Source organism: Marinibactrum halimedae, assembly GCF_021234875.1.
GTDB classification, from domain to species: domain Bacteria; phylum Pseudomonadota; class Gammaproteobacteria; order Pseudomonadales; family Cellvibrionaceae; genus Marinibactrum; species Marinibactrum halimedae.
In genome coordinates this window covers 173,015-230,685 of record NZ_JAJQVM010000001.1, presented here as the reverse complement: position 1 = coordinate 230,685, position 57,671 = coordinate 173,015, and the positions used below count along the sequence as shown (strand labels likewise).

55 protein-coding genes (1 of these 55 cut by a window edge) are annotated in these 57,671 nt (G+C 44.2%); 14 read left to right on the top strand and 41 right to left on the bottom strand.

Annotated features, from left to right (window positions below):
• Positions 1–172: 172 nt before the first annotated feature.
• Both LU351_RS01040 and LU351_RS01035 read right to left on the bottom strand, forming a co-directional pair.
• Entirely contained in the window at positions 173–1,264 is a 1,092-nt protein-coding gene (locus tag LU351_RS01040; protein ID WP_232592136.1) for an acyltransferase family protein, read from the bottom strand.
• A 298-nt stretch (positions 1,265–1,562) separates the two neighbouring features.
• Entirely contained in the window at positions 1,563–1,805 is a 243-nt protein-coding gene (locus tag LU351_RS01035) for a hypothetical protein (protein WP_232592135.1), read from the bottom strand.
• Here LU351_RS01035 and LU351_RS01030 point away from each other — a divergent pair.
• Complete coding sequence (locus LU351_RS01030) at positions 1,794–2,924, top strand: pyridoxal-phosphate-dependent aminotransferase family protein (RefSeq protein ID WP_232592134.1); 1,131 nt, start codon at positions 1,794–1,796, stop codon at positions 2,922–2,924. The genes LU351_RS01035 and LU351_RS01030 overlap by 12 nt on opposite strands.
• Positions 2,925–3,022: 98 nt before the next feature.
• Here LU351_RS01030 and ushA read toward each other — a convergent pair whose 3' ends face one another.
• From ushA to rpsB, 16 genes are all read right to left on the bottom strand, one after another.
• The gene (gene ushA, locus LU351_RS01025) at positions 3,023–4,531 is read right to left on the bottom strand and encodes a bifunctional UDP-sugar hydrolase/5'-nucleotidase UshA (RefSeq protein ID WP_232592133.1); all 1,509 of its coding nucleotides are present in this window, start codon (positions 4,529–4,531) and stop codon (positions 3,023–3,025) included.
• A gap of 205 nt (positions 4,532–4,736) precedes the next feature.
• Positions 4,737–5,312 carry a ribonuclease HII gene (rnhB, locus tag LU351_RS01020; protein WP_232592190.1) on the bottom strand — a complete coding sequence of 192 codons (576 nt, stop codon included), beginning with the start codon at positions 5,310–5,312 and terminating at the stop codon, positions 4,737–4,739.
• A 115-nt stretch (positions 5,313–5,427) separates the two neighbouring features.
• Positions 5,428–6,561, bottom strand: coding sequence for a lipid-A-disaccharide synthase (lpxB, locus tag LU351_RS01015; protein ID WP_232592189.1), 1,134 nt, complete (start codon positions 6,559–6,561; stop codon positions 5,428–5,430).
• A gap of 80 nt (positions 6,562–6,641) precedes the next feature.
• Positions 6,642–7,421, bottom strand: coding sequence for an acyl-ACP--UDP-N-acetylglucosamine O-acyltransferase (lpxA, locus tag LU351_RS01010; protein ID WP_431310059.1), 780 nt, complete (start codon positions 7,419–7,421; stop codon positions 6,642–6,644).
• 51 nt (positions 7,422–7,472) lie between these two features.
• A complete protein-coding gene (gene fabZ, locus LU351_RS01005) occupies positions 7,473–7,910 on the bottom strand; it encodes a 3-hydroxyacyl-ACP dehydratase FabZ (protein WP_232592131.1) in 438 nt (145 codons plus the stop codon).
• A gap of 63 nt (positions 7,911–7,973) precedes the next feature.
• Entirely contained in the window at positions 7,974–9,005 is a 1,032-nt protein-coding gene (gene lpxD / locus LU351_RS01000; protein ID WP_332840134.1) for a UDP-3-O-(3-hydroxymyristoyl)glucosamine N-acyltransferase, read from the bottom strand.
• 252 nt (positions 9,006–9,257) lie between these two features.
• The gene (locus LU351_RS00995) at positions 9,258–9,767 is read right to left on the bottom strand and encodes an OmpH/Skp family outer membrane protein (RefSeq protein ID WP_232592129.1); all 510 of its coding nucleotides are present in this window, start codon (positions 9,765–9,767) and stop codon (positions 9,258–9,260) included.
• Positions 9,768–10,069: 302 nt separating this feature from the next.
• Positions 10,070–12,787, bottom strand: a complete 2,718-nt coding sequence (bamA, locus tag LU351_RS00990) for an outer membrane protein assembly factor BamA (RefSeq protein WP_232592128.1) — start codon at positions 12,785–12,787, stop codon at positions 10,070–10,072.
• A gap of 179 nt (positions 12,788–12,966) precedes the next feature.
• Positions 12,967–14,319: an RIP metalloprotease RseP gene (gene rseP / locus LU351_RS00985; RefSeq protein WP_232592127.1), complete on the bottom strand. Its 1,353-nt coding sequence runs from the start codon at positions 14,317–14,319 to the stop codon at positions 12,967–12,969.
• 114 nt (positions 14,320–14,433) lie between these two features.
• Complete coding sequence (ispC, locus tag LU351_RS00980; protein ID WP_232592126.1) at positions 14,434–15,663, bottom strand: 1-deoxy-D-xylulose-5-phosphate reductoisomerase; 1,230 nt, start codon at positions 15,661–15,663, stop codon at positions 14,434–14,436.
• Positions 15,664–15,705: 42 nt separating this feature from the next.
• On the bottom strand, positions 15,706–16,539 hold the full coding sequence (locus tag LU351_RS00975; protein ID WP_284285549.1) for a phosphatidate cytidylyltransferase: 834 nt from the start codon (positions 16,537–16,539) through the stop codon (positions 15,706–15,708).
• The gene (uppS, locus tag LU351_RS00970) at positions 16,532–17,275 is read right to left on the bottom strand and encodes a polyprenyl diphosphate synthase (protein ID WP_284285548.1); all 744 of its coding nucleotides are present in this window, start codon (positions 17,273–17,275) and stop codon (positions 16,532–16,534) included. Before uppS ends, LU351_RS00975 begins: the two co-directional genes overlap by 8 nt.
• 28 nt (positions 17,276–17,303) lie before the next feature.
• Positions 17,304–17,861, bottom strand: a complete 558-nt coding sequence (gene frr / locus LU351_RS00965) for a ribosome recycling factor (protein ID WP_232592124.1) — start codon at positions 17,859–17,861, stop codon at positions 17,304–17,306.
• 13 nt (positions 17,862–17,874) lie between these two features.
• Positions 17,875–18,627, bottom strand: a complete 753-nt coding sequence (gene pyrH, locus LU351_RS00960; protein ID WP_232592123.1) for a UMP kinase — start codon at positions 18,625–18,627, stop codon at positions 17,875–17,877.
• Between the two features lie 226 nt (positions 18,628–18,853).
• A complete protein-coding gene (gene tsf / locus LU351_RS00955; protein ID WP_232592122.1) occupies positions 18,854–19,729 on the bottom strand; it encodes a translation elongation factor Ts in 876 nt (291 codons plus the stop codon).
• A 195-nt stretch (positions 19,730–19,924) separates the two neighbouring features.
• Positions 19,925–20,668 carry a 30S ribosomal protein S2 gene (gene rpsB / locus LU351_RS00950; RefSeq protein ID WP_232592121.1) on the bottom strand — a complete coding sequence of 248 codons (744 nt, stop codon included), beginning with the start codon at positions 20,666–20,668 and terminating at the stop codon, positions 19,925–19,927.
• A 465-nt stretch (positions 20,669–21,133) separates the two neighbouring features.
• Between rpsB and map the strand changes: the two genes are divergently transcribed.
• The 4 genes from map (at position 21,134) to nth (ending at position 26,758) form a co-directional block, all read left to right on the top strand.
• Positions 21,134–21,907 (top strand): type I methionyl aminopeptidase, encoded by a 774-nt coding sequence (gene map / locus LU351_RS00945; protein ID WP_232592120.1) that lies wholly within the window; start codon positions 21,134–21,136, stop codon positions 21,905–21,907.
• On the top strand, positions 21,907–24,603 hold the full coding sequence (locus tag LU351_RS00940) for a [protein-PII] uridylyltransferase (RefSeq protein ID WP_232592119.1): 2,697 nt from the start codon (positions 21,907–21,909) through the stop codon (positions 24,601–24,603). The genes map and LU351_RS00940 overlap by 1 nt, the downstream gene beginning before the upstream one ends.
• Before the next feature lie 149 nt (positions 24,604–24,752).
• Positions 24,753–25,970 (top strand): succinyldiaminopimelate transaminase, encoded by a 1,218-nt coding sequence (dapC, locus tag LU351_RS00935; protein WP_232592118.1) that lies wholly within the window; start codon positions 24,753–24,755, stop codon positions 25,968–25,970.
• An 86-nt stretch (positions 25,971–26,056) separates the two neighbouring features.
• Positions 26,057–26,758 carry an endonuclease III gene (gene nth / locus LU351_RS00930; protein ID WP_232592117.1) on the top strand — a complete coding sequence of 234 codons (702 nt, stop codon included), beginning with the start codon at positions 26,057–26,059 and terminating at the stop codon, positions 26,756–26,758.
• Positions 26,759–26,805: 47 nt separating this feature from the next.
• Here the strand turns inward: nth and LU351_RS00925 are convergent, their stop codons facing one another.
• Positions 26,806–27,405: a SixA phosphatase family protein gene (locus LU351_RS00925; protein ID WP_232592116.1), complete on the bottom strand. Its 600-nt coding sequence runs from the start codon at positions 27,403–27,405 to the stop codon at positions 26,806–26,808.
• A gap of 306 nt (positions 27,406–27,711) precedes the next feature.
• Here LU351_RS00925 and LU351_RS00920 point away from each other — a divergent pair, with 306 nt between their 5' ends.
• Both LU351_RS00920 and dapD read left to right on the top strand, forming a co-directional pair.
• Positions 27,712–28,059 carry an ArsC family reductase gene (locus tag LU351_RS00920; protein WP_232592115.1) on the top strand — a complete coding sequence of 116 codons (348 nt, stop codon included), beginning with the start codon at positions 27,712–27,714 and terminating at the stop codon, positions 28,057–28,059.
• Between the two features lie 367 nt (positions 28,060–28,426).
• Complete coding sequence (gene dapD / locus LU351_RS00915) at positions 28,427–29,467, top strand: 2,3,4,5-tetrahydropyridine-2,6-dicarboxylate N-succinyltransferase (protein WP_232592114.1); 1,041 nt, start codon at positions 28,427–28,429, stop codon at positions 29,465–29,467.
• Between the two features lie 81 nt (positions 29,468–29,548).
• Here the strand turns inward: dapD and LU351_RS00910 are convergent, their stop codons facing one another.
• From LU351_RS00910 to LU351_RS00880, 7 genes are all read right to left on the bottom strand, one after another.
• The gene (locus LU351_RS00910) at positions 29,549–30,523 is read right to left on the bottom strand and encodes a hypothetical protein (protein WP_232592113.1); all 975 of its coding nucleotides are present in this window, start codon (positions 30,521–30,523) and stop codon (positions 29,549–29,551) included.
• A 24-nt stretch (positions 30,524–30,547) separates the two neighbouring features.
• Positions 30,548–31,177 (bottom strand): DUF2878 domain-containing protein, encoded by a 630-nt coding sequence (locus tag LU351_RS00905; RefSeq protein WP_232592112.1) that lies wholly within the window; start codon positions 31,175–31,177, stop codon positions 30,548–30,550.
• 83 nt (positions 31,178–31,260) lie between these two features.
• Positions 31,261–32,532, bottom strand: coding sequence for an SAM-dependent methyltransferase (locus tag LU351_RS00900; protein ID WP_232592111.1), 1,272 nt, complete (start codon positions 32,530–32,532; stop codon positions 31,261–31,263).
• 94 nt (positions 32,533–32,626) lie between these two features.
• Positions 32,627–33,556, bottom strand: a complete 930-nt coding sequence (locus tag LU351_RS00895) for a DUF1365 domain-containing protein (protein ID WP_232592110.1) — start codon at positions 33,554–33,556, stop codon at positions 32,627–32,629.
• Complete coding sequence (locus tag LU351_RS00890; protein WP_232592109.1) at positions 33,556–34,965, bottom strand: NAD(P)/FAD-dependent oxidoreductase; 1,410 nt, start codon at positions 34,963–34,965, stop codon at positions 33,556–33,558. Before LU351_RS00890 ends, LU351_RS00895 begins: the two co-directional genes overlap by 1 nt.
• A 90-nt stretch (positions 34,966–35,055) precedes the next feature.
• A complete protein-coding gene (locus LU351_RS00885; RefSeq protein WP_232592108.1) occupies positions 35,056–35,919 on the bottom strand; it encodes an SDR family NAD(P)-dependent oxidoreductase in 864 nt (287 codons plus the stop codon).
• A gap of 71 nt (positions 35,920–35,990) precedes the next feature.
• Positions 35,991–36,482 carry a nuclear transport factor 2 family protein gene (locus LU351_RS00880; RefSeq protein WP_232592107.1) on the bottom strand — a complete coding sequence of 164 codons (492 nt, stop codon included), beginning with the start codon at positions 36,480–36,482 and terminating at the stop codon, positions 35,991–35,993.
• A gap of 401 nt (positions 36,483–36,883) precedes the next feature.
• On the opposite strand from LU351_RS00880, the gene LU351_RS00875 reads away from it, so the two are divergent.
• The 3 genes from LU351_RS00875 (at position 36,884) to LU351_RS00865 (ending at position 39,219) form a co-directional block, all read left to right on the top strand.
• Complete coding sequence (locus LU351_RS00875) at positions 36,884–37,531, top strand: sigma-70 family RNA polymerase sigma factor (protein WP_232592106.1); 648 nt, start codon at positions 36,884–36,886, stop codon at positions 37,529–37,531.
• On the top strand, positions 37,528–38,253 hold the full coding sequence (locus LU351_RS00870) for a ChrR family anti-sigma-E factor (RefSeq protein ID WP_232592105.1): 726 nt from the start codon (positions 37,528–37,530) through the stop codon (positions 38,251–38,253). Before LU351_RS00875 ends, LU351_RS00870 begins: the two co-directional genes overlap by 4 nt.
• Positions 38,254–38,466: 213 nt before the next feature.
• Positions 38,467–39,219: a GGDEF domain-containing protein gene (locus tag LU351_RS00865; RefSeq protein WP_232592104.1), complete on the top strand. Its 753-nt coding sequence runs from the start codon at positions 38,467–38,469 to the stop codon at positions 39,217–39,219.
• Between the two features lie 608 nt (positions 39,220–39,827).
• Here the strand turns inward: LU351_RS00865 and LU351_RS00860 are convergent.
• The 6 genes from LU351_RS00860 to LU351_RS00835 all read right to left on the bottom strand — a co-directional run bounded on the left by LU351_RS00860 (position 39,828) and on the right by LU351_RS00835 (position 44,774).
• Positions 39,828–40,493, bottom strand: a complete 666-nt coding sequence (locus LU351_RS00860) for an alpha/beta hydrolase (protein WP_232592103.1) — start codon at positions 40,491–40,493, stop codon at positions 39,828–39,830.
• A 121-nt stretch (positions 40,494–40,614) separates the two neighbouring features.
• A complete protein-coding gene (gene ppnN, locus LU351_RS00855; protein WP_232592102.1) occupies positions 40,615–41,979 on the bottom strand; it encodes a nucleotide 5'-monophosphate nucleosidase PpnN in 1,365 nt (454 codons plus the stop codon).
• Positions 41,980–42,045: 66 nt separating this feature from the next.
• The gene (locus LU351_RS00850; RefSeq protein ID WP_232592101.1) at positions 42,046–42,597 is read right to left on the bottom strand and encodes an NUDIX domain-containing protein; all 552 of its coding nucleotides are present in this window, start codon (positions 42,595–42,597) and stop codon (positions 42,046–42,048) included.
• A gap of 48 nt (positions 42,598–42,645) precedes the next feature.
• Positions 42,646–43,419: a uracil-DNA glycosylase family protein gene (locus LU351_RS00845; protein WP_232592100.1), complete on the bottom strand. Its 774-nt coding sequence runs from the start codon at positions 43,417–43,419 to the stop codon at positions 42,646–42,648.
• Positions 43,420–43,583: 164 nt separating this feature from the next.
• Positions 43,584–44,126 carry a hypothetical protein gene (locus LU351_RS00840; RefSeq protein ID WP_232592099.1) on the bottom strand — a complete coding sequence of 181 codons (543 nt, stop codon included), beginning with the start codon at positions 44,124–44,126 and terminating at the stop codon, positions 43,584–43,586.
• Positions 44,127–44,237: 111 nt separating this feature from the next.
• Positions 44,238–44,774, bottom strand: coding sequence for a hypothetical protein (locus LU351_RS00835; RefSeq protein WP_232592098.1), 537 nt, complete (start codon positions 44,772–44,774; stop codon positions 44,238–44,240).
• A gap of 380 nt (positions 44,775–45,154) precedes the next feature.
• Here LU351_RS00835 and LU351_RS00830 point away from each other — a divergent pair, with 380 nt between their 5' ends.
• Complete coding sequence (locus LU351_RS00830) at positions 45,155–46,726, top strand: methyl-accepting chemotaxis protein (protein WP_232592097.1); 1,572 nt, start codon at positions 45,155–45,157, stop codon at positions 46,724–46,726.
• A 41-nt stretch (positions 46,727–46,767) separates the two neighbouring features.
• On the opposite strand, the gene LU351_RS00825 is transcribed toward LU351_RS00830, so the two are convergent.
• Positions 46,768–47,667 carry a TIGR01777 family oxidoreductase gene (locus LU351_RS00825; RefSeq protein ID WP_232592096.1) on the bottom strand — a complete coding sequence of 300 codons (900 nt, stop codon included), beginning with the start codon at positions 47,665–47,667 and terminating at the stop codon, positions 46,768–46,770.
• Between the two features lie 431 nt (positions 47,668–48,098).
• Positions 48,099–48,716 carry a Yip1 family protein gene (locus LU351_RS00820; protein WP_232592095.1) on the bottom strand — a complete coding sequence of 206 codons (618 nt, stop codon included), beginning with the start codon at positions 48,714–48,716 and terminating at the stop codon, positions 48,099–48,101.
• Between the two features lie 206 nt (positions 48,717–48,922).
• Here LU351_RS00820 and cysK point away from each other — a divergent pair, with 206 nt between their 5' ends.
• A complete protein-coding gene (gene cysK, locus LU351_RS00815; RefSeq protein WP_232592094.1) occupies positions 48,923–49,888 on the top strand; it encodes a cysteine synthase A in 966 nt (321 codons plus the stop codon).
• 181 nt (positions 49,889–50,069) lie between these two features.
• Here the strand turns inward: cysK and LU351_RS00810 are convergent, their stop codons facing one another.
• The 7 genes from LU351_RS00810 to zapE form a co-directional block, all read right to left on the bottom strand.
• Positions 50,070–50,501, bottom strand: a complete 432-nt coding sequence (locus LU351_RS00810; RefSeq protein ID WP_232592093.1) for a ClpXP protease specificity-enhancing factor — start codon at positions 50,499–50,501, stop codon at positions 50,070–50,072.
• Between the two features lie 74 nt (positions 50,502–50,575).
• Entirely contained in the window at positions 50,576–51,208 is a 633-nt protein-coding gene (locus tag LU351_RS00805) for a glutathione S-transferase N-terminal domain-containing protein (protein WP_232592092.1), read from the bottom strand.
• 89 nt (positions 51,209–51,297) lie between these two features.
• Positions 51,298–53,511, bottom strand: a complete 2,214-nt coding sequence (locus LU351_RS00800) for a ubiquinol-cytochrome c reductase (RefSeq protein WP_232592091.1) — start codon at positions 53,509–53,511, stop codon at positions 51,298–51,300.
• 3 nt (positions 53,512–53,514) lie between these two features.
• The gene (gene petA / locus LU351_RS00795; protein WP_232592090.1) at positions 53,515–54,108 is read right to left on the bottom strand and encodes a ubiquinol-cytochrome c reductase iron-sulfur subunit; all 594 of its coding nucleotides are present in this window, start codon (positions 54,106–54,108) and stop codon (positions 53,515–53,517) included.
• Between the two features lie 284 nt (positions 54,109–54,392).
• Positions 54,393–54,785 (bottom strand): 30S ribosomal protein S9, encoded by a 393-nt coding sequence (rpsI, locus tag LU351_RS00790; RefSeq protein ID WP_232592089.1) that lies wholly within the window; start codon positions 54,783–54,785, stop codon positions 54,393–54,395.
• A gap of 15 nt (positions 54,786–54,800) precedes the next feature.
• On the bottom strand, positions 54,801–55,229 hold the full coding sequence (gene rplM / locus LU351_RS00785; RefSeq protein ID WP_232592088.1) for a 50S ribosomal protein L13: 429 nt from the start codon (positions 55,227–55,229) through the stop codon (positions 54,801–54,803).
• A gap of 185 nt (positions 55,230–55,414) precedes the next feature.
• The gene (gene zapE, locus LU351_RS00780) at positions 55,415–56,563 is read right to left on the bottom strand and encodes a cell division protein ZapE (RefSeq protein ID WP_232592087.1); all 1,149 of its coding nucleotides are present in this window, start codon (positions 56,561–56,563) and stop codon (positions 55,415–55,417) included.
• Positions 56,564–56,820: 257 nt separating this feature from the next.
• Here zapE and LU351_RS00775 point away from each other — a divergent pair, with 257 nt between their 5' ends.
• Complete coding sequence (locus LU351_RS00775; RefSeq protein ID WP_232592086.1) at positions 56,821–57,300, top strand: Z-ring associated ZapG family protein; 480 nt, start codon at positions 56,821–56,823, stop codon at positions 57,298–57,300.
• 216 nt (positions 57,301–57,516) lie between these two features.
• Positions 57,517–57,671 carry the start of a S1C family serine protease gene (locus LU351_RS00770; protein ID WP_416053920.1) on the top strand. Its footprint extends 1,021 nt past the window's final position, so only the first 155 of its 1,176 coding nucleotides appear in the window; its start codon is at positions 57,517–57,519; its stop codon lies off the right edge, out of view.

The following is a 57,671-nucleotide window of genomic DNA, read 5'->3' as shown; positions in this document are numbered from 1 at the left end:
CATCAGTGATACACATTCATCAGTGTACGCAAAATAGAAGTTTAACAACACCTTAACCATTGCACGATGGCAATGGTTTAGTTCACATAATTCATATCAGAATAACATCAGACCATTCAGTAATAGGCAGCTGAATGATCAGTGGATCAATACAGGTGAATTAACAGAAAATTCAAACTGTTTGCACAGCCGGTGTACGATTCAGGCGTGTTTTGGCATAAATCGGAAAATAGCACCAACTTAATAGTTTCATTCTCAATATTACCCACCGAATCATCAATGATAATAAAATTGAAAGTACATAGGCTAAAGCTGAAGACACGATAATGAGATCTGCGCCGAATAAGTTTTCTAAGGTTTGGGAAATTTTATACAGTGGATAATAGTGGAAGATCAGAATAAATAAGCTTCCATTTCCCAAGACCATTAGCCCTGTTGAAAACCAACTAACACGGGCTATCCAATAAGATAGCGTCAGTACAACATACAGCCCAGAAATTGAAGCTAGGGTTGCCCAAATGGGTGATTCATACCGAGCAACACCTAAATCGATCAAAGCATCAGTAAAGGTTGCAATACTCAGGAACACTGCCAAAGCAACGCCACACAGTAAAGTATTAGGTTGAAAATCAACGACCTGTTGGCGACAAAGGCGTCCTGAAGCAAAAAAGGCCAAACTCAATAAAACAGAATCAAACCGAAAGGGTAATCCGTTTGAAGAAACACTCCCGACGCCTGTGGAAAGCGCCACATCGGGTACAGCTTCGGCCAAGAACTTACCGGAAATCAATAACCCAGTAATGGTTAATATTTGAACCCACAATCTTCGTTCCGACAAACGAGTGAATCGAAACAATAAATACGCTGCAACAAATACAAGCCACAAGTGCGTGAGATACCACATCGGCCCCCAACGAATGGTGTCACGATTACCATAGACAATACCAATGAATGCCTCCCACATTTGCACAATCACCTGTGTGAGATTACCGTGCCTTGCTGCCACTACACCCAGCAAAAGCATGACACCAATAGAGGTCACAAAATACGGTTTTAGTAATTCATCGCTTTTTTTTAAGAAAAATTGTCGAGGGGTATAAGCAATACTGAAAAAAACACCTGATAAGAAAAAAAACAGCGGCATTCGAAACAACGACATTGCATCATTAAGGGGAGATACTCGGAAAATCTCCACATGCCCAAGAACAACAAGACCGATACTAATGCCTTTAGCGATGTCGATTAAAACAACTCTCTGACTCATAGCGACCATTCCTTGGAATATGAAAGTTAAGGTCCTATACCGTGCCAACTTAAGAAAACGATTATTTTTCAAAAATCATTTTAGTTATAAAAAAGCTGCAACCATTTCTCAAAATTATTGTGACACAGTTTTATTCCAAAAAGAGCAGAAAGAGGCGCCAGAGACTAAATTAATGGCATAAAAAACAACCTAACAAAAAACAATCAATTATGCGCCATAAAGACGGCTATCTAGCATAGGCCACCCAAGGAGCGACAGCCGTTGTGTAAGAAACGAGCCAAGAAGTCTATATTGGAGTTTATTGCCGCTCGCTGGCACGAATAGGCCATAGTGCTAGCACATACCGAACGCTAGGCTCTAAGTCTGCCTGTTCATACTTTTTGATAGCACTGACGGAATACTGAATAGCACTGACTGAATACTGAATAGCACTGACTGAATAATGCTTAAGTGAAAAGCAGCTTCCCGAAAGAGGAAGCAACGCATAACTAACGTGAATCCTAGAGTCATGATTAATTAAGGAAACCCTATGAGCACTCAAACAGAGTTTACCTCCTTCATCCCCCCTCAAAGAACATTGATGGGCCCAGGACCTTCCGATGTATCCCCAAGAGTTTTGGAGGCGCTTGGCCGACCCACTATTGGTCACCTTGACCCCGAATTTATTCGCTTAATGGATGAAACGAAACAACTGCTTCAGTACGCTTTCCAAACTCAGAATCCATTAACCATGCCAATATCAGCCCCTGGATCAGCCGGTATGGAGGCATGCTTTGTCAATTTGCTCGAACCTGGTGATACCGCCATTGTGTGTGTTAATGGTGTGTTCGGCACCCGTATGATTGAAAATGTAGAGCGTTGTGGCGCTAATGCGATTCGAGTCGATGACGAATGGGGCAAACCTGTCGACCCGCAAAAGGTAGAAGATGCACTCAAAGCCAACCCGACTGCAAAAGTACTTGCCTTTGTTCACGCAGAAACCTCTACGGGCGTGCGATCTGACGCCGAAGCCATCGCCAAGCTCGGCAAAGCCCACAATTGTTTGGTGATCGCGGATACCGTAACCGCATTGGGTGGTATCGAATTAAAGATAGATGAATGGGGTATCGACGCGGCTTACTCTGGCACGCAGAAGTGTTTATCTTGCGTGCCGGGCATTTCACCGGTTACCTTCAGTCAAGAAGCGGTTGAAAGCATTCATGCCCGCAAGACAAAAGTACAGAGCTGGTTTTTAGATAAAAATCTCGTGATGGGATATTGGGGTGGCGGCGCGAAACGAGCGTATCACCATACCGCTCCAGTCAATGCTATGTATGCCTTGCACGAATCTCTGGTCATGCTCAAACAAGAAGGGTTAGAAAACGCTTTTGCTCGCCATCAATCCATGCACAACCAATTAAAATTAGGTTTGGAAGAATTAGGCATTCAATTTGTTGTTGAAGAAAGCTATCGACTACCTCAACTGAATTCAGTTTGGATACCCGAAGGCTTGGATGATGCAACGATTCGTAAACAACTACTGGAAGATTTTAATCTCGAAATCGGTGCAGGACTGGGCAATTTTGCAGGGAAAGTCTGGCGAATTGGATTAATGGGCTACTCTGCCAAACCAGAGAATGTAGAAAAGTGCATCTCGGCACTCAAAGCGGTTATTGGTTAATTTGAACGTATAAAAAAACCATGCGAAGACTATCGTATGGTTTTTTTGAAAGCCATTTACCCGTTTAAAAACAAAGGTATCCATTTAGGTAATTAACCTTAAAAGTCTTCTAACGATAAAATATCGTGCTGCTTTAAAAAGGCATACAACGCTTCTTTTTCATCGATTCGAGTATTCACAAAAGTGCTGTGTTTTGTCACAGGGGGAAAATTATCACCCCCTGCCGCCAAATAACTACTTAATGCCAAGCGGTATTGCGCACCTAGATCAATCGGCTGCCCTGTTTTCGTTAATACAATCTGCGTTCCATTATTTGTCAGTGTAAAACCGGCAAATTCAGCACCCATCTGATTACTTGGAAAAATTTCAGCATTACTTAGATAGTCAATCAGCTCTTTGCCAGATAAATCCACATAGCAAATTTTATTATTGAATGGAGTCACTTGTAATACGGCTTTTCGAGTAATAATACCTGGTGTAAATCCATCTCGAATCCCCCCTGCGTTATAGATCGCCACATCCGCACCCACCGACATCATTAAACTACGAGAGAGTAATACCCCTAATGGACTGGAATTCGGGAAGCGGCTACGATCTTCTCTTAAAAAAGTATCGCTTGTCACAGTTAACGGCTGTTGAAGAGAACTCATACCCCGTTGCTGATAGACGTTTAAAAACGCTTGTAACTCTTGATCTGGCTGAATATATTCTCCAATGAATTGACGCTCCCCCTCAATTTCTTCCGTCAAATTGATAGGGATTAATTGATAATTAAGAAGCTTCACTTTACGACCAGTAATCTGTAAATCCATACGACCAACATAACGCCCCCACTCTTGAGCTTGCACAATCCAAGTGCCATTTCTACGATCTGGCCGACAGGGTGTACCAGGAGAATATTTATGCAGTAACTGCTTGCGCTCATCCACACAAATGACTTCAGCTGAATGCCCCCCCACAATTAAATCTAACCCCTCGACACTCTCTGCCAAGGTGACATCCGAACCTATATCGTATTCATGATGCCCCATGTGTGTCAGCGCAATTTGTACATGAGAACGCGTATTCACTTCCTCTAAAATGTCAAACGCTTCCACCTCTGGCATACGGAAACGTAAGCGCTTTATATAGTTAGGGTTGCCAATATTGGCTGTTTCGTGGGTGGTCAAACCAATGACAGCGATGTCTATTCCACCGAATGAAAAAATTTTGTAAGGGTCAAAAAGACGTTGGCCTTTTCGGTTATAAATATTGGCCGCCAAAAAAGGAAATTCTGCCCATTGCTGTTGTTTGCGTAATACCTTCAATGGGTTGTCAAATTCATGATTACCCACCGCCATGGCATCGTATCCTAACCAATTCATGCCTTTAAAATCCGGCTCAGCATCTTGGTGGTCTGATTCTGGAACGCCAGTGTTAATATCACCCCCTGATAATAACAACGTATACCCACCTTGAGCTGACACCTCTTTTCGAATGGTGTCCACCACTGTCTTTCTTGCGGCTAAGCCATATTCACCGTGCTGGTTATGCCAAAAGCGGCCATGGTGATCGTTGGTGTGCAAAATCGTCAAACGAATCGAAGGCTCAGGAGCGGTCTCAGCCAAGCAACTGGTTAGTAACGGTAAAAGGCCACACCAAAGTACGAAAGGCGTGCAGCGGGTTAAGAAAAGGCAAGAGTTCAAACGTGAGAACATAGGCAATACAGGTCGCGTCTGGATAGAATGCCGGCAGTATATCTCACACTAAAATAAATTTAAGTGCCAAAATAGGGATAATTAAGACAAAAAGCAGAAGCTAAAAAAGAGAAGACTAAAATAAAGGCTGCTGCTCAACAATCGCTTTCACCGGCCCATAGGAAAGCCGATGTATTGGAGTCACACCCAACCGCTCAATGGCCGCCAAATGCGCTTTTGTGGGATAGCCCTTATGGCTGGCAAAACCATAACCTGGGTAAATTTGGTCGAACTCGATCATTTCTCGGTCACGAGTCACTTTCGCCAAAATGGAGGCCGCTGCAATGGCAGGCACACGGGCATCCCCTTTGACCACCGCTTCACTGGCGTAGTGCCATTTGGGTAAGCGATTGCCGTCTACCCAGACATGCTCGGGTTGAATACTGAGCCCCTCAACCGCCCTCGCCATGGCCAATAAGCTTGCCTGTAAAATATTGATCTGGTCAATTTCCTCAATACTGGCTCTGGCAATACAAAAGCACATCGCTTCTTGTTGAATCTGATCAAACAGATAATTACGCTTTTTTTCAGTCAGCTTTTTAGAGTCCGCAAGCCCTTCAATAGGCCGTTTTGGGTCTAAGATGACAGCTGCAGTCACCACATCCCCAGCTAAAGGACCTCTGCCAACCTCATCAACACCGGCCCCCAACAGACCTTGGTACGAACTTACGAATACATCCACGACTCAACCTCAAAGCAACGGTGTACTTACACCGATACGTTTATCACCACGAAAACTTAGGGTAACACAATTAAAAGAATACGAATTAAGACAACGACTTAGACTGGATAACATCAATCACGGCTTCTGCCGCTTTTTCACTGGCACCCTGCTTTAAATGTATATGCATGTCATAAAAGCGCTGGGTGATGGTCTCAACAGACTCTGGATGCTGAAAGTACTTTAAAACCTCATCGGCCAAACGCTTGGGAGTCACCTCTTTCTGAAGGACTTCAGGCACCAAACCTTCACCGGCTAACAAGTTAGGCAGTGAAATAAATTGCGTTTTTACCATTCTGGAAAGAATCACCGCCGATAGCCAAGCCATTCGGTAAGCTACCACCATGGGTTTTTTCAAGAGCATCGCTTCAAGCGTTGTTGTACCAGAGGCCATCAACACTGCGTCTGCGGCCGCCATAACGGTTTTACTCTGCCCATCCACCAATGTGATCGGTAATGTTCCCCGATAGTCTTCTATTAACGCTTCCAACTGAGCATAACGGGCTCCATTGGCAGCAGGAATCATAAACTGTAAGTGAGGATTCACTTGAAAACACAGTTTGGCCGCTTCGATAAAATCAGGTGCCAGTAATTTTACTTCTCCCGATCGGCTTCCGGGAAGCAACGCCACCACTTGTGCTTGGAGGTCAATTCCCAGAACCTGCCTCGCTGAAACGACGTCTGGCTCCATTGCGATTTGATCCGCCAGTGGATGCCCCACAAAAGTCACGGGAACATCATGCTGTTTGTAAAATGCCGCTTCAAACGGAAGCAGCGTTAACATGCGATCTACCGCTTTAGCAATTTTGTGGACCCTGCCCTGACGCCAGGCCCACACAGAGGGGCTCACATAATGAACGGTCGCAATGCCCGCTTCTCGCAACTTAAGCTCAAGATCTAAATTAAAATCAGGCGAATCAATTCCAATAAATACACTGGGAGGATTTTGAATCGCATCTTGTCGAAGACTTCGGCGAATACTCAACAATTCAGGTAATCGCTTTAGCGGCTCAACAATACCCATGACCGCTAAACGCTCTTGAGGAAATAAACTCTTAAAGCCCTGCTCAATCATCAGTGGGCCACCAATCCCTCTAAATTGAGCATTCGGAAAACGGGCCAATAGGCTCTCCATAAGCCCAGCACCAAGAATATCTCCCGATGCTTCACCAGCAACCATGACAATCTCTAGGGCAGTGTCTGGGGAAAATTCTATTTCATTGGCCTGTGATTTATGGGTATCTGAGTTATTCACCATAATCAGCGCACAATACCCCGAGAAGAACTTTCCACCGAGCCGATTAAGGGGGCCAAGACACTATTAGGATCATCCAGTTGCTTAAGTTGATCTATCGCTTCCACTTTAGTCAAACCTCGGCGATAAATCAGTTTGAACCCCTTGTTAATCAAGGTGATATCACTTTTCTCAAAGCCTCGACGACGCAGCCCTTCCGCATTAATACTTTTTGCTGCCGCAGGATTTCCATTCACCATGACATAAGCAGGGATATCTTTTCCTACGGCTGTACCCATGCCTGTAAACGCATGACGACCAATTTTACAGAATTGATGAACTAGGGTGAAACCGCTTAAGATTGCCCAATCATCAATATGGACATGCCCGGCAAGAGCAGTGTTATTAACTAAAATACAATGATTGCCAATCACACTATCATGACCAACATGGGCGTAAGCCATAATCAAGTTATGATCACCAATGGTCGTTTCTTCGCGATCTTGGATAGTGCCTCGATGAATGGTTACCCCTTCTCGAATCACATTGTTATTCCCAATCACCAAACGAGTAGGCTCACCTTTGTACTTGAGGTCTGGCGTATCTTCTCCAATGGAAGAAAACTGGTATATGTGATTATTCGCACCAATCTTGGTTGGCCCCTTAAGAATCACATGGGGCTCGATGACCGTATTCGGCCCGATCTCCACGTCTGGCCCTATCATAGACCAAGGGCCGACTTTGACCGACTCCGCTAACTTAGCAGAGGGGTCAACGATAGCGCGAGGATCAATTAAACTCACTATTACTTCCTAAGATTCATTTTCTATTTTTAATCATATTGCTTTTCATGTGCGTTAAACAGCACGATCAGCACACAGAATGGTACAAGCACAGGCCAAATCACCCTCTACACTTGCCTCGCATTCAAATTTCCAAATACCACGACGGTTGGATATCACTTTTGATCGCAAATCCAAACGATCACCAGGCACTACTTGTCGGCGAAAACGCACATTATCGGCACCGGCAAATAAATAAATAGAACCGTCTGCTGGCGTTTTGTCCATTGTCTTAAAGCCAAGTATCCCAGATACCTGTGCCAACGCCTCAACAATCATAACCCCTGGAAAAATAGGGGCCTGAGGAAAATGGCCAGAAAATACATCTTCATTAACCGACACATTCTTATAAGCCTGTATAGACTCTCCCAACACGAGATCTACAACCCGATCTACCAATAAAAACGGATAGCGATGAGGTAAATAACGCTTAATCTCATTAACATCCATCATAGACAAAACCTTATTAATCAAAAAATGAGGCGCTTTCACGAATCATGAAAGTAAGGCAAGAACTTAATCAGCATCAGTCATTTTATGCTGAGTTTCTAGAAGGGAAAGTCGCTTACTTATTTTATCCAGTTGATTGAAACGTACCGCATTTTTACGCCACGACTTTGTATCATTAAATGGCGTGCCGGAAGAATAAGAACCCGGTGACAGGATAGATTTAGTAATCATAGACATCGCTGTGATATGAACACCATCCACTATCGTTATATGCCCTGCAATTCCAACCCCACCCGCGATGGTGCAATTCGCCCCTACTTTGGTACTGCCCGACACACCCGAGCAAGCTGCCATTGCTGTGTTTTCACCCAGTTCAGCGCTGTGACCTATTTGTACCATATTATCCAAAATCACACCGTCTCCTAAAACCGTATCATCTAGGGCACCTCGGTCTACAGTGGTGTTTGCGCCAATTTCTACGCGATTTCCTATCCTCACACCGCCAAGTTGATGAATTTTCACCCAACCATTACCACTGGGAGCAAACCCAAACCCATCACCACCAATGACCGCACCGGAATGAATAATGCAGTTTTCTCCTATCTTCACATCGTGATAAACCGATACATTCGCCGCAAGACAAGTATTCACCCCAACAATAGAACGGCGCCCCACGACACTGCCTGCGCCCACAACTGCGCCCTCACCAATAACCGCACCTGCCTCAACAACAGCATTAGCCATGACACAAGCCGTGCTGGCGATCTCCGCCCCATCACTGACGACCGCACTCGGGTGGCAATGCTCTTGGCCTCCATAGGGCTCGGCAAAAAGAGCCGTTAAAGCAGCGTACGCTAGATAAGGGTCACCACAAATTAATCTGTTGCCTTCGAAGGCATCAGCGACTTTTGGGCTCAAAATGACAGCACCAGCGTTTGTATTAGATAAGTACTTCTGATATTTCGGATTCGCTAGAAAAGAAATGTCTGACGGGGAAGCCGATTGAAGAGTTGCAATTCCAGTGATCGATAATTGAGGATCACCAATAAGTTCAGCGCCTATACGCTCTGAAAGTTCTTTTAATACAAACAAAGCCACACCACCTTAACGCCGATTTGGAAGAAATAGACCTATTTAATAATACATCGTCCTATGCCAGTCTTAGGGCTAACGATACAACAACTAAAATATAAACTTTGAAACCGATAAGTATAAAATCTGGGCTTAAAAACAAGAAAGTGAGCCAGTTTCAAGAAACCGCTCACTTCGAGGCTGCCAGTGTATTACATTATCTCATCGTAATATCAACGACATAAACTCACGATAAGTATTTATACCGCTGATGATAAATTACATTTTGTTGAGCTTTGCAGTGACCTTACCAGTAATATCTGCACTCGGTTCGGCGTAGTAAGACTGCTTGGCACTCAATACAATAGAAATGCCTTCTGCTTTAATAACTTCATCCAATGCTTTCTTTGCTTTACCTTGATATTCTTGCAATAAGCCACGAACAGCAGCATTTTGCTCTGCTTGTAACTTTTTAACTGCCAACTCCAAATCCGCTCTTTTGTACTCAACCGTTTTACGATGCTCTGCCAAAGTATTGGCATCCCATGTCATTCCCTTGCTTTCCTGCTTCTTTTGAAGAGCAGCCATATCTGCTCTCAAGCTGTCATAGGTCGCTTGTAAAGAAGCGTACTCTGCATCTTTCTTCAAAGCTTCACTGGCTTTTTTCGCTGCATCGGTATTTAAAATGGCTGCTTCCAAATCAAAGACAACCACTTTGGTTTCCGCAGAGGCCACACTACAAACAACGATGGCAACTATAGCCACTACGAAAGCACTTAACTTTTTCACACTTAACTCCTATTGGTCGATCCTATTGAGCCACAACACAACATTCACTGTAAGCAAATAATGGCTTTCAAAAAATGAATAAAATCTGAACACCCTTATTGTCAATAACGTAGAAGGGGTGGTGCGCTTTGCAATGACAAAAGCGACGGTATTGGATCACAAAGGAAACAAAAGCTCCAGCTATGTCACGCACCTTGCACACAAAAAATCCCAGAATGAACACCCAATATCCCTTCTAATTGCCAAGTTGTTTGTTTAACAACCGGATCGTTCAAAGGGAAAGGGGGTTACTCTAATACCCCTTAAAAAGTATTTCCCAAAGAGAACTGGAAGAATTCTGTTTCGTCATCTTCTTGCTGTTGAATGGGTTTCGCAATACTAAACGTTAAAGGACCAAAACCAGTAATCCAAGTTAACCCTAGACCATAAGAAGCGCTTAAACGTCCTGGCTCAACATCGTAACAATTCAACTGAGAGGATCGGCAATTAGTATCGAAGACATTGCCCGCATCAATAAAAAAGGCCGACTGCATAGAGCGCTGATCTTTAATAAAAGGCAAAGGAAATAGTACCTCTGCACCAAACTCCATCAAGACATTGCCACCGAAAGGATTGTCATTTCTTGTACGCTGAGACGCACTGAGTTGGCCTGTTGCAGGATCAATAATATAAGAGGCTAAATTATCAAACTCGTCCGCGTTTCCATCTGCGTTAGTATCAGAGGCAGAGATCGGACTTCTATACAAGTTATAAGAGAAAGCGGGGCTTGCACGTGGCCCTAGAGTATTCCGTTCAAAGCCACGTACGGAGCCAAAACCACCCGCATAAAAATGCTCAAAAAAGGGCAGCTCACTGGTGTTGCCGTAACTTTCAGCAAAACCCAATTGTGTTCTTAAACGAAGCGTTAAATTCTTTGTTAATGGCTTAAAATATTGCGCGTTATAGGTCAGTTTGTAGTATTCCAAATCACTGCCTGGCACACTCAATTCAAACGATACCTGCTGTGATGCACCACGGGTTGCCAAGCGGCCTCGGTTCAGTGTGGACTGCCTCCACCCGAGATTAAAGGTGAACATGTTAAATTCATTACCGTTACGATCAATAAAGCCTTCTGGACTATCGAGTAATAAAACATCATCCATTTCAGTAATCGTACTTACTATCCCGGAGTAATCATAAGGGTCAATATTCCCTGAGGCATTGGGCTCGTAGGTACTTTGATCATCATCGGGGTCATAATTACGGAAAGCCTCCAGCTCAGCATCACTCAAAAGGCCATCACCATCCAAGTCCCTAGCGCCGGCAATCAACGCCTCAATACGATCAATCGTGTCTTGATCAACATAACGCAAAGGTACATCTTCAATTAAGCGAGGGCTTGAGCGTATTTCTTGTACTGCCGCAAACCCTGTATCAATACTGATATTGCTGAATCCAAAGCCTAAACTGATACGCGATATTTCAGAGGTGGGATAACCAAAAGTAACGTTTGCACCATAGGTATCAGTATTAAAGTTTGAGACATTAAATTGACCAAAATCCCTCTCTCGGTAATAAAGACTGAAACCACGACTCACACCATCCGGCGTAAAATAAGGGTCGTTGTAATTAAAACTATAACTCGTCACGAATCGGTTTGTGTTGAGAGAAAATCCTACTGATTTACCAGTACCAAACCAGTTATCCTGCTGTACATTTGCCCCAAACGTGGCCCCTGTCTGCTGAGCATATCCCACGCTAGCACCAATACTGCCTGACGGTTGTTCTTCAACTGTGTATTCAACATCAACTAAATCATTACTGCCTGGTACTTCTTTGGTATCGACATTAACTTCTTTGAAGTACCCCAAGCGCTCTAAACGAATTTTAGATTGTTCAATCGCAGCAGTGGATGCCGACCCACCTTCCATCTGCCGCATCTCACGACGCAAGACTTCATCAGAAGTTTTGGTATTACCCCGAAAATCAATACGCCTTACATACGCACGCTTACCTGGGTCAACGAAGAAGGTAATTTTTACGGTATTGTCGTCATCATTACGCTCTGGAATACCTCGAACGTCGGCAAAGGTATAGCCTTCGTTCCCCAAGCGTTTGGTAATGTATTCAGAAGTCGTGGTCATTAATACTTGTGAAAAATTCTGCTCTTCTTTCACTAAAATCAATCGACGAATTTGACTTTCATCGACGACTAAATCACCGGCGAGGTCTACTTCGCTTACGGTATAAACATCGCCTTCCGTGATATTCAGTGTGATGTAAACTGTTTCTTTATCTGGACTTAAAGAGACTTGGGTTGAATCAATAGAAAAGCGCAAATAACCGCGGTCGAGATAGTACGACTCCAATCGCTCGATATCACCGGAAAGCTTTTCTTTGGAGTATTTGTTCTTACTGCTAAACCAAGAGAACCAGCCACCTGTTCCTAATTCAAACAACTCCAAAAGCTGCTCATCGTCAAACACCTCATTTCCAACAATGTTAACGTGTTTGATTTTAGCCACTGTTCCTTCATCAATGGTGATATTCAAGCCAACTTGGTTTCGGGGAAGCGACTCGACCTTCGCCTCAACACTGGCGGAATAACGCCCTTGCGCCACGTATTGGCGTTGAAGTTCTTGAGTAAGTCCTTCAAGGGTCGCGCGTTTAAAAATTTGGCCTTCTGCCAAGCCATTTTCGGTCAGACCAGACAAAAGGTCCTCCGTTTTAATGGCTTTGTTACCTTCAATGTTAATGGTGCTGATGGCGGGCCTTTCTTTTACCGTCACCACCAGTACAGAGCCATCACGACCAATAGAGATATCTTCAAAAAAGCCCGTTCTAAACAGTGCACGGCTCAACTGTTGGATTTCAACATCACTGATTTGAGCCCCCACCTGTATTGGCAACGAAGCAAAGACGGTACCAGCAGAAACCCGCTGAAGCCCCTGAAGACGAATGTCATTCACACGAAAGGTTTCCGCAAGGGATACCAACGGAAACAATAATAAGAAGGAAAAAATAAGCGAGAAGCGATTCATACAAGCAAAGGCATCAGTAAATTAATTAAACATTAAGCGCATTTTTATATCTGCCGACCAAAATAATCATGACTCAAGGCTTTTGGTCTACAAGCTGGTGTGACCCAGTTTTTAAATATGAGCGCCTATTTGATAGAAGATGAGCAAACCAGTTCCCTAAGATCATTAAATCATTCAGGTTACAAGCGCATTATGTCGTTATAGAACGCCAAAATCATGATACTGGCTACTAAAAACAAACCCAGTTGGTAACCGATCATTTGTATGCGCTCAGGCACTGGACCTCCTTTTATGGCTTCGATGGTGTAATACAACAAATGTCCACCATCGAGAACAGGTATGGGCAACAAGTTAAAAACGCCTAGGCTCACACTCAACAGCGCAAGAAACTCAACGTAATAAATCCAGCCCGCCTCAGCCGAATCGCCGGCCACTTTAGCAATGGTGATTGGGCCACTCAAGTTTTTCGTGGAGATCTCACCCACAATCAATTTTTTTATCGACATCAACACAAACATGGCGGTGTCCCATGTCCGCTCACCTGCACGAGCCATCGCCTCAAAGATACTGTAACGATATTCACGCAGCATGTGTTCTGGCCAAGTCGTCACCACCGGATAAATACCGATTCTTCCCAGCACTTCACCACTTTCCAGCTCTTCCGCAGCAGGGACGATCTCCATATCGGCGGCAGCACCATCACGCTCATAGCTAAACATGATCGTTTGACCAGGACGCTCACTCACGTAAGACACCAAATGGTTCCAATCTTCTAATACAATACCATCAACATGGGTAATCACATCACCAGCGACCAAACCCGCCAACTTGGCACTGCTATTGTCTGTGAACTTTTGAATTTTAGGCTCTACCTTGGGCCGGTATAACTCCACTCCCAAGCCTTCTAGGGGGTTAGGTTCATCTACACCTTTGAGCCAATCATCCAGAGACGCTGAAGAAGTATAAGTGAGATCCGAATCAGGGTATTTTGTGGTAAACGTAATCTGCCCGGACTCTCCTAAGCGTGTAAGGAGCTGCTGGTTCAATCGCTGCCATGTTGGGGTCTTAACACCATCCACGGAAAGAATTTCCTGCCCAGACTCCAACCCCGCCTGTTCCGCAACAGAATCGGGGAAAACACGATCAATAACCGGAATAACATCGGTACCAGCAGGTAAGAACACCGCCCAGTAAAAAACTATCGCCAATATGAAGTTTGCAACTGGACCAGCAGCAACGATGGCAATACGCTGCCAAACTGACTTTCGAGTAAAGGCATATTCTAGCTGATCGTCAGGAACCGGGCCCTCACGCTCATCCAGCATTTTGACATACCCGCCCAGAGGAATCGCTGCCAAAGAAAACTGAGTGCCATGCCGGTCATACCAGCTCAATAGCGGCTTGCCAAAACCAACCGAAAAACGAATGACTTTTACACCGCAACGCCTGGCAATATAAAAGTGTCCAAACTCGTGAAACGTGACCAAAATGCCTAGTGCGACTAAAAACCACAATATTGTAAATACGATCATCTGTATAACCAATCCGATGAATACTGTTCAGGCCCAATACCGACCACGTTAATGATGTCATTTCATCATTATTATTTAATAAAAACCGATAAGTGGAAAAGCCTATCTATTGAGTTATTGACTGGCTAAAAACACTTCCGCCACATGGCGTGCTCTCTGATCGATGTCTTTGACCTCGTCGATACTTTGCGGTTCGACGTCTTCAATCTTACTCAAGGTGTGCTCTATGACACTCGAAATACTCAAAAATGGCAACCGGTTTTGTAGAAATGCGTCCACAGCTACCTCATTGGCAGCGTTCAACACAGTCGCGGCACTCGGTAAACGATCGGCACATTCTTGCGCCAGCCTCAAACAAGGGAATTTATCCAAGTCTGGCGCTTCAAAGTCGAGCTTTGCCACTTGAAATATATCCAGTGACGACACTCCCGACTCAACTCTTTCAGGCCAGGACAACGCATGGGCAATCGGCGTTCTCATATCTGGATTACCCAATTGGGCAAGCACCGAGCCATCCACATATTCAACCATTGAGTGAATCACACTTTGTGGATGAACCACTACCTCTATATCAGCAGGAGACGCAGAGAACATCCAACAAGCCTCTATAAACTCCAACCCCTTATTCATCATCGTGGCAGAATCTACAGATATCTTTGGGCCCATAGACCAATTTGGATGATTACAGGCTTGCTCTGGAGTAACAGACTGTAATTGTTCAAGAGAGGATTGACGAAATGGCCCCCCTGAACCGGTTAAAAGAAGTTTACGGATACCTTGTGTCCTGAGGTTAGATGTATATTTAGCTGAGGCTGAGATAGATTCTGTATATGAGTTCTGGGGCAAGCATTGAAAAATAGCGTTATGCTCACTATCGATAGGCAATAAAACGGCACCGCTATCTTGTACCGCCTCCATAAACAATGCGCCAGCCATAACCAGCGATTCTTTGTTTGCTAATAGCACTTTTTTGCCAGAATAGACTGCCGCGAGTGTAGGTTCCAACCCCGCTGCACCAACAATGGCCGCCATGACAGTATCTACCTGATCTTCAGTAGCGACCTGACATAAACCTTGAACTCCCCACAGTACTTCCGTATTAACATCAGCTTTTGCAAGGATTTGCTGGAGAAATACCGCAGATTTTTCATCAGCGACTACGGCAAACGTGGGATGATACTGCTGACACTGGCGAGCCAACGCTTCTACTTTGGTATTCGCCGTTAATGCGTAAACGTGAAAACGTTCTGGGTGTCTAGAGATAACATCGAGCGTACTCAAACCAATAGAACCCGTTGAACCCAAAACAGTAACAAACTGTTTCTTCACACCTTCCTTCCCCATACACTCTTACCCATGCACTCTGCTGGCATTTTTGTATACCACTTACACCAAACCCGTGCTAAGCAAAGCCAGTGTGAAAACCGGCGCAGAAGCGGTAATGCCATCAACACGATCTAATACGCCACCATGCCCCGGGAGTAATTGACCGCTGTCTTTAATGCCCCTATGGCGTTTAACCATACTTTCAAGCAGGTCACCCAGAATAGAAACCAAGGCAGTTGGAATCACCACCGCAAACAGTGCCAATTGCTGATCGGGAAACCACATTTGTCCGATTAATAATGCTAAAAGCATACTGGCAGTGAAGCCTCCCCAAACCCCTTCCCAAGACTTTCCTGGGCTTACGGCAGAGGCTAGCTTTCTGCGACCAAATGCCTTTCCAGTGAAGTAAGCGCCTATGTCTGCGCAAGCAACAATGGCAATCAATAACAAAATCATCCAAGCGCCCTGCTCGAGTGAGCGCACAAAAATCAATCCTAACCACGCAGGAAGTAGAACAAAAAAACCCATCGCTAAACGAGAAGCTCTAGCGCCCCAAAAGACCGCGCTACTGGGGTAACCTTGCACCCAAAGCAACGCAATACACCACCACACACAACCGGTTAACACCACATCACGAATGGACTCTTCGGATAAATACGTTAGTGTATCTAAGCCAACATACCAACCAATGCACAGCCCCGCGACCGATAATAAAACAGTGAAAGCCAGCTTCTCTAAAGCACGCTGAAAGCCCGCCAGGTTAGCCCACTCCCACGCAGCCATCAGAACAACGATTGAAATAAAGACAAAGAAACCTACCGCAGGTAAGAGAAACAACGCAGACAAGAAAACAAGAGCCATAACAATGGCACTAAGAACACGAGCTTTAAGCACCAGCTACACCCACTGTACTTTCATCCTCTTCGGGAAGGCGACCACCAAAACGACGCTGTCGACGATAAAATGCCTCCACCGCTTCAGATAACGACGCTTCATTAAAATCAGGCCAAAAAACATTAGTGAAAAACAGCTCAGCATAAGCCGCCTGCCAAAGTAAGAAATTACTGATTCTGTAATCACCACCCGTTCGAATTAACAAATCCAACGGGGGCAAATCAGACAAACTGACCGCATCACCAAAAACTTCTTCATTTATATCATCAGGGGACAACTCACCAGCTGCAACCTGCTCAGCCAAGCGCCGGGAAGCCTGGGCAATATCCCACTTACCACCATAATCGGCAGCAATGACCAATGTTCGAGTACCTTCAGAAGCAATAGACTCAGCCTCTGACATCGCTTTCTGAATACGTGGACTAAATCGCGCACGATTACCGATAATGCGTAAGGCAACACCTTCTGCTTGGAGCTTTTTAGCTTCACGTTTCAGATAACTTAAAAAGAGCCCCATTAACGCATCCACTTCTTTCATGGGACGACGCCAATTCTCACTACTGAAAGCAAATAACGTGAGAACATCGATATCATGCGACTTGCACGCCTTCAGAACGTCTCTTATTCGCTCAACCCCCGCTTTGTGACCAGCAGCACCGAGCATACCGCGCTGCTTAGCCCAGCGGTTGTTGCCATCCATAATAATGGCAACATGCTTTAATTTTTGCGATTCCACAAACACTCCGCAAATTCATGCAACGGCATTAAATTTCCATTAAATCCGCTTCTTTTTTCGTCAGTGCTTTATCCACTTCCGCTATATACTTGTCGGTAATCTTTTGAATCTCATCTCCCGCTCTACGCTCATCATCTTCGCTGATTTCTTTTTCCTTCAGCAACGCCTTTACGTCTGAAATGGCATCACGGCGCACATTACGAATAGAAACCCGCGCCTGCTCCGCTTCTCCTCTCGCGGTTTTGATGAATCCCTTACGAGTTTCCTCAGTCAGCATAGGCATAGGAATACGAATCAACTCACCCGTTGTTGAAGGGTTAAGTCCTAGATCTGACTTCATAATGGCTTTCTCAATCTCAGGTACCAAAGATTTGTCCCATGCACTAATGGACAGGGTACGAGCATCTAACACAGACACGTTGGCCGCCTGCGATAACGGTGTTTCAGAACCATAGTAGCTTACGGTAATTCCATCTAACAAACTGGGGTGGGCCCGACCTGTACGAATTTTATTAAAATTATTCCCTAAAGCATCAATGGCTTTCGACATACGCTCTTCAGCGTCTTGTTTGATATCTTCTATCATCGGTCTATCACCCTTAAACGTTGTTATCTTCTTCGTTGATGTTTTCTTCGATCAACGTTCCTTCAGTACCACCGGTAATGATGTTCAACAAGGCACCTGCTTTGTCCATTTGAAATACGCGTACAGGGAGATCATGTTCACGACACAAACAGATAGCGGTTAAATCCATCACTCCGAGCTTTTTATCTAACACCTCATCAAAACTTAGACGGTCATACTTTGTCGCGGTTGGATCTTTCATTGGATCGGCACTGTAAACGCCATCCACTTTTGTGGCTTTTAATACCAAATCCGATTCAACTTCAATACCTCGCAGGCACGCTGCCGAATCTGTTGTAAAAAATGGATTCCCTGTACCAGCAGAAAAAATGACCACTTCCCCTGACTCAAGGAAACGAATGGCGCGACGGCGGTCATAATGCTCAACAATCCCGCTCATCGGTATTGCGGACATAACTCTGCAAGAAATGTTAGAGCGCTCCAAAGCATCGCGCATGGCTAACGCATTCATCACGGTCGCAAGCATTCCCATATGATCACCGGTAACACGATCAAGGCCGGCAGCATTCAATGCAGCACCACGAAAAAGATTACCTCCACCGATGACAAGGCCAATCTGAACACCAATACCCACCAACTGACCAATTTCCAACGCCATCTTATCGAGCACTTTAGGGTCAATGCCAAAGCCTTCTTCCCCCATCAACTGCTCGCCACTGAGCTTCAGCAAAATCCGCTTGTATTTTTTATCTCGAGTTGTAGGCATGAAATGGAAACTCCCTCAAAAGATTGAACGCAGTGTATCAAGAAGCAAAGCGCAATTCATTTTGTTAACGAGCCTAGACAAAAGCCCGCTTATTTCTAAAAAGCACTTTGTCATTAAACCTTTCCCACAATAGTGGTTACAAAAAAGGGGTGACAGCGTAGCCCTCACCCCTTTTAATCAACCCATCAGCAACACAATTTTACTGTCACCTAGAGCCTACAAAAACTTATTGTTGAGAAGCGCTCACTTGAGCTGCAACTTCTGCAGCAAAATCCACTTCTTCCTTCTCAATACCTTCGCCCACTTCAAAGCGGGTAAAGCCAACCACATCACCGCCGGCATCTTTTGCTAATTTTCCTACGGTCAACTCTGGATTTTTAACAAATGGCTGCTCTACCAAGCTATTCTCTTTCAAGAACTTCTTGATACGACCACCCATCATTTTCTCAACGATTTCCGCAGGCTTGCCTTCCATATCCGGCTGGGCCTTGATGATATCTTTCTCTTTTTCAAGCATATCAGCAGGCATATCTTCTGGCTTATTAACACGAGGATTCACTGCTGCAACATGCATAGCAATGTCTTTTGCCACATCTTGACTGCCAGCAGATAACTCTACAACTGCAGCAATACGGTTGTTAGAGTGAACGTAAGCACCTACCACACCAGAAGATGCCTCAACTAATGCAACACGACGAACAGAAATGTTCTCACCAATTTTCTGTACTAACTTTTCACGTAAATCTTCTAACTCACCCGCCATCAAAGCTTTTACATCAGTTTCTTTAGAAGAAAACGTTTTCTCCAAAACGGTCTGAACGAAACCAAGGAAACCTTCATCACGCGCAACAAAATCGGTTTCACTATTAATTTCCAGCAATACACCGTAACTACCATCTTCGGCCACTTTAGCTGCAACAACACCATCTGCAGCAGTACGACCGGCTTTTTTCGCTGCCTTCAAGCCACTGGCTTTACGAAGGTTTTCGATGGCAACATCAATATCACCACCCGCCTCAGATAAGGCTTTTTTACACTCAAGCATACCAAGACCGGTGCGCTCACGGAGATCTTTAACCAGGGAAGCAGAAATTGCTGCCATCGTCCTATCCTCTTAATCTTCGAATTTTTATTTCAAAAAAGGGGGCATGGCCCCCTTCTTTAATTGCATCAAATTAACCGTGCTACCATCACATTAACACTCACAACAAAACACCCATGTGTTGCAGAGTTATATCTCAAGGTGATGCCACTTTTATGACGCCAATTTGTTCACCCAAAGGTGAGAAACACTTTATTACTCGGCGGCTGCCGCTGCGTCGTCTTGTTCAACGTACTCATCTTTATTTGGCACTTGAGCACTGGCCAAACCTTCCAAGCATGCATCAGCGATAGCGGTAGTGTAGAGTTTAATCGCTCGAATCGCGTCATCGTTTCCAGGAATAACATAGTCAATCCCTGCAGGATTGCTGTTGGAGTCAACGATTCCGATAACAGGAATACCCAGCTTGTTCGCTTCTTGAACCGCAATACGCTCATGCTCTACGTCGATAACGAAAAGCGCATCTGGCAAGCCGCCCATATCTTTGATACCACCGATAGAGCGATCCAATTTTTCCATCATACGGGTACGCATCAAAGCTTCTTTCTTGGTTAACTTCTCGAAGGTACCGTCTTGGCTTTGGGCTTCTAATTCACGATAGCGGCGAATAGAGGCTCGAATAGTTTTGTAGTTGGTCAACATACCACCCAACCAACGATGGCTAACAAAAGGCTGACCAGAACGAATAGCTTGCTCTTTAACAGATTTTTGAGCGGCACGCTTAGTACCAACAAAAAGAACCTTCTTCTTTTGAGCAGTCATTTTGGTGATGATGTTCAACGCTTCGTTGAACGCTGGAACAGTGTGCTCCAAGTTGATGATATGAATCTTGTTACGTGCACCAAAAATGTATTGATTCATTTTTGGGTTCCAGTAGCGAGTTTGGTGACCGAAGTGGACACCCGCTTGAAGCATATCGCGCATGCTAACTTGTGGCATATCGAATTTCCTAAATTACTATGGGTTGAGCCTCCATACACCCCAAATACCAACCACTCTTATTTATTAAGACAGGCACCCAGGTATCTGTGTCGGTGTATGTGTGACAATTTAGTAGATGTCTCTAACTCTCTTGATTAATCTTTATGATCAGTAATTCAACTTATAGATGAATCTAACCAACAGAAAATATAACCAATAGAAAGACGGCGCGCTTTATACCACAAACCTTGCCTCATCACCAGTAAAGCTTGAATCTATTGTTGCTAATATGGCCTTTAAAAATTGCTTATTGACGAAGTCATATTCGCCAGTCACCTGTCGGAGGTAATTGGGATAGTTTACAATGCCGAAAATATGGCTCTATCAAGCAAAGCAAGACGTATGTTCATGGCATGGTCGTCACATCGACGACCCCTAGTGGCAGTACGCCCAACTCGCCTGCAATAAAAAAGATCACTGACTATGACAAAAATTACCTTAAAAACCCCTGAAGATATCGAAAAAATGCGCATTGCCGGTCGTATGGCGGCAGAGGTGTTGGAGATGATTGGCGATTACGTCAAACCCGGCGTAACTACCGCAGAGCTCGACCGAATTTGCCATGAGCACATCGTGAATGAACAAAAGGCTATTCCTGCCTGCTTAGGGTACAAAGGCTTTCCCAAGTCGATCTGCACCTCTGTTAACCATGTTGTCTGCCATGGAATTCCATCTGAGAAGAAAATCCTGAAAGAGGGCGACATTGTAAACATCGACGTTACAGTGATTTTTGACGGCTATCACGGTGATACCAGTAAAATGTACTTTGTCGGTAAGGTGGCACCCCATGCTCACCGCTTAGTTAACATTACTCAAGAGTGCCTCTACAAAGGGATTGAACTGGTTAAGCCAGGTGCTCGACTAGGCGATATTGGCCACGTAATCCAACAACATGCTGAGAAAAATTACTACACCATCGTTCGAGAATATTGTGGCCACGGTATTGGTACGGTCTTCCATGAAGAACCTCAAGTCCTTCATTACGGCCGCCCCGGAACCGGGCTGGAGCTTAAGGAAGGCATGACCTTCACTATCGAACCTATGGTCAATGCCGGCAAAGCCTCAACAAAGCTCAAAAAAGACGGCTGGACCGTAGAGACCAAAGATGGGCGCTTATCCGCACAATGGGAGCACACCCTTGCGGTCACCGCCGACGGTGTAGAAGTATTGACTGCCCGTAATGAGGAATCATTTTAGTGGTAACCCCTTACTTTGAACGACCCTTACTCTTTTTTGACCAAGAGAGATTCCGCAAGAATCTTGCTCAAGGCAACCCACTGCCTGTCTTTAAAGATGCCATTGCCGCTGCCAATACCCACTTTGATATCCGATTCCGAGAAAATGACGATATTCGCGCGCTGGTCTGTGATCGAGCCACCTTTATAGATTGCCTACTGCACTACGCCTGGCATCAATTTACTTGGGATACCGATGCAGCCTTGCTTGCGGTGGGAGGATACGGGCGAGGGGAACTCCACCCCTATTCCGATATCGATATTCTGGTGTTGTTTGAGCGAGACAACATTCAGGACTACAGCGACAACGTCGAATCATTCTTGATGCTACTGTGGGATATCGGATTAGATATTGGTCATAGTGTTCGAACTCTGCATGAGTGTGCTGAACTCGCCGCCGGTGACATCACCATCGCCACCAATATGATGGAGTGCCGAACTGTCGTTGGAGCCCCGCACCTAAGTGGCCTTTTACGACAAGAAACAGGGCCAGGAAAGATTTGGCCTGCGGCTGACTTTTTTGAAGCAAAACTCGAAGAACAACAATCCCGCCACCGTAAAAACAACAATACCGAATACAACCTAGAACCCAACGTAAAAAGTGCCCCAGGCGGCCTAAGAGATATTCAAACCATCAGCTGGGTTGCCAAACGCTATTTCGGCGTGAGGACTCTGAGCCAACTGGAAGGTAAAGGTTTTTTCACAGAACGAGAATACGCCATCCTAAAAAGCGGCGAAGAGTTTTTATGGAAAGTAAGATACGGGCTACACATGCTGGCTGGTCGTGCAGAAGATCGACTTCTATTTGATCACCAAAGGGAACTGGCCAAGTTTTTTGGCTACAGCGATTCAGAAAAGCGCCTTGCTGTTGAACAATTTATGCAGTGGTACTACCGCGTTGTACTGTCACTACGTGAATTAAATGATGTACTACTGCAATTTTTAAGCGAAGCCATTTTACAAAAAGGGAAAGCACACTCAGTGGTTCCCATCAACGAACGCTTTCAATTGCGCAACGATTTTATCGAAGTCACACAGATAAAAGTCTTCGAAGAAACCCCTTCGGCTCTATTAGAAATTTTTGTTCTTATGGGGAATACTCCCTCCATAAAAGGGGTACGCGCTTCAACCATACGCCTGATAAGAGAAAGCCGTCACCTCATTGATGATGACTTTCGCAACGACCCTCAAAATCACGCTCAATTTTTATCGCTTTTTTCAGTTAAATTTGGCTTAGTAACCCAATTAAAGCGTATGAAACGTTATGGCGTATTAGGACGATACTTACCCGAATTTGGTCGTATTACCGGCCAAATGCAACACGACCTCTTTCATATTTACACGGTGGATGCGCATACGTTGTTGGTGATTGCCAATATGCGCAAATTTAAATATCCGGAAGCTGAAGAAAAGTTTCCTGTGGCATTCCACATCATGAAGCGACTACCCAAGCCTGAGCTTCTTTATATCGCAGGGTTATACCATGACATCGGCAAAGGGCGCGGCGGTGATCATTCTGAGCTTGGCGCGGAAGACGCTCGACACTTTGCCTCACAGCACGGCCTATCTCGCCGAGACACAAACCTAATTGTCTGGCTGGTGGACAACCACTTGCTGATGTCTTATGTCTCCCAAAAACAAGACCTTTCCGACCCTGACGTGATACGCAATTTCGCTATCACTATTGGCGACCAAAATCGTCTGGATTATTTGTATGCTCTCACCGTTGCGGATATGAACGGCACCAACCCAGATATCTGGAACAGTTGGCGCGCCAGTTTATTACGTCAGCTTTATCTGGAAACCAAAAGAGCATTACGACGCGGCCTGGAAAACCCCATCGACCGCCAAGACCTCATCGACGAAACCCAGCAATCTGCCATCGCAAAGTTAGCTGATAAAGGCTTCAGTGAAGAGCGAGTTCGTCGTATATGGGGAGATGTCGGTGAGGATTACTTTTTGCGAGAAAGCCACCTTGATATCGCCTGGCAAACTGAAGCCGTCGCCGGCATTCCGCCCGATGAACTGGTAATCGCCATCAGTGACACCAGCTCTCAGGCACTTGAGGGGGCAACACAGATTTTCATTCGCACTCGTGACCGCGACAATGTCTTCGCAGCAGTGGCAACGACCTTAGACCAACTCAACCTCAATATTCAGGATGCTCGCATTTACAGTTCTGAATCAGGCTTTACCGTTGACACCTTTTACGTGCTGGATGAAAACGACCAAGCCTTTGGTACCGATGACGCTCGTGTTCTCACAGTCAAAGAGGCGCTACAGACGGAATTGAGCTTGCTGGATGAATACTCTGAGGTAATTCGTCGACGAACACCACGCGCACTGAAAAGCTTTCGTATTCCAACACGCACCATGTTGACCAATGATTTAGTGAGCGGACACACTGTACTGGAAGTCATTTCACCAGACCGCCCAGGATTACTCGCTACCATTGGTAGAATATTTTTAGAATTCGATGTGCACCTTGCCAATGCTCGCATCTCCACACTTGGGGAACGCGTCGAAGACGTCTTCTTTATTGGCAACAGCGATGGCACACCATTAAGCGACCCCGAGCTGTGCGAACAACTGCAATCGGCTATTCGCAGGAGCCTTGACGAACAAATTAAAGCAAAAGATACACAGACCTTGGTGTAACTAACCTGAAGTTACAAACCCTGAAGTTACAAACTCTGAAGTTACAAACCTTGGTTTAGCAGATGTTGTACGCCCCTGATAGCGTCAAATTACCATTGAAAAAACCCTTCAGGCATACGAATTACCCGCCTGAACGAGGACAAAGACAAATGAATCCGAGACTAGAACACCTACAACCCTACCCCTTTGAAAAGCTAGTTGCTCTTAAGCAAGATGCTACCCCACCTGCGGAGTTAGATCACATTGCCCTCTCGATTGGTGAGCCAAAGCATGTGCCGCCACAATTTGTCTTGGATGCCATGGCGACCAATCTTGGCAAACTCGCCAATTACCCCACCACAAAAGGTTTACCAGAGTTACGCACCGCCATGGCAGAGTGGGCTACTCGTCGATTTAAGCTGGAATCCAATCCACTTGATCCAGAACAGCATATTCTAGGCGTGAACGGCACCCGCGAAGCGCTATTTGCGTTCGCACAAGCCGTCATCAATACAGAGCACAGCCATCAGAAGCCAATAGTTATTTCTCCAAACCCGTTCTATCAAATCTACGAAGGCGCTTGCCTACTTGCCGGCGCTGAACTGCACCTTCTAGACTGCGTTGCCGAAAATCGCTACTTACCCGACTTCGATTCCATTCCCCTAGAAGCATTGGAACGCTGCCAACTGATGTTCATCTGTAATCCCGGCAATCCAACCGGGGCCGTCATTCCCAAAGAGCAACTGAGAAAACTGATCACCTTGGCAGATGAGCACGATTTTATTATCGCCAGCGATGAGTGTTATTCCGAACTGTATTTCGATGAGCAAGCACCCCCTCCGGGCCTTTTAGAGGTCTGTCATGAAATGGGCAGAACCGACTACCAGCGGTGCGTAGTATTTCACAGCCTATCCAAGCGCTCTAATTTACCAGGATTGCGCTCTGGATTTGTTGCAGGCGATGCCTCCATCATGAAGCAGTTTTTGCTATATCGAACTTATCACGGCTGTTCCATGCCCCTTTCTACTCAATTGGCCAGTATCAGCGCGTGGCAGGACGAGCATCACGTTCGCGCAAATCGAGACGCTTATCGACAAAAATTTGATGCGGTATTGGATATCCTTCATGGGCACCTAGAGGTAACTCGGCCAGATGCCAGTTTTTACTTGTGGCCACAGCTTGATATCAACGATGAAGTTTTCGCCAAAGCGTTATTTTCCCAACAAAATATCACCGTACTACCAGGCAGTTATTTGGGAAGAGAAAACACCCTAACTCAGCAAAACCCCGGCACCAATCATATTCGTATGGCCTTAGTGGCCACTGTACCGGAATGTATTGAAGCGGCTGAACGAATCAAAGCCTGCCTTCGATCTGGAAATTTTTAACATCAAGTACGGGCAAGCGCTGCGTACTAACTTTAAGGCGAGAATGAAAACACTCTCGCTTTTCTTTTTTACACACCCACAACAATATGACGAATCAAACACACTCAATCACGCCAGATCAGTCCGAAAGAAATTTACTGAAAGCCGAACGTGTGACGCTTATTTTAGAGACACTAGCGACACTGTATCCAAACCCTCCCATCCCACTAGACCACCGAGATACCTACACTCTACTCATTGCCGTACTACTTTCTGCTCAGTGTACTGATGAACGAGTAAATCAGGTAACACCCGCACTCTGGCAGCTTGCGGACAATCCATATTCAATGTCCCAGCAAAGCGTCGAAGATATTCAAGCCATTATTCGTCCTTGTGGATTATCGCCCCAAAAATCCAAGGCCATTCTCAAGTTGTCTCAAATTTTAGTTGAGCGCTATGATGGAGAGGTTCCCGATACTTTAGACGCCCTTGAGGAACTTCCCGGTGTTGGCCATAAAACCGCAAGTGTAGTCATGTCGCAAGGTTATGGTGTTCCCGCTTTTCCTGTGGACACCCACATTCATAGGCTGGCTCAACGTTGGGGGCTGACTAACGGAAAAAACGTCGCTCAAACTGAAAAGGATTTAAAACGTTTATTTCCAAAAGAAAGGTGGAATGACCTACACCTTCAAATCATTTATTACGGACGTGAACACTGCTCAGCACGAGGCTGTGATGGACGAGTATGTTTTATTTGTCGTACATGTTACCCGAAACGTAAACATCCCAAAAAAACCATTAAGCCTTAATTAACACTAAGGTGATACGTTTAGCCAAAAGTAAAACAATAAACCATTTACTCTACTGACTTTCTCTTACTTTTTTGCCCTTCCGCACATTGATGGGATAATTTGGGGTACGAAAATTCAAGGAGCACACCTTTTTTGTGTTCTGCTAGTTGCTCTCGCTCCTGTAATTCGCTTTTATATAAAGCTCCTTCCCAAAAACCCACTGAGCGCCAAGTCAACGCCCCAAAACCCAATGATACAAACCCCGCTGTGGGTACATTAAAAATCAATGCATTTTCACAAACCCGATTAACCCAATCCGTAATGGCAGGGTTATGCCCAATCAACACGACTGATTTCAAAGTATCCGGCAAAGCACTCACCATTTTGTCTAATCCATTCGCGTCAAAGACATACAAATCTTCCCCATACTCCAATGGAGCACCTAAGCTTTTCACGACACTTTCTGCCAATTGAGACGCTCGAACTGCAGGACTGGAAAGTATTTTGTCTACACTATTAGGTTGTTGATCTACATGTTTTTGTAATCGCTTACACATAACAGGTATGTCCTTTATACCTCGAGCACTGAGAGGACGATACCGATCCTCCAACTCAGAAGACTTCCAACTGGATTTGGCATGGCGCATGAGGATGAGTGTCTTCATATAAATCACTGACAATAAAAAATGACAATTTAAAAATATAGGCGCCAAACGCCTGAAAAATGACGCTAGGTTCACCAAATAATATTCAAAATAACGACTTTATGGCGCAAATAGTAAGTAAAAAATATAAAATTCCTCATTTTCTTTTGTGTCTCCCAGAAAAGATTTTGTTATGCTAGCCAACTTTTTAGGATGCACTTACCAGTAGTTTCGAACAGGGAAATTTGAACGGAAAATCATCAAAGCACATGCAGCAGCATGTGAGAATATGAGCAACCATCCGCACCGTAGGCCCCGGAGTAAAACGTGATAACTTTGTTTGGTATTAAAAACTGCGACACTGTAAAAAAAGCGAGATCCTGGCTAGAAGAGCATGATATTGAATATACCTACCATGACATCCGCCTTGATGGCTTAAAACTACCACAAGTCCAAGAATGGATTAACGAACTGGGTTGGGAGCAAATTGTGAATAAGCGAAGCACAACCTGGAAACAACTGAATGATACTCAGCGTAATAATATCAACAACACTTCTGCACCTTCGATTATTATTGCCAACCCCACCTTAGTCCGGAGGCCCGTACTCGATACAGGCACTACCCGCCACACAGGATTTAAAGCAGATTATTACGCCGAGATTTTCGGCAAGTAGTTTAATCAACCTTCTTTTTAGAATACGCGCTATTCGTATAAGATGATTACACAACCTTAGAAAGGGTAGCGCGGAGCATTTTTCACCCTTATTCTAAAATAGCTTTTTTAAATACTAAAAACAAAAGTCATCGCTTTTCTCAATTTTTACTGCTCTTCTACGTTGGATGACGACAGTAAATTTATTAAGCTACCTCTCGGAGAATCATGCTCTAGAGTAAACAGATAAGGGGCACCAACCGCTTTTTGCAGCTCAGGCTGTGCAAAAGAAAATTTTACTCGCACGAGACTTTTTCGCGCCTCTTGAAACCCAAGTACTCAGAGCCCACCTTTCTATCTCATCTGAAAATACTCTAATAGGAATAACCATGAGCGACTTCTACAGTATTGGCCTCGGTGTAGGCACTCAAAATGCACAATCACAATGGCTTGAAGTATTCTATCCTCACCCAGTTTTAACACCCGCCGAAAGCACTGTGAACGCCATCCTTTCAGCACTTGGCTCTGTAGAGGCAACCGACAATACCTGCCTGAGCGTCTCCAACGAAGCAATGAGTACTATCGCCAACCAGCTTACAGAAGCGGGGGAGAATGACCTAGCTGACGCTGCAAAGCGCTTAAGCCATAGCCAAAAGCCACTGGTCGTTACACTGCTTGCCACCGACGCAGCACCCAGCTCTGTTCCAGAGGTGTACTTAAAACTTCACCTTCTTTCCCACCGCTTAGTCAAACCTCATACCACTGATCTATCGGGCATGTTCGGGGTATTACCCAATGTTGCCTGGACAAACCAAGGGGCGGTAGACCTAAATGAACTGCCCAGTGCACAATTAGAAGCCCGCCTGAAGGGCGAACTACTGGATGTAGACTGCGTTGATAAGTTTCCCAAAATGACCAACTATGTCGTTCCTGCCGGCGTAAGAATCGCCCATACCGCCCGTGTGCGCCTTGGCGCTTACCTCGGTGAGGGCACAACGATCATGCATGAAGGGTTTGTTAACTTTAACGCAGGCACAGAAGGCCCAGGCATGATTGAAGGACGTATTTCCGCCGGCGTCATGATCGGCTCAGGATCGGATTTGGGCGGAGGCTGTTCCACCATGGGCACCTTATCTGGCGGCGGTAACATTGTGATCGCAGTTGGCAAAGAATGCTTGATCGGAGCCAATGCCGGAATTGGCATCCCACTGGGAGATCGCTGTACTGTTGAAGCCGGCTTGTACATTACCGCAGGCACTGTTGTCACATTACTGGACGATCAAAACCAACCAGCAGGATCTGCAAAAGCGCGTGAATTGGCAGGCAAAAACGATTTGCTCTTCCGTCGCAATTCCGTCACCGGCGCCGTTGAATGTAAAACCAATCGTTCTGCCATTGCGTTAAATGAAGAACTACATGCTCACAATTAATTTTACTCATTATTAATTGTGGCTTGAGTAGAGGCCTTACTTACCTGAGGCCTCTTTAATTTACATTAAAAATACTGATAATTAAAAATACTGATAAATAATATTCGCCGACATAGTCTCACCCTCCTGATCCCGTAAATTTACAACACCTTGATAACGCAGTAATTGACGAGAATTTTTATTGTATTCAAGATAAATCGGATCAACAAACCAACTCAAAAACGTATTCGCAGCACCCACTTTCAAACACAAGACACCTCCTGAACAATCGCTCACAACCTCACCTTTTAACTTAATAGCCTTACCGTGTAATGGAGAAGCCATCACCATCGTTAGAGGGGATGTATTTTTATTAGAAACATTAGACGCAGAAATGGCAATCCACTCAGACCACATTTTCTTCACCCACGCATTAAAACCTGCATCAATAACATCCACAGTTTTACTAATAGAGGTAGCTTCAGCGGTACGCTTATCAACAGCGTTTCGATCAATCAGCAATGATCGAAAGACCGTCTGAAATTCAGAAGGGTTTTTTAGTAAAGAATTAAAATGCACTTTGCTATACAGCAATTGCCATGATGCGTTTTGACGGCGGGCGCCCCTCAACTCGCCAAATCGATAATCCACTTGCAAAAACTCTGGATTAATCGTAAAAAAATCACCAATCAATACTTTTTCAGCAATGGGATCATCACCCTGAACATATAAAATACGAATTGCCGCCTCACCATTACTTAATACCTCCTGTGTAAAAAATTCACAATACTCAGGGCGTAAAGCACTATCATAATCAAAGTGTGACAGAGAACTGGATGATGAAGGACTAGATGAAGAAGCGCTGGATAATAAAGCATTTGGCCGATAAACTACTGCCATAATAATGGGGTTTAATTGCTTTTTGTTTGCATAAACTTGGCACTGTGCCAATAACGCTACTTCATTTCTGGAATACAGGGAACGATCTGGTTCTTCAGTACTCAAAACAGGGCTACTGCACAAAAGCCCCCAACACATCATCACGGTGTAAACACAAATACTTTTCAACATACGCACAACAATCTCTATGTGAAAAAAGAGTTAATGTTGGCTCACCAATGCATTATCTGATTTCTCAGAAAAAGAAAGATTGGGGTAACCCCTCCTAAGCCGATAAGCAACATACAGTAATAATGGCATTGTCACTCCCCATGTCACCGCTAAAATTAAAAGAGTAACAGGGTCAAAAGCAACACTAACATCATCACTCAAACGCCCCCCAGCGTAATAACTACTGGTGCCCGAAATCGCCCCCAGTAGCCCAGATAACCAAAGGCGCTTCAATAGCCAACCAAAGGCATGATTAAGTGTAAAAGCAAACGCGCACCAAATTACCATCAACCAAACCGACGGTAACCAATGGCCATCTTTCCAAATTAACACTCCAGCAATACCGAGCAATGAGTCAACAATCAAGCCAATGGCCAATACAGCCATCATTAAACTTAATTCGTAGGAAGAGATTTCAATAAACTTAATGATAGGCTGACGTAATTTAAGTCGGGGCACCGGAGGCAGTGATACTTCATAACGAGTGGAAAGGTACCGGAAATGAAATGCTGAAAAAAGACAAAATATTACCATAGCGGCTTGATAACCCGACAACACGCCAGCAAACCAAACACTTTGAAATAATACACCATTGCCCAGCAACCAGACCCAGGTTTTCATAAAAAACAATCTTCAGCCGCAGACATAAAATAACGTTCGCTTTAACAGCGAACCTTTATTTTTAAATGGATGGAAAACCATCATCAATGAGATACTTTTGGCAATTCGCGAGCATCCGGCTTTGCCAACAATACCTGTACTGTACTAATGACACGCTCACGAAACCCCCCTTCGCAATAACACAGATAAAATTCCCACATTCTCTCAAAGATTTCATCAAATCCTTGTGAGCGAACTTGTTGAATATTAGCTTGGAAACGTTGCCGCCACTGAGCCAATGTTTCTGCATAATGCAGCGTGATGTCATCCAAGTTAATCATCTGCATATCGGTATACGCGCGAACATTGTTGGCAATCACTTCCACAGAAGGTAATGCACCACCGGGAAAAATATAACGCTGAATGAAATCCACTGAACGCTTAGCATACTCATAACGCTGATCAGAAATGGTAATGGCCTGAATTAGCATTAAACCTTTTGGTTTGAGTAAAGCACTGCAACGCTCAAAATAATTTCGATAGAACTTATGCCCTACCGCTTCAATCATTTCAATAGAAACTAATTTATCGTAAGTACCCGTGAGATTTCTATAATCTTCACACAACACGGTAATACGATCTTCGAGATTACGTTTTTGCACTTCAGCCAAAGCATGTTCGTATTGTTCACGAGAGATAGTGGTTGTGGTGACCTTGCAACCGTAATGCTCAGCAGCGTAAATGGCCATCCCACCCCAGCCAGTGCCAATTTCCAGTAGATGATCTTGTTCCGTCAGGTGCAAACGTTCACAAATATGTTCTAACTTATATAATGAAGCCTCTTCTAGAGTGCTATCTGGCTTTGGAAAAATAGCGGAGGAGTACATCATGGTTGGGTCTAAGAACAAACGAAAAAAATCATTACCCAAATCATAGTGAGCAGAAATATTCGCCTTCGAGCCATCGACGGTATTGGCATTTAATTTATGAAACAGCCAACTGAAAATACCTTTAGTACGACTCCACCGGCGATCCATCGATTGCAGCATCTGTTGATTTAACACCATTAATCGCACAACATTGACTAACTCAGATGATGTCCAACCGCTTAACATATAGGCTTCGCCAGAACCAATAGAGCCATTAAATAAAACCTGTCGATAAGCCCAAGCCGCCTTAACCGAAATATGCGCGACAACAGATGCGGTTTCTCTGGGCTCTCCAAACGTATAACTTCTGCCGTCCTCTTCCAGCACCAAGTGCCCAACCTTAATATTATCAAGCAATTTAAATACGGTATCACGAGCCAATTTGTCTAATACCACTCGCTCTCGTTTTAGGCTAACTCGTGCCTCATCAATACTAATGGCTCTCATCGAATCCTCACACAGATGATTTGTCGTCAGTCAATAAATTATACAAACGGTAATTTAGATTATTAAATGAAAAGAGGTTAAAAACATTGATTTTTTATTCACACCGGCCAACAACCCCCCTCTTTAAAGGTGCATTTCCTTTCCCAGAGTGGCCATAAAAGGGAACTCGTTTTAACAATAAACGCAACGCTTGCCAATAAATTCCTGCCGCCACTTTTAATGTCATTAATGGACGCACCCAAGATAATTTACGTATTTTTGCGCCATTAAGTTCAGTACGAGCCAGCACCATTGTCGCGTCAAAAACTTTAGTCTCTTTTCGCCAATTCTCTAAATGAATGCTCAACCGTGATTTTGGCGTCGTACTATGCCAACAATATTCCATATCCATAGTATGAAATGGAGAAACCTGAAATGTCTTATCGAATCTCACACGATGCATCTTACCCACATCATTGGCCTTCAATAAGTATTGGTGACGCTCTCCCCAAGGGGTATTGGTGACTTCAGCAATAAGGTATTGAAGTGTTTCCGTATTTTCTTCAAAAATATAGTAACAAACGAGCGGGTTAATCAGGTGGCCAAAATTGCGCAAATTACATAGCATACGTATGGGGCCATTAGGACGAGGCTCGCCTTGTTCTTGCACCCAATCCCGTATGGCAACATCCAGCGGTTTATGAAAATCACGAAAGTAGTCTTCACGACGCCACTGACTGGGTAACCAAAAACGATTTTTCTTTGATGTCGTTTGCTGGCAACAACGTGATAAAGAAAAAACCTCGCTCAGCTCCGACAGGTCCAAATACGCCATGTAAACTGAATACTGAAAATCATGCTGTTTGGGTTCAAAGCGCCGGTGACGCACGATACCGTCATAGAAACAACTATGTCGTATTGTTTCCTGAGAAGGTGTGGACAATTCACCTGTTCCATACTCATTTTGTCCACCTTCTTCGCACGCCAAATCACTAGCCTTTATTGTTTTATTTAGCTTATACGGCCAATTGATTACATTGAACATTATAGAGATTCCATCTCGACGATAGAAGAATGCTTTAATGGATCAGGCTTTAATGACAGATGCGATGACAACCCCCTAAGAATGACATCACTCACACGTTTAGCGCTGAATACCCCATCTTCATGAAACCCGTTACGCCAATACGCCCCACAAAACCATGTCTTGTTCACACCATTAATTTCATGCCATTGCTGTTGAGCCGCAATAGCATCCAACGTGAAAACAGGGTGAGCATAATGAAATGTCCCTAAAATTTTCCTAGGGTCAATCGCATCAGTATGATTCAGTGTCACGCAAAAGGTATTATCACTGTCAATACCCTGAAGAATATTCATATCGTACGTCAGTACAGCCCGCGATTGAGAAAAATCAGCAGAGGTGTAATCTTTGGTTAACAAATAATTCCAACTTGACCAAACACTTTTTCGCTTCGGTAATAAAGCCGTATCGGTATGCAATACCACTTCATTATCCTGATATTCTATTGCGCCTAAAATCGATCGCTCTTTTTCAGTAGGATCTCCCAATAAACGTAATGCAGTATTACTATGGCAAGCCAATATAACCTCATCAAACTCTTCTCGTTTCAACTGAGAAGATGGCGATGCTGTTGAGGCGTATTCTAGGGTGACACCGTCTTGATGACGAATAATGCGTTGTACAGGCGACGATAACCGAATCTGATGCTGAAAGCCTCGCGTTAAAGGCTCAATATAAGAACGAGATCCTCCTTTAATCACATGCCACTGAGGACGGTCATTCACACTAAGCAAGCCATGATTTTTAAAAAATTGCACAAAGAAATGTATCGGCATGTCATACACGGCTTGCGATGATTTAGACCAAATTGCAGCCGCCATCGGGACCAAGTAGTGCTCACTGAATCGCCGACCGTAATGATTCACCTTAAGGTACTCTTTTACTGTCATTTCTGGCGGTAATTGCCCTGCCACAAACGCTTCAACCGATTCTCGATTAAACCGAACAATGTCTCGTAACATTCCCCAATGTTTCAAGCTAAAAATATTACGTTTTTGCGCAAACAACGTTTTTAAATTTTCACCACTGTATTCCAAACCCGATAATTGGCACGACACACTAAACCCCATTGAGGTAGGCTGATACGCCACTCCAATCTCTGCCAACAATTGTTTAAATAAGGGGTAAGTCCAGTCATTAAATACAATAAAACCTGTATCAATCGCGTAGTCTTCTCCATTGACCGACACATCCACCGTAGCAGTGTGCCCCCCCAACCTTGATTCTGCTTCAAAAAGTGTGATGTCATGTTCTTTATGAAGATAATACGCTGACGCTAAACCAGAGATGCCACTGCCAACAATAGCAATACGTTTACGCGATAACGAAGGGGATTCAGTAGGGTTCAGACCGGTATCAATAGAGGGCACTCTTTTTTCCTTTCATCGTTGTTTTTAGTCATTTTTAAAACATGGGCTTTTCAAACTTTAGGTTGTAATTAAAACAATCTCATTAACCAATCATAGGGATTGTTGGCGCCTTAATTTCAGTGCTATACGCTTATACCAAAGTTGTGAAAAAATACTGGCGAGACGCAATGGCCAAAAAAGTCGCTTGGGAAAACGGATGTGCATTTTACGGTGGGACATGCCATTAATAATCCGCTCACTGGCATCTTCAACCGTCATTAAACCAGGCATGGAAAAATCATTCTTTTTTGTCAGTGGCGTATCCACAAATCCAGGTGATACAACACTGACATCAATATTTTTCGCGTGCAAATCGATACGTAAACAATCCAACCAATATTCAAATGCCGCTTTGGAAGCACCATAAGCTTGAGCCCTTGAAAATCCAACTTGAGCGGAAAGAGATCCCACCCCCACGATGTAGCCACGATTTTGCGCTCGTGTTAGAAACCCAAGGGCCACCTCAACCGTTTTAACCGCAGCAAAAAAATTAATTTCAAACACTCGACGGTATAAATCCGTTGCCGGTCGGCAATCATTCACATATTCACAAACACCTGCAGCCATGATTAAAATATCAATACTGTCGGTTACCTCTTTCAATTGCAGCGTCACATCTTGCCAAGCATTGGTATCAGAGAGGTCAAAATCAATGATGTGTATGCAATTGGGAAACTCTTGCCTAAGCACTTCCATCGGTGCCTTATTGCGGCCACTGAGAATGACGAAGTTTCCTTCGGCCACGAGGTCTTTGGCCAATTGTAAGCCAATACCCGATGATGCCCCGGTTAACCAAATAATATTTCCCCGACATTGCCCTCTGGCATTTCCAATAGAACGAGAGTCTTTCGGCAACCTTTCCCTAGGAGAATGCATATTTGTGGCACCTTGTTCTAGCTCAGGTGAATTACTCATTACCAATGGGCTTCTCAGTATGTGAATAGGATTAACGTTAACATGCAAATTCAATAAGACATGATGAAAAACTAAGCTGATGTTTTCGAGGCATGGGCAGGAGCAGTATTAGGCGCTAAATGGCTTTGTGAATCACCCGACAAGCGACGTCGCAACCAACGTACTATGACGCCAACCAGCGGCACATGCTCGTATACCATGGCACCCATATCATAATAATCACAGTGATAACTCACCCGCCCATCTCTACTAAATTTCAGCTCAGAAGCCCCTTCCAAAGTTAAAAGCTGATTGTTTTTCAATCTTGGGTGCTGATACTTCATCGTCCACGTAACAAAAGCTCCCCCCTCATGCAGGTGCTGAGATCTGAACTCAAACGAACAATGAGTAAGATTGGTGGATACTTCCTTGAAATACTCCTCTAACGCGTTGATGCCTTGTACTTCATGCACTGGGTCACGAAATAACGCATTATCAGCATAGATATGCTGAAGACGACTCAACTCTTGATCGCTAAAATTTCGGTAGTATTCAAGAAAAGTCGATAGACCTGTCATCGACATACAGTTTTACCTCATTGATCGGCTAAAGCTTTGCAACCTAAATGTAAGTGCTCACACCAATATTGCCTTAATAAATCAACTCAACAGCGGCTATTACCACCGTGTGATTAACATACAAACCATTTAGTTGACATTACGACATGCCCTCACAGAAAGATCACTCTCTTAGGTATAACCGAAGAATTTGACGAAAACAGTCTTATATTATTAAAAGATATCAAAGTAATTGATCCATTTTCACTCTATTTTTCGTGAATAGAGGCGCCTTCCTAATGATCCAATCTCTCACTAGATACGTAAAAAATTTCGTTTTTCTGTACTCTCAATAAAACTTCTCTGACAAGTGGTAAAAGAGTACATAGACGACTTTAATTCAACTTCCGAGACGGCGGTGAACTATCATGGCAGAATACGCATTGGCTACATCCCCCGGCCAAGCCACACGAGGCAATAAGCCTATGCAAACCAACGTACTGCGTGATGACGACTGGAGCCGTGTTCTGGTATCCATTGCTCAAAAAGATAGAATTGCCTTCCAACGCTTTTTTGAGCACTTCGCCCCCCTTGTGAAAGGGTATTGTTTATCTAAACCCGTACCAGGACAGCCCCCAACATTGGCCGATGAGCTAGTTCAAGAAGTGATGATCAAAGTTTGGCTAAAAGCGCAAAGTTTTGATCCTCACAAGGCATCTGCTAGCACTTGGTTATTCACTCTCGCCAGAAATTGCCGAATAGACCTGTTAAGAAGAAACAACAAACATATCAGCCAACCGCTGGAAAGCGACGACCTGTGGGCCACAGAAGACGAACAAACCCCTGTGACTCATTTGCAGCAAAGTCGCGATAGCGGTGTGTTGAAAGCCTCCATGAAAACGTTACCACCCGAGCAAAAAGAGATTTTAAAAAAGGTATTTATGGAAGGGAAAACCCACAGTGAGGCAGCTGAAGAATTAAAACTGCCACTGGGTACAGTAAAATCGAGAACACGTTTAGGCTTGAAAAAGTTAAAGGTATTGATTGGCAGAAATGTCAATGAGGTCGGACAATGATTCATCACCACCCATCCACCAATCTTCTGGCCGAATACAGCGCCGGTGCAACCGGTATCGCAGAGAGCCTCGCGATTGCAACTCATTTGCACTACTGCAGCGAGTGCCGACAACAAGTAAAGGCCATGCAACAGGTTGGAGGCAATTTTTTTGATTCCGCAGAACGTTTGGGTGTGTCGGACGAAGCACTCACCAGTTTGTTCGAAAAAATTGACCTAATTGAATCGCAACAACGCCACGAGCATTGCCATAGTCTTGCAAGCGCCCTCCCACAAAACAGTGCTAGCACAAACGCTATTATCACTAATAAACGTCATCACCAACCTGCATTGGCCAGCCTCCCTCCGGTAATCGCCAAGTTGGTTGGCAACCCCAGTAAACTTCGCTGGAAGATGTTATCCCCGTCTTTAAAGGTGGCCCATTTAAAAACGGGACAAACTCGCTGTGAGGTGAGCCTAATTAAAATTCGGGCAGGCGGCAAAGTCATGGAGCATGATCATGGCGGAAATGAATTTACCGTTGTGCTTAATGGTGCCTTCTCTGATGCAAACGGTGTTTATAAAGAAGGGGATTTTCTTCATAAAGTCCCCGGTGAAAGCCATAGTCCTAATGCAACCGCCAATGCCAATTGTGTATGCCTAACCGTCTCAGATGCACCCATTAAATTTACCGGCTTTATTGGCAAGCTCCTAAACCCATTCTTAACTTTGCAACCAGGATAGCCATACTCACGGATCGCCTCGCCCAGACTTCGTTGCATTATGGTTTCCATGCCTGTCAAATTTATCCCTTATGTTTACCTGTACTGGTACGTATAAAAGCATCTTGCAAACATTTCCTAAAGTAATGACAAGATCTACACTTAAAGGAACATCGTGATACACTCAGGCCTTCCTTTCGGAGGGTAGCATCTGACTAGGCGAAGTGATGTGGGTATGAAGACACAAACAGATTGCCAGTGTGTCAGCGAGACCGCAGTCAGCAAGGCAACAGGATGTAAAAATATTGCTGAATTAACAGCACTGAAAGCAACGGTTGAACAACTAAAATCGGAGCTAGAAGCGCTGAAACTACAAAGCCGCAAAGACGGGCTAACTGGGTTATATAACCATCAATACTTTCGCGAGGCGCTACATCGTGAAATAGAGCGGACCGAACGAGCAGGGCAAGATACCTGCCTGATAATGCTGGACCTTGATCATTTTAAACAGGTCAATGATACCTACGGTCATGAAGGCGGTAATCATGCGCTGCAACATACGACCCAGGTGCTTACCTCGCAAATTCGCCCCATCGACATCGCCTGTCGCTATGGCGGAGAAGAATTTGCTATTCTACTCCCTGCAACCCCAATTAACGTCGGGAAACAAGTTGCCGAACGTGTTCGTAAAGCGCTTTCCTCCACCCCACTCCACTACCAAGAACAAACCATTACACTCACTGCCAGTTTTGGTGTAAGCGTCTACCACAAGCGAGGGTTCAACAGCATCGAACACACTGAAGCAATGGCAGATAACACCGATATTGAAACGAGCCTTATTGAAGAAGCAGACCAACAATTGTATCGAGCCAAAGCGGCTGGGAGAAACACCGTCTGTACAAGCACACCGATAGACACACCATCTCACCACGTCACTTCTGATGAAAAAGACCTGTTCAGCACACTCTTCCAATCCAGTGAAACATAGCCTTTGTCTTTATAAACAGAATATTCCCTAAAGAGAAAAGAACGAAAAAGAAGTAAATTACGCCAATACACTATTTAAAATGATAAAAGTGTGTAATCAATCGCATTTTTTCAGCATTCTGTGAATCTATAGCAATTTATGCCTATACTCGAAACTGTGGCCTAAACTGCGCTTATTTTTACCTCTTATTACCTGCTTTCTTCCACGCCAAAACGATACAACTTCATGTCAAAACGAACTGCGTCATGGCGAAGATATTTTATATGGGGTTTTGTTCCTATTCAGGATTGCTAGTGCAGACTGTATTTATATTTTTCGATTCACGGTTCAAATTAAACACTTGAAGATTGATCAACAGCCACCAAGCCACTGTCATTCATCATCAACCAAATAGAGAGAGAGCAATGGACGAAGAAAATGATGTCGATAAAGTCGTAGTCAAAAGCAACAACTAAACATAATCTGTTTACTCTTTTCCGCAGCAACATTTTTAATAACACTTGTAACAACATCTATAGCAACGATAGAAAAAGAAAAGCCACAGAAAAGACCATCATTCGAGCGGTATTTTATAGGTATTCTATGCTCGAATGATGTCTTCAACAGCTCTAGTCAATAACAGCCTGAATGAATGCAGAGATATCGGATAACTGCGGAAAACACAAACTGTGCTCCATTGGGTACGTTTTATAGATTGGGTTATACCCCATTGATTGCAGAGTAGATAAAGCCGAACGTCCTAACATCTCCGGCACAACAGGGTCTTGCGTACCGTGATAAATCTCTATCGGTAATGCCTTATTGGCACCGCTATCTTTTACTGTTTCTGCAGTTGCAAAGTATGTGGACATGGCCATAAGCCCAGCTAGCGGCTTATCATAAGACAGTGCCACTTCGTAAGCCACAGCCCCACCTTGTGAGAACCCCGCTAATACAATCTTTTTAGAATCTACCCCTCTTTCTATTTCCCGCTCTATCAAAGCGATTACTTGTTGGGCTGAATAACGCAACCTGTCTTGATCGACTTTACGCTCGATGGACATCTCCAAAATATCGTACCAAGCCGGCATCACATAACCGTTATTGATGGTAACGGGAATTTCAGGCGCATGAGGGAAAATGAAACGCACCGCAAGATCAACAGGTAAGGATAATTCTGGCACCGCAGACACAAAATCATGACCACTGGCGCCCAAACCATGCAACCAGATGACCGCCGCCTGAGCAGGACGCTCAGGATTAATTTCAACACATTCAAGATACTTCGACGACATAATTATTCACACATAATTTAAAAATGTAACGGCCTATATTTAGTCACTTAATGACCCAATTTACTCTTTTAACAACCCACGTAACCGTACAACCAGTTGATGAATATTGGACTCAATGGGGTTAAGGCTTTATCACATAACATGGGACGTATTCTGTGCCCGGCAATTTCATACGCTGCTGCTTCACAAAAGAGCGCAATAATTTATCCAAAGGCTCCATAATAGCGGGGTCGCCATTAATTTCATAAGGACCAAATTGCTCAATCAACCTTACACCTTGATCTTTAACATTGCCCGCCACAATGCCCGAAAAAGCACGACGCAGATTCGCCGCCAAAATATGCTTTGGCATATCCTCATGTAAGGCGAGTGATGCCATATTTTCATGGGTTGGCTCAAAAGGGTATTGAAATTCTTCATCTATGGTTAAGGCCCAGTTAAAGTGAAATGCATCCGCACGTTCAACACGAAATTGTTTTACTTCACTAATACCCTCAGCCATTTCCCGAGCCGCTTTTACCGAATCCCCAATAATAATCTTGTAACGCTGCTGAGCTTCAAAGCCCAATGTCAGACCAATAAATTCATGCATTTGTTGAAAATATTCGGCAGAGCTTTCCGGCCCCGTCAAAATCATCGGGAATGGCAGTTCACGATTATCCGGGTGCAAAAGAATACCCAGCAAATATAAAATTTCCTCTGCCGTACCTGCCCCACCGGCAAAAACCACAATACCGTGGCCCACACGTACAAACGCCTCCAAGCGCTTTTCAATATCGGGCAAAATCACCAATTCATTCACAATAGGGTTCGGTGCTTCTGCCGCAATAATACCTGGCTCTGTTAATCCTAAATACCGACCTTCTGCAATACGCTGCTTGGCGTGGGCAATGGTCGCTCCTTTCATTGGCCCCTTCATGGCACCTGGGCCACAGCCCGTACAAATATTTAATTTTCTTAAACCCAACTCGTGACCAACGTCTTTGGTGTAATCATACTCGGGCGTATTAATAGAGTGCCCACCCCAACACACCACCAACCGAGGTTCTTCACTAGCACGCAGTGCACGGGCATTACGCAACAAATGGAAAACATAATCCGTAATTCCTGCGCCAGAATTCAAATCGACTCGTTTGTTATATCGTTCACTCTCCGAATACACAATGTCTCGTAACGCGCTGAAAATCATCTCCCGGCTAGAGGCAATCATTTCTTCATCCACAAACGCTGCCGCAGGCGCATTTTTTAGATTTAAACGAATACCTCGATCTTGCTGAACAATTTCAATATCAAAATCTTTATACGCATCCAACATTGCCTTGGCGCTGTCTGAACTGGATCCAGATTGCAAAATTGCCAATACACACTGCCGAAAAAGCGGGTATAAATTACTTTCACTGGTAATTCGAAGTTGCTCGACTTCACGCTGCGACAAAATTTCCAAGCTGCGCTTTGGCGAAATAGATGTATCAACCGTTTCTGGCATAACCCGACCTCTTCTGTGTAAAAATAGTTTTCGTCACCACTGCTCAGCACAGAAATAACATAACTGTTAACCACTGACTTCTAAACTGTTAACTTTTAAGAGTGCAGCAACGGAAATGGCATCCGTAATTTCACCCCGATGAACCATCTCAACAGCGTCTTCCAAAGGCAGACGTTTTATTTGAATATCTTCGGTCTCTTCATGATTGGTTTCCGTCGCCTGCAAACCCGTTGCTAAATACACTAAAGCCTCTTCATCGGTCACAGAATTCGACAAATGCAAACGCAAAAAACATTCAAAATGCTCCGCTTTTAAGCCCACTTCTTCTTGTAATTCTCTTTGAGCGGTTTCCATTGGATCTTCCCCTTCCGGAGAGCCACCTTCTGGAATTTCCCAAGTCGTGATTCCTAAAGGGTAACGGCTTTGACTCACCAACCAAGTAAACCCCTCTTCATCAATAGGAACAATGCCAATGGCTTTATTTTTAAAATGAACTGTTCCATAAATACCATCGGTTCCTGCGGGTGTGATCACCTCACTGTGCGATACGGCAATCCATGGATTTTCGTACACCAACTGTTTAGATTTTTCTTCCCAAGCACCAATTTTTTTTGTCATGTGTTTCCTATATCTTGTTTATTTCAGCGTAACTTTCTAAAAAACGGTTTAAAAAATAACTTCATGCACCCTACGCTTGAGTGCTGGAACCACCTCTTCATCAAACCAGTGGTTTTTGGCAAGCCAGTGTTGATTTCGAGGGGAAGGATGCACCAATGGAAAATATTGTGGTAAATACGCCTGCCAAGCATGCACACGACTGGTCAGATTTCTCCCATCTTTGGGCAGGTAATAATTCTGTGCATAACTACCAATTAACAAGGTAAGTTGAATATTGGATAAATGAGAAAACAATAGTTCGTGCCAAAGAGGTGCGCATTCTTTACGTGGGGGTAAGTCACCCGATTTACCTTTTCCGGGATAACACAATCCCATAGGCACAATGGCTATACGTGTTTCATCGTAGAAGGTTTCACGATTTAGGCCTAACCAGGCTCGTAAACGATCACCAGACGGGTCATTCCAAGGAATACCGCTTTCATGGACTTTGCGACCGGGGGCTTGCCCAATAATCAACAATCGAGCACTCACTGACGCTTGCACCACCGGCCGATGACCGTTCAATAGGGGGCATAGAGTACAAGCACGGACTTCTTTCAATAAGTCGGAGAGTGATGAGGTTATCTCACGAGATGACTCTGCATTGGGAGGCAGCTCTGCATTGCAAGACGGCCCTGCATTACGAGACAACACTGTATTGTCACAAGAAAGGTAACAGTTCGTATTTGGAGGGCAATTTTTAGTTAAAGTAGGTTCGCAATGCAATGAGTCTGCGTCACCCAGCACTGTAATAGATTGTTTTTTACTCTGCCTTGAAGACAAAAAGCCAATCTCCGTTTCATTGCACCTCAAGCGAGTGTACGCCGAAAATGTCTGAGACCCAATACCTGCTCAAAAACAAAAACTCAAAAGTAAAAGCCCAAAAACAAAAAAGCCGCTGACCTAAAATCAGCGGCTTTTAAACGTCATGAGAATTAAAGGTAAGGTTAAGAACAAGGCACTTCTACATATCCTGTGCCAGCTCGTTCGTCTATTAGCTCATAAACGGGGGCAAAGCCCATTGATTCTGCATCATCCTGACGAACACCTTCTACTTCATGAAGGTTAATTTGTGTCGTACCAGAACCACAAGCATCTGGCACGGAAACCCCTGTCATTTCACCACAAGTAGACGCTGTGACTTCCAATCCAGCTTCCGTAAGCTGTTCTGCTGTTTCCTCCGGCTTGTAACCTTCAAACTCACATTGAATAACACCTTTGCTGATGTACATCATGACTTTTTGCCCCATATCATTGTCGGGGTCATCCATACTGCCATCGTCACCCGAATCATCATCACCGCCACCTGAGCCACCATCATCCGAGCCACCGCCAGTGCCTCCATCGTTTGATCCACCACCAGACCCATCACCCGGACTACCGTCTGTCATATCTCCACCCGATGGGGAGTCGGATGAATCATCAGAGTCACTACCACACCCGACCATTGCCAACACAAGTACCACGAAAAAACATTTAAAATACATCATTCATTGTCACCTTCTTTCGGCCCGAAACGGGCATATTTATGCTTGATTCAAGAAACCTAAGTTGTTGCCTGTAATATTTTTTGTTATGGCTCATAGATAAATTTATAATGTTTAAAAAACACACAAAGTCATCGGAAGCTTTTCCGCTACCGGAATTAAAGACATGGGCAGTAATATGGCAGACTCCATTAATCGTAACTTTTCTTCCCGAGTCTGTGCTTTCGAGTGAATCACTTTATGAATATTTTCCCTCAACACTTGCATCTCATCGGTACGAAAGTCTTCAATCTGTTCTAAGCACTCAGAGTCATTATCATCCTGACCAACGCGCTCCACTTCCAAAACAATGAAATCAATCGTGGTGAGATAATCGTTCAATAAATCATCAAAGTTGTTTTTATACTCAATCGGAAAAGGGTCAGAGTGCTCCTCACTGGGCTCCTCCAAAATAGTCGAAAACCCGTCTTGGGCCTCTGCAATTTTTTGATAAACGCTGTGCTTACGATCAGATAAATCTTCAAACAACGCCGTCCGCCAACTACCCGCTTGCTGCTCATCCGCAAATACCGTTTCAAGGGTCGTAATAGCTAATCCCATACCCAGCATCACGGTACACAGAGCCCAAAATCGAGAGAATTTGATATTCATAATGTTATTACGTCAGTGACTTCAACGAAGTAGAATGATTTCTGATGTTGAAAAGAGGATCTGAGTACTACCTTGCAGAACTCGAGACACACATGAAAATTTCTGAAATTTGATATGAATTTCTCAAGGAATAAGAGGCTGTCTTCGTATTCGTTCACAAGATATCTTGAGAGACACAACACATCTAACCTTCGCTGATTTGATCTCACTCAAAACAGTATGAATTTATCCGAATAGTATGCCCGCCAAATGCCCAGTAACCTGCATACCTCTCTCTGCAGTTCAGCGTATTTTCCTCACCTGATTACTTTCCATGCGTAAAAACATGCTACATTTTGATCAGGCCTCTATTGCAACAATCCCATAAGCGAACTTCTGCCATGAGAAATAATGGACCCGTAACAGGACACGAAATCCCCGTCAAAGACATGAGCGATATCGTCTCGGCAACCGACACTCGAGGCGTCATCACCTTCTGTAACGATTACTTTGTAGAAATCTCTGGCTATGGAAAAGAAGAGCTCATTGGTCAACCTCATAACATATTAAGACACTCGGATATGCCTCCAGCGGCGTATCAAATGATGTGGGACAGGATTCAATCAGGGCAACCTTGGATGGGTATTGTCAAAAACCGATGCAAAAACGGAGATCATTATTGGGTGGATGCCTATGTCACTCCGCTTAAGAGCCAAGGTCAAGTCGTGGGGTACGAATCTGTCAGAGTAAAACCTGCCCCAGATGCTGTTGATCGAGCAAAACACGTCTATCAACGGATAAATGGAGGACTATCGCCAATTCCTGCTTGGGACAGCTTTATTTCAAAGTTTGCCTCAACCGGCATCATTGTCTGCGGAATTTTCGTCGGTATTTTTGGTGTACTTTTGCTATTGAACGCTCTTTCCCTTGTGTCTTTTGCCTCAGCAACCATAGGCAGTTTTGCCATTGGCGTCATTACACATTGGTTATCTATGCAAAAGGAACGTGACAACGAAAGCCTCGCCCACAGCATCGTTAACGACCCACTAGCAAGGTATATTTATACCGGACATACAAATAGCCACGGCAGTGTTGCCCTAATGCAAAAAATATTATCGGCTAGACTACGCACCTGTCTCGGCCGTTTTGGGGAATCGGCTAAGGGTGTGATGGCAAAAGCCGAACTCACCTATGAGCAAGCACGTTGCAGTCATGATGGAATGACCGCACAACAGGCTGAAACACACCACGTTGCCACATCCATGACACAGATGGCACAGGCCGTTCAAGAAGTGGCAACAGCAGCCGCCACAACCTCTGACTCAACAGGGGAGGCACTGACACTGGTTTCCGAAGGCAATAATATTCTTCATACCGCCACATCAACCATCAATGGGCTCACAGAAAGTGTGCAGAGCTTGCAAGAAGTGGTGTCTAAATTATCACAAGACAGCGACCGGATTTCTTCTGTGGTGGATGTAATCGGGGGTATTGCTGAGCAAACTAACCTATTAGCACTGAACGCTGCCATTGAAGCCGCCAGAGCAGGCGAACAAGGACGAGGGTTCGCTGTGGTTGCCGATGAAGTCCGAACACTGGCACAGCGAACACAAGAATCGACCGCTTTAATTCAAGACATTATTGTGAACCTAGGTAAAGCCACATCTCTTGCCGCAGAAAACATGAGCACATGTTCAACAATGGCAGGCAACAGTATTTCCGCTATGGGAGAAGTGACTGAATCACTCAACGCAATCTCAAACGCGGTCAAGAATATTGATGCAATGTCACATCAAATTGCAGCCGCCTCTGAAGAACAATCTGCCACAGCTAAAGAAGTGGATCGTAATACAACCACCATTTCGCAAATCACGGAGAAAACAATCGCCGAAGCAGGCGTTGCCAGTGAAATGAGCCAATCTCTCAGGGAGCTAGCACAACACCAATTCACGCTGATTGAACGTTTTCAATAATCACAATACGTACTTGCACCAAACGACCTCAAATCAACTGGTCACCAAGCCTCATTAAGAAGCTGTTGAAAAGCAGATGATAGCGAAGGGTACTGGAATTCAAACCCTTCTTGAGACAATCGTTGCGGGACCACCCTTTGGCTAAGGGTAAGCAACTGGCTCATTTCTCCAAATAATAATCTCAGCGCTAATGCTGGCATCGGGAAGAAGGCAGGTCTGTGTAGTGTACTTGCTAACGCCTGTGTGAATTCCCGATTAGTCATAGGTTCTGGTGACGTTACATTGACAGGGCCGCTAAGGTTTTTCGTCAACAAAAATTCTATCGCCCGAGCCATATCATCAATATGAATCCAAGGCATGTAGTGCTCCCCATTGCCCATCACTCCCCCCATTCCAAATTTGAACGGAGGCAACATTTGAGCAAGAGCGCCTCCTTTCGTGCTTAAAACAATGCCCGTGCGAAGTAAGACTACACGCGTGAACTCTTGCGCTTGAAGAGCGATACTCTCCCATTGAGCACATAATTCCTGCCCAAAACTCTCGCCACTGGGTTGTGACAACTCATCAATCACCACACTTCTATGATCCCCGTAGATCCCCACAGCAGAGCCTGAAATAAAAACGCTCGGGGGCCGTTGAGACGCTTTAATCTTACTCACTAATATTTTCGTTAACGCCCAACGTGATTGGCGAATCTCTTGTTTCTGAGTATCACTCCAACGTTTTGCCGCCAAACTCTCACCCGCCAAATTCAGCACAACATCAAAATCATCAAAATTAGGATATCGGTCCAATGACTCAATCCATGTAATGGGTTCAACACTATGGGACTTAGCCGAATCCACATTTCGAGTCAGCCCAGTTACCTCATACTCTTTACCGAACATGCTCAACCAATGCTGTGCAATTAATCCCGACGCACCCGTCATCAAAATCTTCATAGAAACCCCATTACCCTAATTTTGACACACCCAGTATTAGCACCGATGTACCAATTTTAATTTAAGTAATATTATTATTGAGAAATAATCCGCTGTTCTTATTGCTTTTATAGGATGGAAGCATAATGCGCTCTTATGCTTGAGAGAAGGCATTTATGGATATTTAAATCACTTTTTATTCAAATATCCACTTGGTAACCAAGAAATTAATGGCCCGGAGAATTCAGTTCTCAGAGAGGTCAGACACAAAAAAAGCGAGGACCCAGTCACTCGCTTTTCTAAAGTATCGATTTTAAATTACACTTTTACGTTTTGGTTAATCCCGTCAAATTCATACGAGAGCAATCCATATCAAATGAGTTGATATTTACGATTCCAAATCAGCTCACCTAAATTAACCCACTGTATCCGACACAAATTTTCTCTTCGTATTAATCGATATAAACCGGCCCAATACCCATTCCCCAAACAATCACTGATCCGATGCGCACCACTACAGCCAACACCAGCGTCACCGTTACAACGGAAGAGGCATACATAAAAGCCCTTTCTTTTGGAATATCCATTAAAATAGGTATTCCTTCGTAAATTAAGTAAATAGAGTAGGCACCAGCAACCGCTAACGCAAAAGCATTGAGATAAATATCCGGATATAAATGCACAAAACCAACCAAAAAAACCGGTGTACTAATGTAAACGGCTAAAGCAGTGCCTTCATAGTGACGCTTTTCAGCATCATCACGAACACCGTAAGTTTTCGACATCCAGTTGATAAACTCCCCTAAGAGATAAACGCCCATCAACAATGCAAAATAGGTTAATACGCATAAACTCATGGCACTGGCTGTAGACAAACGAATTGCCTCTTCACCGGCCAAAGACCATCCTACTTGTGTCACACCAAAATACGCGCTTACTGTTGGAATTAGCGCTAATATTGGAACGTGACTGATAAAAACCTGCGCAAAAGAGTGCCTTTCTTTTCGAATTGCTTTCCATTCACTATCGGGGTGTAACATGATTCCAAGTGTATGTTCCAATATGGCCATAAAGCCCTCCGCTTTTTAGTTTTATTCGGATTAGCATATGTTGAGTATTGGTGAATCTGTGTTCAATAACCAATACACTTTTTCTATATACAGGTTTTTTTTAAGTAATAAACATCATTAAAAAATAAAACAGCCTTGATAACCTAAGCGACACCCCAGATCATACAAATTGTATTTATAGATTTTTTGGCTAAGGAGCCGCAATTGTGACTATTTTTAACGATAACTCATTGACTATTGGTCGCACCCCACTGGTCAAACTCAACTGCATCACCCATGCCAATGTATTGGTTAAATTAGAAGCAAGAAATCCAGCCATGTCTGTCAAATGCCGTATCGGCGCCAATATGATTTGGGACGCAGAGAAACGAGGTGTGTTGAAACCAGGTATGACGGTTGTGGAGCCCACTAGCGGTAATACGGGTATTGCGTTAGCGTTTGTATGTGCCGCGCGAGGATACCGATTGATACTGAGTATGCCGAGTACAATGAGCTTAGAGCGACGCCAACTAATCAAGGCTCTGGGCGCAGAGCTGGAGTTAACACCTGGAGAGCAAGGCATGAAAGGTGCCATTGCACGTGCGAAAGAAATTTATGAGAGTGATATTGATAATAGCTTTATGCCATCCCAATTTGATAACCCTTCCAATCCCGCTATTCACGAACAGACTACAGGGCCAGAAATATGGGAAGATACCGATGGGGCGATCGATATCTTCGTAGCAGGCGTTGGCACCGGCGGCACAATTACCGGGGTCAGTCGCTATATAAAACAGCAAAAGAGCAAAGCCATTGAAGTCATAGCGGTCGAACCAGAAGCCTCTCCCGTTATTCGTCAAACGCTGGCCGGAGAGAAACCCACACCATCTCCTCATAAGATACAAGGTATAGGTGCTGGTTTTGTTCCTGGTAACTTGGATCTCACTCTCATAGATCGAGTTGAATCGGTTTCCAATGAAGACGCTCTAGCCATGGCCAAACGCCTAATGAAAGAAGAAGGAATTTTAGCGGGAATTTCTTGCGGTGCAGCACTAACGGCTGCTGTTAGAGTGGCAGAATTACCAGAAAATAAAGATAAAACCGTTGTGACCGTCCTACCGGATAGCGGAGAACGTTATCTATCAAGCATTATGTTTGCGGATGAATTCACCGATAAAGAACTCAAACCTTAGCAGCACATGTTACTGATAGCACATACCATGCAACATTAAAAACCGAAGCTATTTATTTAAATTCAAATAAAACTTAATAAATAAATTTTATTTGGCAGCATATTCTAAATAAAACCCAATAAAAAAGGTGAAACACGATGCTGTGCTTCACCTTTTTTATTTTCAATCGGAAGTTAAATAGTTACTTAACTACTCGCAAACTCGGCTTTGAAGACTCAGCTGATTTCGGTGAAACCGTAGGCGTTGAATCCTTCACTGGCTTAACAGATTTTTTAGGCTTAGGGGGCTCAGGGGGAGTTTCCACTTCAAACATCATTCCCTGACCATTTTCTTTAGCGTAAATACCTACCACCGCATAGCAAGGAACGTAAATATCCATCGGAACACCACCAAAACGGGCATTAAAGCCAATGGACTCTAGGCTCATATCAAGTCCCATTACAGCCGATGGGGAAATGTTTAACACAATCTGCCCATCTTTATTTACGTATTGCTGGGGGACTAAAACTCCATCGCATAAACTGTCTACAAGCAAATACGGAGTGCAATGGTTGTCAACAATCCAATCATACAGAGCCTTAATCATATATGGCTTGCTCGAAGTCATTGCCATTCTCTTCACCCTAAAAGTCAATGAGTGTTGGGCTCACAATAAAATCAACATGAACCCTTTTACATCAAAACTAATTAAGCACGCATTTCTTTTTCAAACTCAGTGAGGCTTTCACGAAATGACTCACGTACGAACAGCCGATCCATATAATCAAACAATGGTTTAGCTTGTTTAGTTTTCGGTAATTTGATGTCGAGTACATCCAATCGCCATAGAATTGGAGCTAAACAGCAATCCACAATACTAAATTCTTCACTCATGAAAAATGGCATTTCTGAAAAGATTGCGGCAATACTCAATAAGCCATCTTTCAATTCTTTACGCGCTTTTGCCACTTCCTCTTTATCTACACCAGCAACAATGATATCAACCAGTGGACTCCAGTCTTTCTCTATTCGGTACATCCACAAACGGCTTTGAGCACGCGCAACTGGATAGACAGGTAGCAATGGAGGATGAGGAAAACGCTCATCAAGATATTCCATCATTACTTTGGTTTCGTAAAGTGCCAGTTCACGATCAACTAAGGTTGGAAGAGAGCCGTAAGGATTTAGATCTGCCAATTCTTGCGGCGGATTTTGAGGATCTGTGTCAATAATATCTACCGATACTCCTTTTTCGGCAAGAACAATTCTTACTCTGTGACTGTAATGATCATGGCCGTCAGAAAAATAGGTCATGGATGAGCGTTTCGCAACAACACCCATTAGCTTCACCTCGGATTTTATAAACAATTAGAAACAGAAAAGGCGACGGGTCAAATAACCTGTCGCCCATAAACTTCTCTCACTCACAATCAGTGAATATCTCTCCAATATTCACGGTTAAGCAAGAACACAAACACAAACAGTATGCATAAGAACGACAGTGCCATGAACCCAATTCGTTCACGCTCCACAGCCATTGGCTCTGCAACATATTCCATAAAGTTGACAAGATCATACATTGCTTTATCGAACTCTTCAGGAGACATAGAGCCTTTCACCGCACCCACTTTTAAGCTGCCACACTCTTCATCCATCTCCGGTTCACCCAAAGCATTACGGATCACATGACCATGGTCATCGTGCGCAGGCCCAGGAGCACATTCCTGCAAACCTTGAAGCTCCAACAAAACATGCGGCATAGCAACTTTGTCAAAAACTTTGTTATTGACGCCTGTTGGTCTTGAGTCATCTTTATAGAAATTTCTCAAATAGGTGTATAACCAATCAGGGTTACGAGAGCGAGCCACCAATGTTAGGTCTGGGGGGGTCGCACCAAACCACGCCTTCGACTCTTGCTCAGGCATCGCTACCGTCATTAAGTTTCCGATACGATCACCGCTTAACGTTAAGTTCGATTGCATAAGTTCATGGGGAATATCCAAATCATCAGCCACACGCTCCCAACGTGAAAACTTTGCTGAATGGCACCCCATACAATAGTTAACAAACCACTTTGCCCCATTCTGTAAAGATTCTTTGTCGTTGAGATCCGGTTCCATATGATCACACTGGACTTCACCGCAACCACCTCCCGCAGAGGCAACAGCTTTAATAGGTACCACACAGAATATCAAGAACAAAACAACACCCGCCCAGACAACCGGAGCAGGAAGGCCTTTTGCCTGAACTCGAGCTGGCTCTTCAGTGTAACCATCACGATCAGTCAACCATGGTGTTGCAATTGTCAATGCAGCCAAAATAATGCCTACGATTCGAACCAATACTGGAATATCACCCTCAACAAAAGACATCATGAGCAACATAACACCAAGTACAACTGCCACAACGATATTGGGTATTGTGGCTTGTTTCTTGGTTGGGTTCGTGAACATTGGCATTTGAATGAAATACACGAAGTAATAAACTGTAGCAATCTGTGCCAAGACGGTACGCCCATCTGTTGGTGCCTGAACACCTAAGTAACCCAAAACAACAAACATGGCAGCAAAGATCATTAATTGCGCTCTTGGCAACCAACCTTTATATCGCATGGATTTTACAGGACTTTTATCTAGCCATGGCAGGACAAACAAGATAGCAATTGAAGCGCCCATCGCCACCAATCCAAGGAACTTGGAACTTAGAGGTCCTATATCGATGGTAACTGCACGTAAAATGGCATAAAACGGAGTGAAATACCAAACAGGTGCAATATGCTCAGGGGTTTTCAGGTTATTGGCTTCTTCAAAGTTCGCGTACTCTAAGAAGAACCCACCCATTTCAGGCATAAAAAACACCACGAAACAGAAAGCAAACAAGAAGACCGTAACACCGACCAGGTCATGAACGGTGTAGAAAGGATGGAAAGGAACACCATCTTTAGGAATGCCATTCTCATCTTTGTTTTTCTTAATTTCGACACCATCCGGGTTATTCGAGCCCACTTCATGCAGTGCCAAGATATGCATCACCACAAGACCAAGAATAACGATAGGAAGCGCAATCACGTGCAATGAGAAAAAACGGTTCAGCGTAATGCCGGAAATGAGGTAATCACCACGAATCCACTGTACAAGATCCTCACCCACCACAGGTATAGCACCAAATAGTGAAACAATTACCTGTGCTCCCCAATAAGACATCTGTCCCCATGGCAACACGTAGCCCATGAAGGCTTCAGCCATCAAGGCGAGGTAGATAGTCATACCGAATATCCACACAAGCTCACGCGGTGCTTTATATGAACCATACATAAGGCCGCGGAACATATGGAGATAAACCACAACAAAAAACGCTGAGGCTCCAGTTGAATGGAGATAGCGAATTATCCACCCAAAATCAACATCACGCATGATGTACTCTACAGAAGCAAAGGCCTCTTCTGCGCTGGGTACATAACTCATCACCAACCAAATACCGGTCAGCAACTGGTTTACCAAAACTAAAATAGAGAGAACACCAAAGAAATACCAAAAATTGAAGTTTTTAGGCGCATAGTATTTGCCCATATGGGTATCCCACGCTCGCTGAACTGGCAAGCGGGCATCTACCCATTCCCATAAACCGGTAAGAAGTTTTGTCATCGTTTAGGCCTCCTGGTCGACGCCAATAGTGATGAGATAGTCCCCTTCGTACGAGTGCGGCGGCACTTCCAGATTAATTGGCGCAGGGACACCTTTCAGAACGCGACCAGCAAGGTCAAACTTAGAACCATGGCATGGGCAGAAGAACCCACCTTGCCACTTTGCACCACCTAGATCCGCTGCCCCTACCTCGGGCCGATACATCGGTGCACATCCAAGGTGTGTACACAATCCAAGTAATACTAGGAATTCATCTTTGATAGAGCGAAATTCCTTATTCACATATTCAGGTTGTTGTGGCTCTTCGGATTGAGGGTCTCGAACCTCCCCATCCATTTTACGAATACCTTCTAACACCTCAGTCGTACGACGCACGATGTAGACAGGCTTTCCGCGCCACTCCACCGTTATCATTTGACCGGGCTCAAGCTTACTGACATTGGCTTTTACTGGCGCACCAGCGGCTTTCGCTTTCGCACTTGGATTCCATGATCCAACAAAAGGTATCGCCGCACCCACTGCACCCACTGCACCCACTGCAGAAGTGGCAGCAGTGAGAAAGCGGCGGCGGCCGTTATTCACACCGTCATTGCTCATGACGCTCTTCTCCCATCCCAACAGCACCGACCAAACGGTAACTATCTGAATTTAAAAGGTTTACGGTTGTATATTCTAAGATTATAAAAATTCGCAGTATGTTATAGAACTTAGTCTACATTCACAAGAAGACAGGCCCCATTAGGACTTGACTAAAAGCAAAAATGACGCTCCAAACACTAGGGGTTATCTTTCAAAATATTACGAAGTCACGGACAAAAAAAACGCCCAGATTTCACATAATCTGGGCGTTCCATAACCACCAACAATAATATAGCAGCGCTTTAACGCTTGGAGAATTGTGGTTTCTTACGAGCTTTACGAAGACCCACTTTCTTACGCTCAACTTCACGAGCATCACGGGTAACAAAGCCTGCTTGACGCAGTGGCTTACGCAGCTCTTCATTGTACTGCATTAATGCACGGGTAAGACCGTGACGGATGGCGCCGGCTTGACCAAAGCTACCACCACCTTTAACAGTAACTTTAATGTCGAACTTTTCAGTAGCTTCTGCCACTTCTAGCGCTTGACGAACAATCATACGAGCTACTTCACGACCGAAGTACTCGTCTAAAGGGCGATTATTAACAGTAATATTACCAGTGCCTTCTGAGATGAAAACACGTGCAGTGGAAGTCTTACGACGACCAGTTCCATAGTATTGGGTAGCTGCCATGGTCTAATGCTCCAATTATATATTCAGTTCTTGTGGTTGCTGTGCAGCATGTGGATGCTCAGCACCCGCATAAACTTTCAACTTCTTGAACATTGCGCGTCCAAGAGGGCCCTTTGGCAACATGCCTTTAACGGCGCTCTGAATAGTACGCTCAGGAGCTTTTTCGATAAGCTTATCGAAAGAAATGGTTTTCAAGCCACCAATGTAACCGGTGTGATGATGGTAAAGCTTTTTCGTCGCTTTGTTGCCAGTAACACGTACCTTTTCAGCATTGATGACGACGATGTAATCGCCAGTATCAACGTGTGGTGTGTATTCTGGTTTATGCTTGCCACGCAAACGTGTCGCAATCTCTGTTGCCATACGGCCAAGAGTCTTGCCGTCAGCATCAATGATGTACCAGTCGCGTTTGACTGATTCGGGTTTGGCACTGATAGTCTTCATGTTGTAATTGCCTACGGGATACAAAATATTTAAAAGTCTAGCGCCGCGAAAACCGCGACGAGGTCTAAACACAGACCAATAAAGGAGCGCGGATTCTATAGAAACCCACATCAAAAAACAAGGATAAATATTCACCAAAACGGTGATAAAAAGAGAAGCCCCCTAGCTCTGCAAGTCAAATCCACCTATGGTTTATGAGGACTCGCCAAATACTCTTGGCTTTGCATTTCCAACAAACGACTAGTGGTTCTTTCGAACTCAAAGCTCAACCGCCCTCCCGCATAAATCTCATGAAGTGGAATTTCTGCTGATACAACCAACTTCACTTTACGATCATAAAACTCATCAATGAGGTTAATAAAGCGTCGGCTTTGATCTTCAATATGTGCACCCAACTGAGGGATATTCGAAATGATGACTGCATGATATTCACGAGCAATTTCAATGTAGTCATTTTGTGATCTTGGACCATCACAGAGTGCGTTAAAATCAAACCAAACAACATCTTCAGCCTCAAAACGAGCAGTGATAGATCGACTCTCAACTTCGACGGGTACGCTCTCTTTGATTTCTTCACTTTGCGGAACCAATGCTTCAAAGTTAGCTTTTAAAGCAAGGTCTGCCATATCACTGAGAGGAAAATGGTAGAGCTCAGCTTGCTCTAATGTTCGTAAGCGATAGTCGACTCCACCATCCACATTCACAACCAAGGTGTGAGTATTCAATAACTCTATAGCCGGCAAGAAACGTGCGCGCTGAAGACCGTCTTTGTATAGACCGTCAGGGATAATATTGGATGTTGCCACCAAGGTTACCCCTCTGCGAAACAACCCCTCTAATAATGTTGCCAATATCATCGCATCTGTTATGTCCGATACGAAAAACTCATCGAAACAAATAACACGGGCTTCTTTAGCAATCCGCTCGGCCACGATCTCCAGTGGATTCTTTTCTCCATCTAGAACTTTCAACTCTTTATGCACTCGCCGCATAAATCGATGAAAATGCGCTCGCATCTTACGCTCAAATGGCAAACTTTCGTAAAAGTTATCCATTAAATAGGTTTTACCTCGCCCAACCCCTCCCCAGAAATAAAGCCCTTTTATCGGGGGAAAAGCAGAGGCTTCTGATCTCAATCCTAGCCGACGCTTAATAGAGGTAAAAAAACTTTGGGGTTTATTGCGGCCATCAGCCACTAGCTGCTCGTATAAATACTGTAGATGCCGAACAGCTTCTTCCTGCGCAGAGTCATGATTAAAATCAGGGCGCCGCAAATCCTGCTCATAGCGCCATAATGGAGTATGACTGGTTTTATCTTGGGGAGTATGGGACATAGGAACGACAGCTAAACCTCATTAAAAACATACTTCAGTGTTTTAATTCTACTAAATCACTTTTCTACGCTTAGCAATGCGCCTTAAGCGCAACGAACAATTAGAATTTTTATGCACTTTTGTTGATAAATATCCATCAGTTAATTTATTTTTTTTATTTAAGTCAACAATATGCCATGAATTGACTGGCAATCCATAACATTTCAGCGTAAAACGTAGTAGTAGGCCTCACTAACAAAGCATTACAGGAGTATCTCGTGCTCACCCTAACTTCACTAATCATTGTTGTTTTGATATCACTTGCCATTGGCGCTGTCGTTGGTGGATTATGCGTTAAAGCTTTCGGTTCACAAGAACAACACAGCAGAGAACTCGAAGACCGCTTGGCCAAAGCAGAAAGCCAACTCAAAGACTATCAAACCGAAGTTACACAGCATTTTTTAGAAACCACTAAGCTTGTGAACACATTGACCCAAAATTATCGTGACCTCCACGATCATTTTGCCCAAAGCTCCCTGAAGCTGGCCAATACAGATATTAGCCGAGAGTTTTTAGAAGGTGCCGCCAAAGGAATACAAACTAAGGGGTCTGAGCAAGCCTCAACATTGGCGGACCCCGGTGTAATGCCGCCAAAAGATTGGTCTCCCAATAAGGGAACCTTAAGTGAATCCTTTGGTTTGAAAGAAGAGGAAGACGACCTTTTAATGGCAACTGTACACGGGCGCCAGACTCAATAAACGAATATTTGTTGTGCCTGAGGCAACAATAGGGCCTTTGGCACAAACCTCTTCGGAGATAGGTAATACCACTTCCCTTAAGTTGGGTATTTTCTCTCTTTACCCGTATAATTCCTCCGTTGATATCAACGTCTATTGGCCATAATCCCCACCTACCCTCTTATTCGCTTTTTTCGCGAAGACTAGGGCATATCAAAATGGTACCGTAAGGACTTCGTGTTGCTGACTAAAAAACTCACTGAATACTTTCTCATTCCGGCGTTATTCGGCCTGACTGGAGCAGTAGTGATCGTATTACTGTCACTGGATAGCAATACATTGAAATCACTGCTACTCCAAAGCAATCCAAACGAAGACTCAATATCTGAAGA

Bases quoted from the DNA above. Each gene is read 5' to 3' on its own strand.
- LU351_RS01040 (WP_232592136.1), bottom strand. From the start codon at position 1,264: ATGAGTCAGAGAGTTGTTTTAATCGACATCGCTAAAGGCATTAGTATC.
- LU351_RS01030 (WP_232592134.1), top strand. From the start codon at position 1,794: ATGAGCACTCAAACAGAGTTTACCTCCTTCATCCCCCCTCAAAGAACA.
- lpxB (WP_232592189.1), bottom strand. From the start codon at position 6,561: ATGGTTGCTGGTGAAGCATCGGGAGATATTCTTGGTGCTGGGCTTATG.
- fabZ (WP_232592131.1), bottom strand. From the start codon at position 7,910: ATGATGGATGTTAATGAGATTAAGCGTTATTTACCTCATCGCTATCCG.
- bamA (WP_232592128.1), bottom strand. From the start codon at position 12,787: ATGAATCGCTTCTCGCTTATTTTTTCCTTCTTATTATTGTTTCCGTTG.
- rseP (WP_232592127.1), bottom strand. From the start codon at position 14,319: ATGATCGTATTTACAATATTGTGGTTTTTAGTCGCACTAGGCATTTTG.
- ispC (WP_232592126.1), bottom strand. From the start codon at position 15,663: ATGGGGAAGGAAGGTGTGAAGAAACAGTTTGTTACTGTTTTGGGTTCA.
- frr (WP_232592124.1), bottom strand. From the start codon at position 17,861: ATGATAGAAGATATCAAACAAGACGCTGAAGAGCGTATGTCGAAAGCC.
- pyrH (WP_232592123.1), bottom strand. From the start codon at position 18,627: ATGCCTACAACTCGAGATAAAAAATACAAGCGGATTTTGCTGAAGCTC.
- tsf (WP_232592122.1), bottom strand. From the start codon at position 19,729: ATGGCAGCAATTTCTGCTTCCCTGGTTAAAGATCTCCGTGAGCGCACC.
- rpsB (WP_232592121.1), bottom strand. From the start codon at position 20,668: ATGCCACAAGTTAGCATGCGCGATATGCTTCAAGCGGGTGTCCACTTC.
- map (WP_232592120.1), top strand. From the start codon at position 21,134: ATGACAAAAATTACCTTAAAAACCCCTGAAGATATCGAAAAAATGCGC.
- dapC (WP_232592118.1), top strand. From the start codon at position 24,753: ATGAATCCGAGACTAGAACACCTACAACCCTACCCCTTTGAAAAGCTA.
- nth (WP_232592117.1), top strand. From the start codon at position 26,057: ATGACGAATCAAACACACTCAATCACGCCAGATCAGTCCGAAAGAAAT.
- LU351_RS00925 (WP_232592116.1), bottom strand. From the start codon at position 27,405: ATGAAGACACTCATCCTCATGCGCCATGCCAAATCCAGTTGGAAGTCT.
- dapD (WP_232592114.1), top strand. From the start codon at position 28,427: ATGAGCGACTTCTACAGTATTGGCCTCGGTGTAGGCACTCAAAATGCA.
- LU351_RS00905 (WP_232592112.1), bottom strand. From the start codon at position 31,177: ATGAAAACCTGGGTCTGGTTGCTGGGCAATGGTGTATTATTTCAAAGT.
- LU351_RS00900 (WP_232592111.1), bottom strand. From the start codon at position 32,532: ATGAGAGCCATTAGTATTGATGAGGCACGAGTTAGCCTAAAACGAGAG.
- LU351_RS00895 (WP_232592110.1), bottom strand. From the start codon at position 33,556: ATGTTCAATGTAATCAATTGGCCGTATAAGCTAAATAAAACAATAAAG.
- LU351_RS00885 (WP_232592108.1), bottom strand. From the start codon at position 35,919: ATGAGTAATTCACCTGAGCTAGAACAAGGTGCCACAAATATGCATTCT.
- LU351_RS00880 (WP_232592107.1), bottom strand. From the start codon at position 36,482: ATGTCGATGACAGGTCTATCGACTTTTCTTGAATACTACCGAAATTTT.
- LU351_RS00875 (WP_232592106.1), top strand. From the start codon at position 36,884: ATGGCAGAATACGCATTGGCTACATCCCCCGGCCAAGCCACACGAGGC.
- LU351_RS00870 (WP_232592105.1), top strand. From the start codon at position 37,528: ATGATTCATCACCACCCATCCACCAATCTTCTGGCCGAATACAGCGCC.
- LU351_RS00865 (WP_232592104.1), top strand. From the start codon at position 38,467: ATGAAGACACAAACAGATTGCCAGTGTGTCAGCGAGACCGCAGTCAGC.
- LU351_RS00860 (WP_232592103.1), bottom strand. From the start codon at position 40,493: ATGTCGTCGAAGTATCTTGAATGTGTTGAAATTAATCCTGAGCGTCCT.
- ppnN (WP_232592102.1), bottom strand. From the start codon at position 41,979: ATGCCAGAAACGGTTGATACATCTATTTCGCCAAAGCGCAGCTTGGAA.
- LU351_RS00850 (WP_232592101.1), bottom strand. From the start codon at position 42,597: ATGACAAAAAAAATTGGTGCTTGGGAAGAAAAATCTAAACAGTTGGTG.
- LU351_RS00840 (WP_232592099.1), bottom strand. From the start codon at position 44,126: ATGATGTATTTTAAATGTTTTTTCGTGGTACTTGTGTTGGCAATGGTC.
- LU351_RS00835 (WP_232592098.1), bottom strand. From the start codon at position 44,774: ATGAATATCAAATTCTCTCGATTTTGGGCTCTGTGTACCGTGATGCTG.
- LU351_RS00830 (WP_232592097.1), top strand. From the start codon at position 45,155: ATGAGAAATAATGGACCCGTAACAGGACACGAAATCCCCGTCAAAGAC.
- LU351_RS00825 (WP_232592096.1), bottom strand. From the start codon at position 47,667: ATGAAGATTTTGATGACGGGTGCGTCGGGATTAATTGCACAGCATTGG.
- LU351_RS00820 (WP_232592095.1), bottom strand. From the start codon at position 48,716: ATGGCCATATTGGAACATACACTTGGAATCATGTTACACCCCGATAGT.
- LU351_RS00810 (WP_232592093.1), bottom strand. From the start codon at position 50,501: ATGGCAATGACTTCGAGCAAGCCATATATGATTAAGGCTCTGTATGAT.
- LU351_RS00805 (WP_232592092.1), bottom strand. From the start codon at position 51,208: ATGGGTGTTGTTGCGAAACGCTCATCCATGACCTATTTTTCTGACGGC.
- LU351_RS00800 (WP_232592091.1), bottom strand. From the start codon at position 53,511: ATGACAAAACTTCTTACCGGTTTATGGGAATGGGTAGATGCCCGCTTG.
- petA (WP_232592090.1), bottom strand. From the start codon at position 54,108: ATGAGCAATGACGGTGTGAATAACGGCCGCCGCCGCTTTCTCACTGCT.
- rpsI (WP_232592089.1), bottom strand. From the start codon at position 54,785: ATGGCAGCTACCCAATACTATGGAACTGGTCGTCGTAAGACTTCCACT.
- rplM (WP_232592088.1), bottom strand. From the start codon at position 55,229: ATGAAGACTATCAGTGCCAAACCCGAATCAGTCAAACGCGACTGGTAC.
- zapE (WP_232592087.1), bottom strand. From the start codon at position 56,563: ATGTCCCATACTCCCCAAGATAAAACCAGTCATACTCCATTATGGCGC.